This is a genomic window from Balneatrix alpica DSM 16621, assembly GCF_000619885.1.
GTDB classification, from domain to species: Bacteria; Pseudomonadota; Gammaproteobacteria; order Pseudomonadales; family Balneatricaceae; genus Balneatrix; species Balneatrix alpica.
Window position 1 is genome coordinate 675,444 of the sequence record NZ_JHUZ01000006.1, and the last position, 57,671, is coordinate 733,114.

Annotated in this window: 53 protein-coding genes and 2 tRNA genes (2 of these 55 cut by a window edge); 39 read left to right on the top strand and 16 right to left on the bottom strand. The window is 52.3% G+C overall.

The features are described 5' to 3' along the window. Both Q334_RS0103690 and Q334_RS0103695 read left to right on the top strand, forming a co-directional pair. On the top strand, positions 1-612 hold the 3' portion of the coding sequence (locus Q334_RS0103690; RefSeq protein WP_051527493.1) for a helix-turn-helix domain-containing protein. 39 nt of this gene lie to the left of the window's left edge; 612 of the gene's 651 nt are visible here — the last part of the coding sequence; the start codon falls outside the window, past its left edge; the stop codon is at positions 610-612. A 35-nt stretch (positions 613-647) separates the two neighbouring features. Next, positions 648-1,547 (top strand): SDR family oxidoreductase, encoded by a 900-nt coding sequence (locus tag Q334_RS0103695; RefSeq protein WP_027312031.1) that lies wholly within the window; start codon positions 648-650, stop codon positions 1,545-1,547. Between the two features lie 47 nt (positions 1,548-1,594). Here Q334_RS0103695 and Q334_RS0103700 read toward each other — a convergent pair whose 3' ends face one another. After that, a complete protein-coding gene (locus Q334_RS0103700; protein ID WP_027312032.1) occupies positions 1,595-1,978 on the bottom strand; it encodes a SirB2 family protein in 384 nt (127 codons plus the stop codon). A 202-nt stretch (positions 1,979-2,180) separates the two neighbouring features. On the opposite strand from Q334_RS0103700, the gene Q334_RS0103705 reads away from it, so the two are divergent. Continuing rightward, a complete protein-coding gene (locus Q334_RS0103705; protein WP_027312033.1) occupies positions 2,181-3,329 on the top strand; it encodes a 1-acyl-sn-glycerol-3-phosphate acyltransferase in 1,149 nt (382 codons plus the stop codon). Next, positions 3,322-4,044, top strand: a complete 723-nt coding sequence (locus Q334_RS0103710) for a lysophospholipid acyltransferase family protein (protein WP_027312034.1) — start codon at positions 3,322-3,324, stop codon at positions 4,042-4,044. The genes Q334_RS0103705 and Q334_RS0103710 overlap by 8 nt, the downstream gene beginning before the upstream one ends. A 72-nt stretch (positions 4,045-4,116) precedes the next feature. Here the strand turns inward: Q334_RS0103710 and fabB are convergent, their stop codons facing one another. The 3 genes from fabB to ispB form a co-directional block, all read right to left on the bottom strand. Then, entirely contained in the window at positions 4,117-5,331 is a 1,215-nt protein-coding gene (fabB, locus tag Q334_RS0103715; RefSeq protein ID WP_027312035.1) for a beta-ketoacyl-ACP synthase I, read from the bottom strand. 49 nt (positions 5,332-5,380) lie between these two features. After that, positions 5,381-5,896 carry a 3-hydroxyacyl-[acyl-carrier-protein] dehydratase FabA gene (gene fabA / locus Q334_RS0103720; RefSeq protein ID WP_027312036.1) on the bottom strand — a complete coding sequence of 172 codons (516 nt, stop codon included), beginning with the start codon at positions 5,894-5,896 and terminating at the stop codon, positions 5,381-5,383. A gap of 117 nt (positions 5,897-6,013) precedes the next feature. Further along, positions 6,014-6,982: an octaprenyl diphosphate synthase gene (gene ispB, locus Q334_RS0103725; protein WP_027312037.1), complete on the bottom strand. Its 969-nt coding sequence runs from the start codon at positions 6,980-6,982 to the stop codon at positions 6,014-6,016. A gap of 235 nt (positions 6,983-7,217) precedes the next feature. Between ispB and rplU the strand changes: the two genes are divergently transcribed. The 4 genes from rplU to proB all read left to right on the top strand — a co-directional run bounded on the left by rplU (position 7,218) and on the right by proB (position 10,229). Beyond that, positions 7,218-7,529 (top strand): 50S ribosomal protein L21, encoded by a 312-nt coding sequence (gene rplU / locus Q334_RS0103730; protein WP_027312038.1) that lies wholly within the window; start codon positions 7,218-7,220, stop codon positions 7,527-7,529. 31 nt (positions 7,530-7,560) lie between these two features. Further along, positions 7,561-7,818 carry a 50S ribosomal protein L27 gene (rpmA, locus tag Q334_RS0103735; RefSeq protein ID WP_027312039.1) on the top strand — a complete coding sequence of 86 codons (258 nt, stop codon included), beginning with the start codon at positions 7,561-7,563 and terminating at the stop codon, positions 7,816-7,818. Positions 7,819-7,902: 84 nt separating this feature from the next. Continuing rightward, a complete protein-coding gene (gene cgtA / locus Q334_RS0103740) occupies positions 7,903-9,096 on the top strand; it encodes an Obg family GTPase CgtA (protein ID WP_027312040.1) in 1,194 nt (397 codons plus the stop codon). Between the two features lie 8 nt (positions 9,097-9,104). Next, the gene (gene proB, locus Q334_RS0103745) at positions 9,105-10,229 is read left to right on the top strand and encodes a glutamate 5-kinase (protein WP_027312041.1); all 1,125 of its coding nucleotides are present in this window, start codon (positions 9,105-9,107) and stop codon (positions 10,227-10,229) included. Positions 10,230-10,364: 135 nt separating this feature from the next. Here the strand turns inward: proB and rpsT are convergent, their stop codons facing one another. Further along, complete coding sequence (gene rpsT, locus Q334_RS0103750) at positions 10,365-10,637, bottom strand: 30S ribosomal protein S20 (RefSeq protein ID WP_027312042.1); 273 nt, start codon at positions 10,635-10,637, stop codon at positions 10,365-10,367. 151 nt (positions 10,638-10,788) lie between these two features. On the opposite strand from rpsT, the gene murJ reads away from it, so the two are divergent. The 11 genes from murJ to Q334_RS0103805 all read left to right on the top strand — a co-directional run bounded on the left by murJ (position 10,789) and on the right by Q334_RS0103805 (position 23,969). Beyond that, the gene (gene murJ / locus Q334_RS0103755) at positions 10,789-12,345 is read left to right on the top strand and encodes a murein biosynthesis integral membrane protein MurJ (RefSeq protein WP_081414320.1); all 1,557 of its coding nucleotides are present in this window, start codon (positions 10,789-10,791) and stop codon (positions 12,343-12,345) included. A 78-nt stretch (positions 12,346-12,423) separates the two neighbouring features. Next, complete coding sequence (ribF, locus tag Q334_RS0103760) at positions 12,424-13,362, top strand: bifunctional riboflavin kinase/FAD synthetase (protein WP_027312044.1); 939 nt, start codon at positions 12,424-12,426, stop codon at positions 13,360-13,362. Positions 13,363-13,390: 28 nt separating this feature from the next. Next, positions 13,391-16,222 (top strand): isoleucine--tRNA ligase, encoded by a 2,832-nt coding sequence (ileS, locus tag Q334_RS0103765; protein WP_027312045.1) that lies wholly within the window; start codon positions 13,391-13,393, stop codon positions 16,220-16,222. Further along, positions 16,222-16,713 (top strand): signal peptidase II, encoded by a 492-nt coding sequence (gene lspA / locus Q334_RS0103770; protein WP_051527494.1) that lies wholly within the window; start codon positions 16,222-16,224, stop codon positions 16,711-16,713. Before ileS ends, lspA begins: the two co-directional genes overlap by 1 nt. Continuing rightward, positions 16,710-17,147, top strand: coding sequence for an FKBP-type peptidyl-prolyl cis-trans isomerase (fkpB, locus tag Q334_RS0103775; RefSeq protein ID WP_027312047.1), 438 nt, complete (start codon positions 16,710-16,712; stop codon positions 17,145-17,147). Before lspA ends, fkpB begins: the two co-directional genes overlap by 4 nt. Positions 17,148-17,287: 140 nt before the next feature. Further along, positions 17,288-17,764, top strand: coding sequence for a type IV pilus modification PilV family protein (locus Q334_RS19815; protein WP_027312048.1), 477 nt, complete (start codon positions 17,288-17,290; stop codon positions 17,762-17,764). Then, positions 17,764-18,606 carry a PilW family protein gene (locus Q334_RS0103785; RefSeq protein ID WP_027312049.1) on the top strand — a complete coding sequence of 281 codons (843 nt, stop codon included), beginning with the start codon at positions 17,764-17,766 and terminating at the stop codon, positions 18,604-18,606. The genes Q334_RS19815 and Q334_RS0103785 overlap by 1 nt, the downstream gene beginning before the upstream one ends. Position 18,607: 1 nt before the next feature. Next, the gene (locus Q334_RS0103790) at positions 18,608-19,129 is read left to right on the top strand and encodes a pilus assembly PilX family protein (RefSeq protein WP_027312050.1); all 522 of its coding nucleotides are present in this window, start codon (positions 18,608-18,610) and stop codon (positions 19,127-19,129) included. A gap of 2 nt (positions 19,130-19,131) precedes the next feature. Then, complete coding sequence (locus Q334_RS0103795) at positions 19,132-20,988, top strand: hypothetical protein (protein WP_027312051.1); 1,857 nt, start codon at positions 19,132-19,134, stop codon at positions 20,986-20,988. Between the two features lie 15 nt (positions 20,989-21,003). Next, complete coding sequence (locus tag Q334_RS0103800) at positions 21,004-23,529, top strand: pilus assembly protein (protein ID WP_027312052.1); 2,526 nt, start codon at positions 21,004-21,006, stop codon at positions 23,527-23,529. Further along, entirely contained in the window at positions 23,529-23,969 is a 441-nt protein-coding gene (locus tag Q334_RS0103805; protein ID WP_027312053.1) for a type IV pilin protein, read from the top strand. The genes Q334_RS0103800 and Q334_RS0103805 overlap by 1 nt, the downstream gene beginning before the upstream one ends. A gap of 66 nt (positions 23,970-24,035) precedes the next feature. On the opposite strand, the gene smpB is transcribed toward Q334_RS0103805, so the two are convergent. After that, on the bottom strand, positions 24,036-24,509 hold the full coding sequence (gene smpB, locus Q334_RS0103810) for an SsrA-binding protein SmpB (protein ID WP_027312054.1): 474 nt from the start codon (positions 24,507-24,509) through the stop codon (positions 24,036-24,038). 258 nt (positions 24,510-24,767) lie between these two features. Between smpB and carA the strand changes: the two genes are divergently transcribed. The 3 genes from carA (at position 24,768) to greA (ending at position 29,659) form a co-directional block, all read left to right on the top strand. After that, positions 24,768-25,901 (top strand): glutamine-hydrolyzing carbamoyl-phosphate synthase small subunit, encoded by a 1,134-nt coding sequence (carA, locus tag Q334_RS0103820; protein ID WP_027312055.1) that lies wholly within the window; start codon positions 24,768-24,770, stop codon positions 25,899-25,901. A gap of 63 nt (positions 25,902-25,964) precedes the next feature. After that, entirely contained in the window at positions 25,965-29,186 is a 3,222-nt protein-coding gene (carB, locus tag Q334_RS0103825; protein ID WP_027312056.1) for a carbamoyl-phosphate synthase large subunit, read from the top strand. After that, positions 29,183-29,659 carry a transcription elongation factor GreA gene (greA, locus tag Q334_RS0103830; RefSeq protein ID WP_027312057.1) on the top strand — a complete coding sequence of 159 codons (477 nt, stop codon included), beginning with the start codon at positions 29,183-29,185 and terminating at the stop codon, positions 29,657-29,659. The genes carB and greA overlap by 4 nt, the downstream gene beginning before the upstream one ends. A 65-nt stretch (positions 29,660-29,724) precedes the next feature. On the opposite strand, the gene yhbY is transcribed toward greA, so the two are convergent. After that, entirely contained in the window at positions 29,725-30,036 is a 312-nt protein-coding gene (gene yhbY, locus Q334_RS0103835) for a ribosome assembly RNA-binding protein YhbY (RefSeq protein WP_027312058.1), read from the bottom strand. A gap of 104 nt (positions 30,037-30,140) precedes the next feature. Here yhbY and rlmE point away from each other — a divergent pair, with 104 nt between their 5' ends. The 16 genes from rlmE (at position 30,141) to Q334_RS0103915 (ending at position 45,608) form a co-directional block, all read left to right on the top strand. Beyond that, entirely contained in the window at positions 30,141-30,761 is a 621-nt protein-coding gene (rlmE, locus tag Q334_RS0103840) for a 23S rRNA (uridine(2552)-2'-O)-methyltransferase RlmE (protein ID WP_027312059.1), read from the top strand. 46 nt (positions 30,762-30,807) lie between these two features. Then, positions 30,808-32,784, top strand: coding sequence for an ATP-dependent zinc metalloprotease FtsH (gene ftsH, locus Q334_RS17920; protein ID WP_211249492.1), 1,977 nt, complete (start codon positions 30,808-30,810; stop codon positions 32,782-32,784). 66 nt (positions 32,785-32,850) lie between these two features. Continuing rightward, on the top strand, positions 32,851-33,687 hold the full coding sequence (gene folP, locus Q334_RS0103850) for a dihydropteroate synthase (RefSeq protein ID WP_027312060.1): 837 nt from the start codon (positions 32,851-32,853) through the stop codon (positions 33,685-33,687). Between the two features lie 10 nt (positions 33,688-33,697). After that, positions 33,698-35,041, top strand: coding sequence for a phosphoglucosamine mutase (gene glmM / locus Q334_RS0103855; protein ID WP_027312061.1), 1,344 nt, complete (start codon positions 33,698-33,700; stop codon positions 35,039-35,041). A gap of 52 nt (positions 35,042-35,093) precedes the next feature. After that, positions 35,094-35,831 carry a triose-phosphate isomerase gene (gene tpiA, locus Q334_RS0103860; RefSeq protein WP_027312062.1) on the top strand — a complete coding sequence of 246 codons (738 nt, stop codon included), beginning with the start codon at positions 35,094-35,096 and terminating at the stop codon, positions 35,829-35,831. A 12-nt stretch (positions 35,832-35,843) separates the two neighbouring features. After that, positions 35,844-36,185, top strand: coding sequence for a preprotein translocase subunit SecG (secG, locus tag Q334_RS0103865; protein WP_027312063.1), 342 nt, complete (start codon positions 35,844-35,846; stop codon positions 36,183-36,185). Between the two features lie 16 nt (positions 36,186-36,201). Further along, positions 36,202-36,288, top strand: a tRNA-Leu gene (locus Q334_RS0103870). Between the two features lie 83 nt (positions 36,289-36,371). Continuing rightward, a tRNA-Met gene (locus tag Q334_RS0103875) sits at positions 36,372-36,448 on the top strand. A 128-nt stretch (positions 36,449-36,576) separates the two neighbouring features. After that, positions 36,577-37,035: a ribosome maturation factor RimP gene (gene rimP, locus Q334_RS0103880; protein WP_027312064.1), complete on the top strand. Its 459-nt coding sequence runs from the start codon at positions 36,577-36,579 to the stop codon at positions 37,033-37,035. Positions 37,036-37,076: 41 nt separating this feature from the next. Continuing rightward, positions 37,077-38,567 carry a transcription termination factor NusA gene (gene nusA, locus Q334_RS0103885; protein ID WP_027312065.1) on the top strand — a complete coding sequence of 497 codons (1,491 nt, stop codon included), beginning with the start codon at positions 37,077-37,079 and terminating at the stop codon, positions 38,565-38,567. 26 nt (positions 38,568-38,593) lie between these two features. Continuing rightward, positions 38,594-41,128: a translation initiation factor IF-2 gene (infB, locus tag Q334_RS0103890; RefSeq protein WP_027312066.1), complete on the top strand. Its 2,535-nt coding sequence runs from the start codon at positions 38,594-38,596 to the stop codon at positions 41,126-41,128. Positions 41,129-41,138: 10 nt separating this feature from the next. Beyond that, a complete protein-coding gene (rbfA, locus tag Q334_RS0103895; protein WP_027312067.1) occupies positions 41,139-41,537 on the top strand; it encodes a 30S ribosome-binding factor RbfA in 399 nt (132 codons plus the stop codon). Beyond that, positions 41,530-42,459: a tRNA pseudouridine(55) synthase TruB gene (gene truB, locus Q334_RS0103900; RefSeq protein WP_027312068.1), complete on the top strand. Its 930-nt coding sequence runs from the start codon at positions 41,530-41,532 to the stop codon at positions 42,457-42,459. Before rbfA ends, truB begins: the two co-directional genes overlap by 8 nt. A 73-nt stretch (positions 42,460-42,532) precedes the next feature. Beyond that, positions 42,533-42,802, top strand: coding sequence for a 30S ribosomal protein S15 (gene rpsO / locus Q334_RS0103905; RefSeq protein ID WP_027312069.1), 270 nt, complete (start codon positions 42,533-42,535; stop codon positions 42,800-42,802). A 169-nt stretch (positions 42,803-42,971) separates the two neighbouring features. Further along, entirely contained in the window at positions 42,972-45,071 is a 2,100-nt protein-coding gene (pnp, locus tag Q334_RS0103910) for a polyribonucleotide nucleotidyltransferase (RefSeq protein WP_027312070.1), read from the top strand. Positions 45,072-45,152: 81 nt separating this feature from the next. Beyond that, positions 45,153-45,608: a c-type cytochrome gene (locus Q334_RS0103915; protein ID WP_162157413.1), complete on the top strand. Its 456-nt coding sequence runs from the start codon at positions 45,153-45,155 to the stop codon at positions 45,606-45,608. Positions 45,609-45,672: 64 nt separating this feature from the next. Here Q334_RS0103915 and Q334_RS0103920 read toward each other — a convergent pair whose 3' ends face one another. From Q334_RS0103920 to dksA, 9 genes are all read right to left on the bottom strand, one after another. Beyond that, positions 45,673-46,851 (bottom strand): acetyl-CoA C-acetyltransferase, encoded by a 1,179-nt coding sequence (locus Q334_RS0103920; RefSeq protein ID WP_027312072.1) that lies wholly within the window; start codon positions 46,849-46,851, stop codon positions 45,673-45,675. Between the two features lie 146 nt (positions 46,852-46,997). Next, complete coding sequence (panC, locus tag Q334_RS0103925) at positions 46,998-47,846, bottom strand: pantoate--beta-alanine ligase (RefSeq protein ID WP_027312073.1); 849 nt, start codon at positions 47,844-47,846, stop codon at positions 46,998-47,000. Beyond that, positions 47,846-48,640 carry a 3-methyl-2-oxobutanoate hydroxymethyltransferase gene (panB, locus tag Q334_RS0103930; protein WP_027312074.1) on the bottom strand — a complete coding sequence of 265 codons (795 nt, stop codon included), beginning with the start codon at positions 48,638-48,640 and terminating at the stop codon, positions 47,846-47,848. The genes panC and panB overlap by 1 nt, the downstream gene beginning before the upstream one ends. A 69-nt stretch (positions 48,641-48,709) precedes the next feature. Next, positions 48,710-49,216, bottom strand: coding sequence for a 2-amino-4-hydroxy-6-hydroxymethyldihydropteridine diphosphokinase (gene folK / locus Q334_RS0103935; protein WP_035460574.1), 507 nt, complete (start codon positions 49,214-49,216; stop codon positions 48,710-48,712). Beyond that, positions 49,213-50,619: a polynucleotide adenylyltransferase PcnB gene (gene pcnB / locus Q334_RS17925; RefSeq protein ID WP_245593649.1), complete on the bottom strand. Its 1,407-nt coding sequence runs from the start codon at positions 50,617-50,619 to the stop codon at positions 49,213-49,215. The genes folK and pcnB overlap by 4 nt, the downstream gene beginning before the upstream one ends. Before the next feature lie 605 nt (positions 50,620-51,224). Further along, positions 51,225-52,619 carry a sigma-54-dependent transcriptional regulator gene (locus Q334_RS0103945; RefSeq protein WP_027312076.1) on the bottom strand — a complete coding sequence of 465 codons (1,395 nt, stop codon included), beginning with the start codon at positions 52,617-52,619 and terminating at the stop codon, positions 51,225-51,227. Between the two features lie 2 nt (positions 52,620-52,621). Further along, positions 52,622-55,558 (bottom strand): sensor histidine kinase, encoded by a 2,937-nt coding sequence (locus Q334_RS0103950; RefSeq protein WP_027312077.1) that lies wholly within the window; start codon positions 55,556-55,558, stop codon positions 52,622-52,624. A 2-nt stretch (positions 55,559-55,560) separates the two neighbouring features. Beyond that, the gene (gluQRS, locus tag Q334_RS0103955) at positions 55,561-56,457 is read right to left on the bottom strand and encodes a tRNA glutamyl-Q(34) synthetase GluQRS (protein WP_027312078.1); all 897 of its coding nucleotides are present in this window, start codon (positions 56,455-56,457) and stop codon (positions 55,561-55,563) included. Between the two features lie 27 nt (positions 56,458-56,484). Next, positions 56,485-56,916: an RNA polymerase-binding protein DksA gene (gene dksA / locus Q334_RS0103960; RefSeq protein WP_027312079.1), complete on the bottom strand. Its 432-nt coding sequence runs from the start codon at positions 56,914-56,916 to the stop codon at positions 56,485-56,487. Positions 56,917-57,136: 220 nt separating this feature from the next. Here dksA and Q334_RS0103965 point away from each other — a divergent pair, with 220 nt between their 5' ends. Beyond that, positions 57,137-57,671: the 5' end (the start) of a pyridoxal phosphate-dependent aminotransferase gene (locus tag Q334_RS0103965; RefSeq protein ID WP_027312080.1), read on the top strand. 638 nt of this gene lie beyond the right edge of the window; only the first 535 of its 1,173 coding nucleotides appear in the window; it begins with the start codon at positions 57,137-57,139; its stop codon lies beyond the right edge, outside the window.

Sequence of the window (57,671 nt, forward strand, 5' to 3'; positions counted from 1 at the left end):
GGAGTCAATGAAGATCAAGCCCTGCGAATTGCTTCAGGACGTAAGCCTTTTGTTGAACCACTTCGCCTTGGTCAGCGTCTGAAAGAAATTCGTCTTAGTAATAGCTGGACACTTGAAGATGTAAGTCAGCGTACTGGCCTTGCCCGTTCTACGCTGTCGAAAATTGAAAATGAGCAAATCTCACCGACTTTTACCGTGGTGCAGAAGCTGTCAGCTGGGTTAGGGATTGATCTTCCCCAGTTATTTGCGACACCTAAGCGTCAAGCTAAACCGATGGGGCGACGTGATCTGACCCGTTTAGGGCAAGGGCAACCTCATCCCACGCCTACCTATGAGCATGAGCTGCTGTGCACGGAATTTGCCAATAAGCGCATGATTCCTTTCAAGACCATTGTTCGAGCGCGTGATTTCGCCCAATTCCATGAATGGGTGCGTCATGATGGCGAAGAGTTTTTATTGGTTCTTGAAGGGCAAGTACGTCTTTACACTGAGTTTTATGCACCGCTGGACTTAGAGACTGGCGATAGCCTCTATTTTGATAGCAGTATGGGCCACGCTGTAGTGTCAATCAGTGAGGATGATGCGGTTATTTTGTCGGTGTGTTCGTATTAAAACCAGGCAACGCCAAGAGAGGATGAGAAGCATAGATGCTTGCCGCTGCAGCGCATAAAGTATTGGTGTTAGGAGCTCAAGGGCAACTTGGGCGTGCTCTGTACCACTATTTAGCCAAATTGGGCTTTCAGGTAGTGGGGCTTGATCGCCAACAAGTGGATATTACTGATGAGCTTCAGGTGGCGGCATTGTTTCGTGCTGAACAGCCTTGGCTGGTGTTGAATGCGGCAGGCAGTGGCAGAGCGGTTGCGAATGAAGCTTTAAGTAGTGCCGAGGTTCGTGCTAATCAGCAAGGTCCTCAGGTCTTGGCCCAGGCTGCTGCTAGCGCTGGGGTGATACTATTTCATATATCCTGCGCCTGGGTGTTCGATGGTCTTCAGCAAAAGCCTTATAAAGAGGATGACTTGATCCGCCCGGTGGGATTGCTGGGGGAAAGTAAGTGGTTGGGCGAGGAACAAGTAAGGCGTTTTGCCCCGCGTCATATCATTCTGCGCACACATTGGCTGTTTAGTTTGGCTGAAGAGGGCTGGTTAGCCCAAGTGCTGGAACAGGCTCGGCAGGTATCGAGCTTGCAGGCGGTAGCTGATCATATTGGCCAGCCTACTCCAGTGGAAGATGTTGCCCGAGTGGTCGGAGCCATGCTGCAACAATTGCGCTGTCAGGCGGAACTCTGGGGGACTTTTCACTATGCCAGTGCGGAATACACCAGTAGCTACGGTTTTTGCGAGGCGGTATTAGCTTTAGCTCGCCAATATGAGCCTCTAACCTGTGAGGTGCTGGAAGCTCGTAAGGCAGAGGAAGTGGATGCTTGGCCGGCGCGCCCGAATCAGTCGCGCTTAGACTGTCGTAAACTTAGGCATGTATACGGTATTGGGCAGCGTCCTTGGCGGACCTATCTTGCCACGATGTTGGCGGAGTATTACCGCAAGCGTTGAAACTCTGAGTTAGGCGTATTTAAGGGGGCGATAGCCCCCTTAAACTATTAAGCCCCCGCAAAAGGCCAGGGAGACTTGTGAAGGGCAACACTGGCCATGTAATAGAGGCTTAGTAAGGCGCCAATTAGGCAAAAGGTGCGAATGTGGCGGTTTTTGCCCCGCTTGATAGCGAAGGTGCCAAAGCCGATGTAGGCGAATAAGCCGAGCACCTTAGCGGTCAGCCAGGCATGGGTAAGAGGATATTGCTGCAACATTAGCATCAGGCCAATGGCACTCAGGAGTAAAAATGTGTCGATGATGTGGGGCAGAATGCGCACCCAGCGGCGTTGCAGCCAGGAAGACTCCAGTAGCATCCATCCTGCTCGGATGCAGAAAAACAGGATGCTAGCAGCGACTAGACTGAGGTGTAGGTGTTTGAAGGCAAAATACATATTGGGCTCCACGAGATAGCTTTGGCGCGATCATAGCGAAAAAATAGCGACAGAGGTACGTCGAGGGCTGGCATAGTGGTTCGAATGCTTTAGAATTCCCGACTTTGGCCCGCCATGCCTAGCTGCCAGTCTGTTACATACTATGCTGGGCGTGGACGATACTAGAATAGCTAGGGCTGTACGGAAGCGATTGAGGAGTATGATGACATCTACCCTGAATGATGCATTTCAGGACATTCGTCCTTTTCACGATAGCGAAGTCAAGGAAGTCATCGCCCGCCTTATTCAAGACCAAGAGTTTATTGCTGCGATTACCCGCTTTAAATTTCCACAGGCGGCGGCTTACTGTGGTTGGTTGTTGAAGCCGTTAGTAGCTTGGCGTCTGCGCCAACAAGCTGCGCAAATTGCCACTGTCCGAGATTTTCAGCAGGTTGTCTCTTTTTATATGGATCGAATGATCCATAAGACGACGACAGCATTGACCTTTTCTGGGTTAGATAAGTTGGAGCCTGGTCGCGCCTATCTGTTTATATCTAATCATCGCGATATCGCCATGGATCCTGCTTTTGTTAATTATGGCTTGTGGCATAACGGTTTTGATACGGTCCGTATTGCCATTGGCGATAATTTACTGCGTAAGCCCTATGTCACTGACCTGATGCGCTTAAATAAAAGTTTTATTGTTAAGCGTTCGGCGAAAGGGGTGCGTGAGATGATGGCGGCCTATACTGAGCTGTCGTCTTACATTGATCATTCGATTCAGGACGGCCATTCAATTTGGATCGCTCAGCGTGAGGGTCGTGCTAAAGATGGACGAGATGATACGGATCCTGCGATCACCAAAATGCTGTACATGTGCCGAAAAAAGTCGGGCATGAGTTTTGCTGAAGCGATGCAGAATCTGCATATTGTTCCGGTTAGTATTTCTTATGAGCTGAATCCCTGTGACCGCCGCATGGCGCGTGAGCTGCAGGCTATTGCCGAACATGGTCGCTATGAAAAGGCGCAATATGAGGATATCCAAAGTATTGTCGAGGGGATTATCGGCAATAAAGGGCGAGTGCATGTTGCTTTTGGTCATGAACTGACAGGTAGCTATGAAAACCCAGAAGCTTTGGCTGCGGCGATCGATGCGCAAATCCAAGGTAATTACTATCTGCATGGTTCGAATTTAACCGCTGCCAAGCTGTTGGGTGTTGAGGGAGTTATTGAACCTGATCAACAAGAGCAGGATCGCTTTCAGCAGCGCCTGCAGGAGTTGGAAAAAAACCAGCAGCCTTATATGTTGGAAATGTATGCAGAGCCCGTGCGACGGCAGCGTGCATTGGCTCAGGAGCTAGCTCATGACTAAGTTATGGCACAGTTTGCGAGCGCTGGTTTTTTATATTGGCTATGTGCTGACTCTGATCGGTTATTCCTTATTTTGTCTGTTGGTGATTGCCTGGGTACCCTATCGCAAGCGTCATCCCTATATCGTGGCATTTAATCGCTTCTATTTATGGTGGTTGCGCTGGACATGTGGTGTGCGCTACCGGTTGGAGGGGGTTGAACATCTGCCAATGGAAGGGGCTTTTGTGATGATTAGTAATCATCAGAGCGAATGGGAGACGTTCTTTTTGCAAACGTTGCCACGCCCTCTCGTTACAGTGTTGAAAAAGGAGTTGCTGTCAGTGCCTTTTTTTGGCTGGGCGCTACGATTGTTGCGCCCTATAGCAATTGATCGCTCACAGAAGACCAATGCGCTTAAGCAGATTTTGCGGCAAGGAAAAGAGCGTCTGGAGGCGGGTGAGGGGTTGTTGATTTTTCCCGAGGGGACGCGACTTGACCCAGGGGCTGAGGGCAGTTTTTCTAAAGGTGGAGCTTCTCTGGCTTGTATGGCTAAGGTGCCGTTGCTGCCAGTGGTGCATAATGCCGGTGAGCATTGGCCTAATAAGCGTTTTTTAAAGGTTCCTGGCGAGATTGTTGTTCGGATAGGTGCGCCTATTTCCACGGAAGGGCGTAAGGTTGATGAGGTGCATGAGCAGGCAGTGGGCTGGATTACTCAGCACATGAAAGGCTCGCGCTAAGTGGGTTGAACTCTGTGCTTATGAAAAAACCCGCAGATGCGGGTTTTTTCATTCAGGCTATCAGGTCGAGGGTTAACCCTGGTAGCGTTGAAATATCAGCGTGGCGTTAGTGCCGCCAAAGCCAAAGCTATTGGACATAACCCGATTTAGCGTGGTGTCAATCCGCTGTGAGGGAATGTTAGCCCCTGCAAGCTGTGGATCTAGCTGGTCAATGTTGGCGGAGCCAGCAATGAAGTTATTTTCCAGCATCAGTAGAGAGTAGATTGCTTCCTGTACGCCAGCGGCACCCAAGGAGTGGCCGGACAGGGATTTGGTGGAAGTTACAGGTGGCATCTTATCGCCGAATACCTGCATTACTGCTTTCATCTCAGCGACATCGCCAACAGGAGTGCTGGTGCCATGAGCGTTGATATAGTCAATCTCACCTTCAACGGTTGCCATAGCTTGCTGCATGCAGCGGATCGCACCTTCGCCAGAAGGGGCAACCATGTCATAGCCATCGGAAGTTGCACCATAGCCGACTAGCTCAGCATAAATCTTGGCGCCGCGAGCTTTTGCATGCTCGAGCTCTTCCAATACCAGCATGCCGCCGCCGCCTGCAATCACAAAACCATCACGCTCGGCATCATAAGCACGGGATGCTTTGGCGGGAGTGTCGTTGTATTTAGTGGAAAGGGCGCCCATGGCGTCAAAAAGAACGCTCAGTGACCAGTCTAATTCTTCACCACCACCGGCAATAATGATGTCTTGTTTGCCTAGCTGGATGAGTTCCATTGCATTGCCAATGCAGTGTGCGCTAGTGGCACAGGCAGAGGTGATGGAATAGTTAACGCCCTTGATTTTAAAGGGAGTGGCTAAGCATGCAGAAACGGTGCTGCCCATCGTGCGGGTAACCCGATAGGGGCCAATTTTGCGTACACCTTTGTCACGCAGGATGTCCGCTGCTTCAACGATGTTGGCGGACGAAGCGCCACCTGAACCAGCAATTAGGCCAGTTCTTTCATTGGAAACTTGTTCTTCGCTGAGGCCTGCATCAGCAATGGCCTGCGCCATTGACAGATAAGCATATCCGGCAGCATCGCCCATGAAACGGCGGAGTTTGCGGTCGATTGCAGCGTCTAAATCAATATTGGGGCTGCCGGCCACCTGGCTGCGAAAGCCCAGTTCAGCATATTGAGGCTGAAAGCTGATGCCAGAGCGGCCCTGTTGCAGTGACTCCAGGACTGAGGCTTTATCGTTGCCTAAGCAGGAAACGATACCCATTCCGGTAACAACAACGCGTCGCATTAGAGCGTCCTCTTTTTCAATTGTTTGCTTTGACCAGGCAAAGCAGGACTTAGAATTGATCGGTCGAAGTAAAGAGACCGACGCGCAAGTCCTTCGCGGTGTAGATTTCCCGTCCGTCCACGGACAGGGAACCATCTGCAATACCCATCACCAGTTTGCGTTCAATAACACGCTTAAGTTGGATATTGTAAGTCACCTTGCTGGCAGTAGGTAATACTTGCCCAAAAAAGCGCACCTCGCCAGCCCCTAATGCGCGGCCACGACCAGGGTTGCCTTTCCAGGCGAGGAAAAAGCCAACGATTTGCCACATGGCGTCCAGACCTAAACAGCCAGGCATCACGGGGTCGCCGGGAAAATGACAATCGAAGAACCACAGATCAGGGGTGATATCCAGTTCAGCAATGATTTCGCCCTTGCCGTGTTCGCCACCTGTTGCGGAAATGTGCAGGATGCGGTCCAGCATCAGCATGTTACCGACCGGTAGTTGAGCATTACCGGCGCCAAACATTTCGCCATAGCCGCACTTGAGCAGCTCTTCACGGTTAAAAGATGAAGGTTGGGTCATCGATATGTTCTTTCCATTCCTTATCGTTATCGGCACAGCACTTCGGCTGCCGGCAGCCTTTGGGCCGCAAAATAAACCGGCATTATATACGGGGTTGCCCTCCGATGGCAGGGGGCATCACTTGTTGCGTGTTACCGCCTGTCGTGCCAGTTCGATCAGAGTGTCTTTATAAGCTGACGCTGGCAAGTGCTGCAGTTGTTCGATTGCCAGTTGGGCCTCCTGTTCAGCTTTTTGGCGAGTGTAGTCCAGGGCGCCGCATTGGCGTACACAAGCCAAGATAGGCTGAAGATACTCTAGGCCCCCATGCTCAATGGCTGCGCGAATAAGAGCAGCGTCTTCTGCTGAGGCATGAGCAATCGCATAGATCAGCGGTAGTGTGGGTTTGCCTTCGGCTAAATCATCGCCCACATTTTTACCCATTTCACTGGCATCTCCAGTGTAATCCAGTAGATCGTCAGCAATCTGAAAAGCGGCACCCAGGTGGCGGCCGTAGAGCTGTAAGGCCTGACACTGTTGGCTATCCATACTACTTAATTGCGCGGCTGCTAGGGTGCTGGCCTCAAACAGCATGGCTGTCTTGCCATGAATGACGCGCATGTAGTCATCTTCGCTGGTATCGGGGTTGTTACAGTTAAGTAGTTGTAAGACTTCGCCTTCGGCAATCACATTGGTGGCATGTGAGAGGGTGCGCATAATGTCCATATTGCCGATGCTGACGAGCATTTGGAATGCACGGGAATAGAGGAAGTCGCCTACGAGTACGCTGGGGGCGTTCCCCCACTCGGCATTGGCTGTGGGACGTCCGCGACGTAGCTCGGAGGTATCTACGACGTCATCATGGAGCAGGGTGGCGGTGTGGATAAACTCAATCACCGCTGCTAAAGGAATGTGCTGATCGCCCTGATAGCCGCAGGCTTTGGCTGCCAGCAGCGTGAGTAGCGGACGGACGCGCTTGCCGCCACTGTTTACAATGTAATGGCCAATGGTGTTAACCAGGGCTACATCGGAGTGCAGATGGGACAGGATGCATTGATTGACGGCGCTGAAGTCATCCGCCACTACGGCGTGAATAGATGGTGGCTGCATGGCATATTCGAGCTGGAGAAACTGCCCCCATGCTAGGAAGGGGGGGGTACCCTGTCAAGCGGGATGGGGTTTGTAGGGGTTTATCTAAATGTCAGAGTGGATTAAGTTGCGCCTATAGTCGAATTTCTGTACACTCTCGCGCCCTAGCCCGTCCAAATCTTGCTCCCTATTATATGGTTCTTCCATTAGAAGTAGGTCTTTCTAGTAGCCGGGCGGGTCAATAACGGAGATTAACATGTACGCAGTGATTGTAAGCGGTGGCAAGCAGTACCGCGTGAAGGCCGGTGAGAGCATCAAGCTCGAGAAGCTGACTGCTGAAGTAGGCGCTTCTGTCGAGTTTGACAAGGTTCTGCTGGTTGCTAACGGCGAAGACATCAAGATCGGTGCTCCTGTAGTAGAAGGCGCTAAAGTAACTGCGGAAGTAGTTACTCATGGTCGTGGTGAAAAAGTGCGGATCATCAAGTTCCGTCGTCGTAAGCATCACATGAAGCGCCAGGGTCACCGTCAGTGGTTCACTGAGGTGAAAATTACTGGTATTAACGCCTAATTCTGGCTTGGTTTAGCGGAGGAAATTACTCATGGCACATAAGAAGGCCGCTGGTAGCTCCCGTAACGGTCGTGACTCCGAATCCAAACGCCTTGGCGTTAAGCGCTTCGGTGGTCAGGCAGTGGTAGCGGGTAACATCATCGTTCGTCAGCGTGGTACTAAGTTCCATGCTGGTAACAACGTTGGTCTGGGCAAAGACTTCACTCTGTTTGCTACTGCAGACGGTGTGGTTAAGTTTGAGGTCAAGGGTCCTAAGAAGCGTAAATACGTTTCTATCGTGGCTGCTTGATTCACGCCTTGCCGCAAGGCACAAAGAAGCTCTGCCATTGGTGGGGCTTTTTTTGTTTGTGGTTGGGTGTAACTGAGGTGGGTTATGAAATTTGTAGATGAGGCGAGTATCGTCGTCGAGGCTGGCAAGGGTGGTGATGGCTGCCTGAGTTTCCGTCGGGAAAAGTTCATTCCTAAGGGTGGTCCTGATGGTGGGGATGGTGGTCATGCTGGCTCGGTCTGGGTTGAGGCGGACGATAACCTCAATACGCTAGTCGATTATCGTTTTGTGCGTCGTTATAAGGCGGAAAATGGTCAGCCGGGGCAGGGTAAAAACTGTACTGGTAAGGCAGGTGAGGATCTCATCCTGCGAGTGCCGGTGGGGACGACCATCATTGACGAGGACACCGGGGAGACGCTCGGTGACTTGGTTGAAGCGGGTCAGCGCTTGAAGGTTGCTCAGGGTGGTTTTCGTGGCTTGGGTAATACCCGTTTTAAGTCCAGTACCAACCAGGCGCCGCGCCAAACCACCAAGGGATCGCTGGGAGAGAGTCGTAATCTTAAGCTGGAGCTTAAGGTGTTGGCTGATGTAGGGTTGCTTGGTTTGCCCAATGCTGGCAAGTCGACCTTTATTCGTGCCGTGTCTTCCGCCAAACCGAAAGTGGCGGACTATCCCTTCACCACGCTGGTGCCAAATTTAGGTGTCGTGCGTATTCAGCAGCATCGCAGCTTTGTCGTAGCCGATATTCCTGGCTTGATTGAGGGGGCGGCGGAAGGTGCTGGTCTGGGGATTCGTTTCCTGAAGCATTTGGCGCGTACGCGTTTGTTGCTGCATTTAGTGGATATGGCTCCCTGGGGAGAGCAGACGCCAGCTGAAGCCGCGCAGGTGATTGTGTCTGAGTTGAATAAGTTTAGTCCTACTCTGGGACAGCGTGAGCGCTGGCTGGTGCTGAACAAGCTCGACATGGTGGCGGAAGAGGAGCAAGAAGAGCGTTGTCAGGCGGTGATTGATGCACTGGATTGGCAGGGGCCGGTGTTCCGGATTGCGGCGATCAATGCGGAAGGTACGGAGGCGCTCTGTCATGCGATCATGCGCTGGTTAGATGAGCAGCGTGAGGCAGAGGAGGCGGACCCGGCGCTGGTTGAGCAGCGTGTGCAGCTGCGTGCGCAGGTAGAAGAGGAAGCGCGTGAGCGTATTAACTGGCTGCGCCAGCAGCGTCGCCAGGATCAGGATGATGATTTTGATGATGACGACTTCGATGACGATGATTATGACGTCGAAGTGGAATATGTGCCCTAAGGAAGAACATGAGTAAGCGAGACAAGCTGACCCAGTCGAAGCGCTGGGTGGTCAAGATCGGCAGTGCTTTGCTCACTAATGATGGTCGTGGTCTGGACGAGCAGGCAATGGCTGGCTGGGTGGAGCAATTGGCAACCCTGAAACAGCAGGGGGTGGATCTGGTATTGGTATCCTCTGGAGCGGTAGCGGCGGGGATGTCACGGCTTGGCTTGAAAGAGCGACCTCGTGAATTGGCGCAGTTGCAGGCTACGGCAGCGGTTGGGCAGATGGGGTTGGTGCAGGTCTGGGAGTCGAACTTTTCCCGTTATGGTCTGCATACTGGTCAGGTATTGCTGACTCACGATGATCTGTCTAACCGTAAGCGCTATCTCAATGCCCGTTCCACCTTGCGTGGCTTGGTGGATTGGGGGGTGATTCCGGTTATCAATGAGAATGATACCGTTGTTACGGATGAGATTTGCTTTGGTGATAACGATACCTTGGCGGCCTTGGTGGCTAATCTAGTGGTGGCGGATGCGTTGATTATTCTGACGGATCAGCAGGGGTTATATACCAAGGATCCACGCAAGCATGCGGATGCGACGTTGGTGACGGAGGCGCAGGCAGGAGAGGCATCGCTGGAAGATATGGCTGGCGGCGGTGCGGGTATTCTGGGGCGTGGCGGTATGCTGACCAAGGTGCGGGCGGCAAAGTTGGCGGCGCGTTCGGGGGCGGCTACCGTAATCGTTAGTGGGCGTGAGCCGCAGGTGCTTACCCGTCTGCGGGCGGGGGAGTCGTTGGGAACTTTATTAACCTCCTCGCAATCGCCTCAGGCGGCGCGCAAGCAGTGGCTAGCGGGGCATTTGAAGGCCAAGGGACGCCTGGTGCTGGATGCGGGAGCAGTGAAGGCTTTGCGTGGTGCGGGAGTGAGCTTGTTGCCCGTAGGAGTAAAGGCGGTTGAGGGAGAGTTTGAGCGTGGCGAAATGGTGCTCTGTGTGGATGAGCAGGGTGCATTAATCGCTCGTGGCCTGACGAATTATAGTACTGGAGATGCTCGGCGTATTTTGGGGCGGCCGACTGCGGCGGTGGTTGAGCTGCTGGGTTATGGTGCGGAACCTGAATTGGTTCATCGTGATAACCTGGTGCTGGTTTAGGGCTGTTGAGTGATTCCTAGAAAAAAGGGGCGTAAGTCCCTTTTTTTATATCTTTATCTTGGTAGGTGAAGGTTTTTAAGCGCTAGAAACAACAAAACCGGCCTGGGCCGGTTTTGTTGCGAAAAATCCGAAAGCTTAGGCTGCGGTAGCCAGAGCTTTGATAGCTGCGTTCAGGCGAGCTTTATGACGAGCAGCTTTGTTCTTGTGGAACAAGCCTTTGTCAGCAGCGCGATCCAGAACAGGCACGGCAGCTTGATAGGCAGCCTGGGCTGCTTCAACTTGACCGGCTTCAATAGCGTTAACGGTTTTTTTCAGGTAAGTACGCACCATGGAGCGCATGCTGGCGTTGTGCTTGCGATGCTTCTCGGCCTGGCGCGCACGCTTTTTAGATCCTGCAGAATTTGCCACAATCCGGCTCCTCGAGAAATCCAGTTTGGAAGAGTTAATGCCTAAAACGAAGGCACAAGATTATTCCTGTCCGTTGGCTGAAAGTCAACCACAGTATTCGCTGTTTAAAAGGGGTATGATGCTCGCCTTCGTGTGGTCTGAGTAAAGAGTGATGGCAGCGACGCAAACGGCTAAAGGTCAAGGATTGCTCAAATCAAGTCTGGTTGTCGGAATGATGACCTTGGTTTCTCGTGTGCTGGGGCTAATTCGTGACATGGTGATTGCGCAAGCCTTTGGCGCAGGCGCGGGGGCGGATGCGTTTTTTGTTGCTTTTAAAATTCCTAATTTTTTACGGCGATTATTTGCTGAGGGGGCTTTTAATCAGGCTTTTGTGCCGGTGTTGTCTGAATACCAAACGCAGCGTAGTGCAACGGAGGTTAAGGCGTTAGTTGACCGGGTGGCGGGCAGCTTGGGGATGGCTTTAACCCTGGTGACGGCCTTGGCAATGCTGGCTTCGCCACTATTGGTGTGGTTGTTTGCGCCTGGTTTTCATGTCGATGAGGTGAAGTTTGCCCTCACGGTGGAAATGTTACGGATTACCTTCCCCTATTTGTTGTTGATATCCCTTACGGCGTTTGCTGGCAGTGTCCTCAATGCCTATAAGCGTTTTGCCATACCGGCCATTACCCCGGTTTGGTTGAATGTCAGCATGATCGTGGCGGCGCTTTGGTTGGCTCCAATGCTGGATACGCCAATTTTAGCGTTGGCTTGGGGGGTGTTGGCTGCTGGTGTGATTCAGTTGGTTTTTCAGTTGCCCTTCTTGCAACGCTTGTCTTTGTTGCCGCGACCGCGTTCCGGTTGGAGTGATCCGGGTGTGCGGCGTATTTTAAAGCTGATGGTGCCAGCCCTGTTTGGGGTGTCGGTCAGTCAAATCAACCTGCTACTGGATACGGTGTTAGCCTCGTTCCTGCAAACGGGCAGTGTTTCCTGGTTGTATTTTTCTGATCGTCTATCTGAGCTGCCATTGGGGATTTTTGGGATTGCCATTGCGACTGTGGTGTTACCTGCCTTGTCACGTCAGCATGCTGCGCAATCGGCAGAGCACTTTGCCAAGACCTTGGATTGGGCGGTGTATATGGTGTTGTTGCTTGGCCTGCCTGCTGCTCTGGCGTTAGTGATGCTGGCGGAGCCGATGCTGCTGACTTTGTTTGGTTATGGGCAGATGTCACTGTTTGATGTGCAAATGAGTGCGCAGAGTTTGATGGCCTATGCCATAGGGTTGGTTGCTTTTATGTTGATCAAAGTGCTGGCCCCTGGTTTTTATGCGCGCCAGGACACTAAAACACCGGTCAAGATTGGGATTATCGCCATGGTCGCGAATATGGTCTTTAATCTGATCTTGATTTGGCCTCTGGCGCATGCGGGATTGGCATTGGCTACCTCAATGTCGGCGTTTTTAAATGCGGCGTTGCTGGGGATAGGTTTAGCGAAGGCGGGGGTGTGGCATTGGCAAGCAGGCTGGGGAGGGCGTTGTTTGCGTCTGCTGGCTGCCTTGTTGGTGTTGGCATCCTGTATCTATTGGGGGAGCCCCGATGTTGGGGTGTGGGAACAGTGGGGGGCAACTGAGCGGGCCGGCCGCATGACCTTGCTGGTGCTGGGAGGTGCTCTGGGATACGGGGTGACCTTGGTGTTATTTGGCTTGCGTCCCCGTCACTTGCGTGGGGCTTGAGGGGGAAACGGGCATGGTCGCTAGGCGGCGCCTCATATATAATGCTTCGCTTGTTTCGACGGCTGTCCAAGAAGAACCATGGAGCTAATTCGCGGTTTACATAATATCAGTGCGCGGCATCAGGGCTGTGTGGCCACTATTGGTAATTTTGATGGTGTCCATCTTGGCCATCAACAGGTGCTGCAGCAAGTTAAGGCAGCCGCCGAACAATGGCGGGTACCGAGTTTGGCAATCACCTTTGAACCCCAGCCCCGTGAGTTCTTTATGCCGGATAATGCGCCGGCGCGTCTGACTCCCTTCCGTGACAAAATGCAGGGATTGGCGCGCACTGGTCTGGATGCGGTACTGTGCTTGCCCTTTAATGAAGCGTTGCGTCAATTGCCAGCATTAGCTTTTATTGATCGCATTCTGTTGCAAGGGCTGCGGGTGAAGCATTTTGTCGTGGGCGATGATTTCCGCTTCGGCTGTGATCGTGCCGGTGACTTTAATCTGCTTAAGCGCGTAGGTCAGGCTCGGGGTTTTGAGGTGGTGAATACTCAGACCTTTGCCGTGCAAAGTGAGCGGGTCAGCAGCTCACGAATCCGGGCGCTGTTGGCTGATGCCGACCTGGCAACTGCGGAAGTGTTGTTAGGACGTCCTTATCGTTTGAGTGGGCGAGTGGTAAAGGGGCAGCAATTGGGCCGTCAGCTGGGGGTGCCAACTGCTAACTTCAGCCTTAAGGGCAAGCGGCCTGCATTGCAGGGGGTGTTTGCCGTTAAAGTCTACGGTATGGATGATAAACCCTGGCCTGGAGTCGCTAATATTGGTATGCGCCCCAGTGTGAATGGACGTCAACCTGTACTGGAAGTGCATTTATTTGATTATGTCGGCAACCTCTATGGACAGCATTTGGAGGTGGAGTTTTGCCACTTTTTGCGTCCGGAGCAACGTTTTGCCGACTTGGTTGCGTTACAGCAGCAGATACATCTGGATATCCACGCCGCCCGTGACTGGCATCGCCAGCAGGGTTGGTCGTAAACCTGTTTTTAGCCTGAGTGAATAACCCATGACCGACTATAAGAGCTCTCTGAATCTGCCGGAAACGGCCTTTCCCATGAAAGCCGGTCTCGCCCAGCGTGAGCCGGAAATCCTTGCTAAATGGCAGCAAATGGGGTTGTACCAAAAGATTCGTGAGATTAGTCAGGGTCGTGATAAGCAGTTCGTTCTGCATGATGGCCCTCCCTATGCCAACGGCAATATCCACATTGGCCATGCCGTAAACAAAATCCTCAAGGACATCATCGTGCGGGCGCGGACCCAGGCTGGTTATGATGCCCCCTATGTGCCGGGATGGGACTGCCATGGTCTGCCCATTGAACACAAGGTTGAAACGACCCACGGTAAGCATCTGGCGGGGGATAAAACCCGTGAGCTGTGCCGTGACTATGCGACCGAGCAGGTGGAAGCTCAGAAGGCGGACTTTATTCGCTTAGGGGTGTTCGGTGAGTGGGATAACCCCTACAAAACCATGAACTTCACCAACGAAGCCGGGGAGATTCGTGCCCTGGCTAAAATTGTTGAGCAGGGGTTTGTCTTCAAGGGGCTCAAGCCAGTTAACTGGTGCTTTGACTGTGGTTCGGCGTTGGCTGAGGCGGAAGTGGAGTACGCAGACAAACAGTCACCAGCTATTGATGTGGGCTTCCCGGTTGCTGATGAAGCGGAATTGGCCCAGGTGTTTGGTTTGGATAGCCTGGATAAGCCTGCGCAATTGGTCATCTGGACCACCACCCCCTGGACTATTCCGGCTAACCAAGCTTTGAATATTCATCCTGATCACTTCTATGCCCTGGTGGACGTCGGTTCACGTTACCTGGTTCTGGCAGAGGAGTTGGTGGAATCCTGTCTGCAGCGTTATCAGCTGGAAGGTGAAGCGGTGGCGCGTGCTCAGGGCGACGACCTGGAGAACATTCGTTGCCGTCATCCCTTCTATGAGCGTTTCTCGCCTATTTATCTGGCGGACTACGTTGAACTGGATGCCGGTACCGGCATTGTTCACTCTGCCCCTGCCTATGGTGAGGATGACTTTGCCACCTGCAAAGCCTATGGCATGGAAAATGACGACATTCTGACCCCGGTGCAGTCCAATGGGGTATATGTCGATGATCTGCCTTTCTTTGGTGGCATGATGATTTGGAAGGCTAATCCGCAGATCGTGGCCAAATTGGAAGAGGTTGGTTGCCTGCTGGCCCATGCGCCTATTACCCATAGCTACATGCACTGCTGGCGCCATAAATCACCCGTGATTTACCGTGCTACGGCGCAGTGGTTTATCGGCATGGATGTGCCTTCGGTGAAAGGTGATACGCTGCGCCAGCGTGCACTGGCTGCTATTGAAGAAACTGACTTTGTTCCCGGCTGGGGCAAGCCGCGCTTACAAAGCATGATTGCCAATCGTCCTGATTGGTGTATTTCCCGCCAGCGTAACTGGGGCGTGCCTATTCCGTTTTTCCTGCATCGTCAGAGCGGTGAGTTGCATCCTCGCACGGTGGAGTTGATGGAAGAGGTGGCTAAGCGAGTCGAGCAGCAAGGGATCGAAGCCTGGTTCAAGCTGGATGCGGCTGAGTTGTTAGGTGATGAGGCGGCTGATTACGAGAAAATCTCCGATACTCTGGATGTGTGGTTTGACTCCGGCACTACCCATTGGCATGTGCTGCGCGGTTCTCATCCCCTGGGGCATGAGCAAGGCCCGCGTGCGAATCTGTATTTGGAAGGGTCGGATCAGCATCGTGGCTGGTTCCATTCCTCTTTGCTGACGGGTTGTGCGATGGATGGCCATGCGCCCTATCGCCAGTTACTGACCCATGGTTTTACCGTGGATCAGTCAGGACGCAAGATGTCCAAGTCCCTGGGCAACGTAGTGGCACCTCAGGATGTGATGAATAAGTATGGGGCTGATATCCTGCGTTTGTGGGTAGCTGCCACCGACTTCAGTGGTGAGATGGCGGTCTCCGATGAGATTCTAAAGCGTACGGCAGATGCCTATCGCCGTATTCGTAACACCGCGCGTTTCCTGCTGGCCAATTTGAGTGGCTTTGATCCCGCTCAGCATTTGGTACAGCCTGAGGATATGTTGGCGCTGGATCGTTGGGTGGTGCATCGTGCAGCAGAGTTGCAGGATGAAATTACCGAGGCCTATGAGCAGTATCAATTCCTCAATATCTATCAGAAAGTGCATCACTTCTGTTCGTTGGATTTGGGCTCCTTCTACCTTGATATCATCAAGGATCGTCAGTACACCACACCGGCGGATAGCTTGGCGCGACGTTCGGCGCAGACTGCGCTGTATCATATCGCCGAAGCCTTACTGCGCTGGGTGGCGCCGATTATGTGCTTTACCGCTGAAGAGGCTTGGGGATATTTGCCCGGTGAACGCCTGGAGTCTGTCCACCTGACAACCTGGTATGAGGGCTTGTTCCGTCTTGACGATCAGGAAGAGTTGAATGCTCCCTTCTGGCAGCAGATCCAAGAAGTGAAGCAGGCGGTGAATAAAGAGCTGGAAAATCAGCGGAATGCTGGGGTTATCAAAGGTGGCTTGGCGGCAGAGGTGACTCTTTATGCGGAAGCTGAGCTCTTTGATGCGCTGCAGAGCCTGGGTGAGGAGCTGCGCTTTGTGACCCTGACTTCCGAGGCGCGGGTATTGCCCCTGGCTCAAGCTCAGGGCGTGCCGCCCAGTGAAATGGATGGCCTGTTAATTAGTGTGCAGCCATCTGCGCATGCCAAGTGTGGACGTTGCTGGCATCACCGCGAAGATGTGGGTAGCCATGCAGAGCATCCTGACCTCTGCGGTCGCTGTGTGACTAACCTCAGTGGAGCGGGCGAACAGCGCCGTTTTGCCTGATGTTAGCTTGGCAGCGCTTGCATTGGTTATGGTTGAGCCTGGTGGTAGTGGTGGCCGATCTGGCCACCAAAGCCTGGGCGTCGGCTAGTTTGATGTATGGGCAGCCGGTATATGTGCTGCCTGTATTTGATTTCACCCTACTGCACAATACCGGTGCGGCCTTTAGCTTTCTGGCTGCTGCCAGTGGCTGGCAGCGTTGGCTATTTGTGTTGGTGGCAGTGGTGGTGACACTAATGATTCTGCACTGGCTGGTACGCTTACAGGCTGGCCAGCGTTGGCAGGCTATTGCATTGAGTCTGATCTTAGGAGGGGCGTTAGGTAATCTGCATGACCGTATCCTGTTGGGTTATGTGGTGGATTTCCTGTCCTTTCATTATCAAGATTGGTATTTCCCCGCCTTCAATCTGGCTGACGTGGCGATTTCGATTGGCGCTGTGATGATGGTGCCGGAACTGCTACGGCGTCCCGAAGTAGATGAGAAAGCAACATGAATACAATGCCCATAGGGCCTGGCACTAAGGTCACGCTGCACTTTGCGTTAAAGCTGGCGGATGGTGCTGTGGTGGATTCTAACTTTGAGGGGCAGCCTGCCACCTTCACTGTTGGTGATGGCAGCCTGCTGGAAGGTTTTGAGCGGGTGCTGTTTGGCTTGGTTGCGGGAGACGAGCAAGAGTTTGTGCTGACGCCTGAGCATGCTTTTGGTCAGTGGAACCCTGCCAATGTGCAGCAGTTTCCACGTAAACAGTTTGCTGATCTACCGCTTGAGCTTGGTCTGGTGTTGAGCTTTGCTGATGCTAATAAAGGTGAGCTGCCAGGAGTGATCGCCGAAATTGGTGAAGAGCGTGTAAAGGTCGACTTCAACCATCCACTGGCAGGTAAAGATATTCACTTCTCTGTGCGCATTCTGCAGGTTGAGGCCGCTTAAACACTTATCTTGGCTGTGTTGGTCTGGAGATAAGGTGCCTAAATAGCGGCATTTCCTCTTTGGGGCTTGGGTTGTGGCGAGCTTTGCCGATATGCTTAGGATTCTGGCGCATCGTTGATCAGTTTGCTAAGTGAGGAAGAATGCGCAACTCGGCTCCTGTTTCTGTCACCCGTTCTGAGCGGTCGCGACAACAAGGTTTGACCTTGATCGAGGCACTGATCACTTTGGTATTGATCAGCGTCGGGCTATTGGGTGCAGCCGCTTTTCATATTAATACGCTGCGTGAGGTGCAATACGTCTATCAGCGTTCCCAAGCTATTGCTCTGGCGGAAGACATCGCAGGCAGAATGCAGGCCAGCCGTGCCCAGGTAGCTACTTTTCTATTTGATAGTCAGGCAGCTCAAGCTAATGCGGAGTTGAATGCTTGGCGTAACCGTGCCTTAGCCTTGCCTTCCGGTCGAGTGATTGTGGCTCAGGTAGGTGCAAATCCGCTGTACCAGATTCGCGTTTTTTGGGATGAAGACCGTGATGGTGATGCTGGCACAGGTGGCTGTGATCCTGCAGCGCGCAATGCCAATGACCTCGACTGTTACCAGTTATTGTTGGAGTTGCAGTGATGAGAGGGCATTACCAACGAGGGCTGTCACTGGTTGAGCTGATGATCGCGATGACTATCGGCTTATTGTTGATGCTAGGAGTGTTGGAGGTGCTGCTCAGTGGTAGGCAGACCTATATGCAGACCCGTGCCCTAGCAAACTTGCAAGAGTCGGCGCGTTTTTCCCAACTGTTTATCAGTGATCAATTACGTCATGCGGGCTTTAATGAAGACCCGATTCAGAGTATGTCTACCGCGTTTCCTGCTAGTAATGTACCCGTTGCGAATATTTGGGCTGCTGGACAGGTGGTGGCCGGAGAAACCAACAACGCCAATAATGCCGATGCCATTTTGAATGGTTCTGATACCGTTTTAGTGCGTCTGCGAGGTGCTAATCCCTTGGGCAGTAATGACTTGCGTGATTGTCTGAATCAACAGGTTACTGCAGGGGAGAGTATTGTGATGCGATTTTTTGTCGATACCGCTTTTACCCTACAGTGTGAGGTGCAGGGCTATGTGGGGACACCTGCCAATAACCGTACTCAACCGCTGGTGGATGGGGTGGAGCAGATGCAGGTGCTGTTTGGTGTTGATTTGGATGGTAATGGTCTGATTAGCGAAGCTGCAGGTGAATGGTTAACGGGAGCGGCCTTGACTGCGCGTGCAGTTGCCGACAGAAGTAATGTATCGGCTGTTCGTTTAGGCTTGGTTGTGGGTTCGCAAATTGAGGTGGATCGTCCTGCGGCGGCGCAGGCTTTTAATGTCTTTGGGCGTAATATCAATACTGTTAACAGTCGCCGTGCTCGACAGCTATATGAAACCACCTATTGGCTACCGAATGTGGCCCTGACCCAGGAGCGCTAAGATGCCAAAACAACAAGGGGTAACCCTGCTGGTGGCGTTGATTAGCCTGACTCTGGTGATGATTGTCGGCACCGCCGCTTTTCACAGCGCTCAGTTCGAAGCTAGGGTGGAGAATGCCAAAGTGGATAGTCAAATTGCGTTGACCACCGCAGAGTCTGCCATTGTTGAGGCTGAGCAGAGAATTCAAACCCAGGTGCTATCCTTTAACGATACGAATGGTTTGTACGATACTCCAGCCGGCGCAGCGGAAGAGTGGCGCCAAGTCAATTGGGATAACCCCAATGGTACTGAGGTGGTGATTTTTGCTCGAAATCTGGCAGGGCAGGATAGTCGTATTGCCCGGGCGCCGCGCTATATCATCGAGCAGTTGCCGGAGCCTGCTGGCTTTATCTCCAGTCAAGTGAGTGGTTTTGGTACCCGGGAAAAGATGGAAGTGTATCGGATTACCGCCGAGGGCACGGGCTATAGTCAGGATCTACGCCGTTACCTGCAGGTGCACTACACCCGCATTGTGAGCGAATAGCGATGAAAATATTGCGAATACTATTATGGGTATTGACTACCAGCCTGATGACGGTGGCAGCGCAAGCAGCAGAATTGTCACAGGGGCCTTTTGCCTCGCAGGTGTCGGCGAAGCCGAAGATGATGATTCAGCTTTCCAGGGACCATGAGCTGTTTAAGAAAGCCTACCAAGACTATACCGATCTTGACGGGGATGGAGAGCTGGATACAACCTACAAAAATAGCATCTCCTATGATGGTTATTTCAATCCAGATCTTTGCTACGCCTACAGCACTCAGGGCAATGGTAAGTTTTATCCTGTAGCAGCGGCCAATAACCATAAGTGTTCGCAGCGTTGGAGTGGCAACTTTTTAAACTGGGCCACCATGACGCGCATCGATATGGTGCGTAAATCGTTGTATGGCGGTAAGCGTAATGTCGACCCTTCTAATACGAACCAAGCAACAGTGCTAGAGCGAGCTTTCCTGCCGGATGATATTCATGCGTTTGCAAAAGTGTTTACAGGGGGGAGTGGGGCTCAGGTTAGCGACTTTACTCCGTATTCATATAATTCGTTGACGCTTTGTAGTGTTTCTACTTCAGACTTTAATAGCGCTAACGCGAATAACCCGCCGCTTATTCGGGTTGCACAAGGTGTATGGCCATTTTGGGCGATGAAGGAGCGGCCACAGTGTGATTGGAATGCTACTTGGAATCAGCGAGTGTCAGATTACCGGGTGAGTGCACCTTATGATATGACCGTACGAGTTGAGGTTTGCGATGGAGTGCTAGATACCCGGAGTGAGCTGTGCAAGCGCTACCCACGTGGGCAGATTAAACCGATTGGGCTATTGCAGAAGTATGGTGAAGATGACCGTATTCATTTCGGCTTGGTGCTGGGCAGCTACTACAAGCATGTAAAGGGTGGTGTCTTGCGGAAGCAAATGGGGCCTCTTAATGGTTATTCTCCTAGCGATCAGGAAGTAGATCCTGATACGGGTGTGTTTGGGAGTTCAGCTAAGGGCATTATTCAGATTGTCGATGCGTTAGCCATTGTTAACTTCAATAATGATGTTTATAGCGATTGCAGTGCCCCCGGCATCGCTAAGTCAAGTATGAAGCAGGATGGTTGGTGTACTAACTGGGGCAATCCGTTAGGAGAAATGTTTTTAGAAAGTCTGCGGTATTTAACGCTTGAGTCGAATCGTACTGCTTACTCAAGTTATAACGTAGGGGATAATGATAAGAACTATCTTGACCCTTCACTATTTAAAGAAGTGGCGTGGGGAAGTGACCCCTGGCCCCAGGCGGATGCCTGCTCTAATTGCAGTGTGTTGGTCTTTTCCTCCGGTGTGAACTCTTTTGATATTGATGAGCTTGGGGCCGCTTCTTCTATTCGTGGGTTAAGTGCTAGCGAGCTGAACCGCAGAATGGATGAAATCGGTACGCTGGAAGGGCTTTACGGTAAACAGTATCTGGTTGGGGTGAGTGGTAATAATAATGACGAAAGCTGTACGCCGAAAACGGTGAATGCGCTTTCTAATGTTAATGGTTTATGTCCAGATGCCCCTACCTTGGAGGGGGGCTATGCCCTTGCAGGGGCCGCTTACTATGCGCGCACCAGTGACCTAAAGAGCTATTTCGGTACGCAAACGGTATCGACCTATGGCTTGTCGCTTTCTGAGGCGTTGCCAACGCTAACCTTCTATGCAGGTAACAAAGGCCTCAACTTTATTCCAACTTGCCGGGCGCGAAGCAATGGCAATGCCGCTTGGCGGGCTTGCAGTATTACGGATGTTTTTATTGTTAATCAGACCCGGGATAGCCAAGGGCGTTTGGTTAAAGCCAAGTTATTTATTGGTTGGGAGGATTCCACCTAGGGCTTTGACTACGACATGGATACCGTTGCAGAGATTGATGTCTGCGTAGGAAGCTACTGCGGTAATAACAGTGGTGTGGCATCAAACGAGCTGAGGGTAACCCTGGGGGCGCCTTATAAGGCTGCGGGGCACCAAATGCAAATGGGCTATACCCTGATTGGTAGTAATAATGATCAGACACATTGGGCAGAGTTATTGCACTCCAATAATGGTAAAAGCTGGATTTATAATGACTGGGTCAATATCAGTACTTACTTAACTAAGTATTACAATAATCAGACCCCTTATTTCCCCTATACCGTTAATAAGTTTGTCGTAGTGGGGAGTGGTGCCAATAATCCTCTGCTACCTAATCCGCTGTTGTTGGCGGCCAAATATGGTGGTTTTAAAGACTTGGATGGTAATGGTAAGCCTACACATAGCTCGGGAGATAATCGCGAGTGGGATGCGGATGGGGATGGTATTCCTGATAACTATTTTCAGGTGAAAAACTTTAATGATTTGCCAGCTTATCTCACTCGTATTTTTAACTCAGTTGCCGCTGGCGCAGGTTCGGCTGCTGCGCCCGTGTCCAGCAGTGCTAGTGTTTCCTTAGATACCTACGTGTTTACCACCAAGTTTGATAACACCAAATCCTGGAATGGGAACTTAACGGCATTTCAGTTTGGTGCTAATAACCTTTTGACTCAGCGCTGGGATGCTGCGACTCAATTGCGTAGCAAAGATCACAATACACGTCGTATTGTGACCTGGGATGCCAGTACTCAGAGTGGCATTCCGTTTCGCGAGGCAAACCTGACGGCGACACAAAAGGCCGCTTTGATCATTAATCCTGATGGCGGCACCAATAACCTCACTAACGTCATTAATTATTTGCGCGGCGATCACAGTAAAGAGCAGGATCAAACGGGCGGAACCTTCCGCACGCGTTTAACTGAGACCAGCCTTAAGACTAAGCTGGGGGATATTGTTCATTCTTCCCCTGCCTATGTAGCGAAGCCGAGTAATTTCTACCGCGATACGATTGCAATTCCTAAGTATTCAGACTTTAAAACGGCGCAGGCTAGTCGAGCTGCGATGGTCTATGTTGGGGCCAATGATGGCATGCTGCATGCTTTTGACGCCCTGACGGGAGAAGAGCGTTTTGCTTATATACCCTCCGTACTTATTCCGCACTTACCCCAGTTAACCAGTGCTAATTACCTCCATCGTTATTATGTCGATGGCACGCCAACTGCTGTGGATGCAGTGGTCGGCGGAAACTGGATGACGGTATTAGCGGGGGGGCTGAGAGCCGGAGGAAAGGCAATTTATGCATTGGATATCACAGATCCAGGTAGTATGGGTTCTGAGAGTAATGTGGCTAATCGGATCTTGTTTGAATATGACGAGGCGGCGGATAAAAACCTCTTCGTGCAGAATGCCAATCGGGATAAGTCCTATCTGGGTTACACCTTCTCGCAACCTGCAGTGGTGAAGTTAAACGACGGTAAATGGGCGTTGCTGTTTGGCAATGGCTACCAGAGTGAGGCGGGTGAAGCGGCGCTCTATGTTATCTATTTGCGCAAGTTGAGTGCTACCTCGCCCTGGAGCACCAGTGATGTGCGTATTATTAAAACTGGAGCGGGGCCATTGGTGCAGGGTAATGGGCGTAACCAAACCATTACGCTCAATGGCCTGAGTGAGATAGCGCCTGTCGATAAAAATGACGATGGCACAGTGGACTGGGTCTATGCTGGCGACCTGCTAGGCAATTTATGGAAGTTTGATTTGACTGCATCTTCGCCAAGTAGCTGGGGGGTGGCGAAGCAGAACAATATTGCTAAGCCGTTATTTGTGGCTCGTGATGCTAATAATAATTACCAGCCGATTACCGCACGACCGGAGGTAGCAAGGGTCAATGCGAGTCAGTACCAAGTCTATGTCGGGACAGGTAAGTACTTTGAGCTTGGGGATAATGCGCTGGCGAGTATCGGCCAGAATACCTTCTATGCCATTAAGGATGATGGCGCGGCACTGGATTTACGTCGCACTAGTTTAGCTCAGCAGACCTACACCTACATCAGCAACGGGCAGACAGCTCAGGCGTATCGTACGGTGAGTCAGGTGACGCCGACCTCCAGCCAGTACGGTTGGTATTTGGACTTGGATAAGGATGTTGGCGAAATGGTAATCGATCGGGCGTTACTGCGACGTGGGCGAATTTACTTTGCGACCTTGCTCCCTAATGTGGATCAGTGCGGCAGTTTTGAATTAGGTTGGTTGATGGCGCTAGATGCTTTAACGGGTAAGGGGATGACAAAACCGATCCTTGATCTGAATGGTGATGGTGCGATCACCGATTTGGATAAAGTGAATGGCAACTCGACCTCAGGATGGCGTGGCGCTCGACAGTCTACCCCCCTTATTTTGGATAATGGTGATAAAGATGTGTTGGTGCGTCCTGGAGAGGAAGGTCAACCGCCGGTTGCTACCCCATTAGAGAAGGCAACGCTTTATCGAACAAACCGAGTGAACTGGCGTGAGGTGTATCTAAACTAATGGTCAAGCAGCAGGGTTTTACCCTTATCGAGGCAATGATTGTTGTGGCAATAGTCGGCATCTTGGCTGCTATTGCCTATCCAAGTTATCAGCGTCATGTACAGGATTCGCGCCGAGCTGATGCGGCGGCGGTATTGATGCAGCAGGCGATGCAGATGCAACGTCACTACAGTAATAACTTTAGTTACCTCGGTGCGGCAGCGGGAGGTGCTAACACTGGGGCTCCGGCTGGGCGTTTCACTCAAGCCCCCTTGGATGTACCTGCCGCGGATAGCTTTTATACCATCACCATCAATGCTGCGACCCAGCAAACTTATACCCTTTGGGCAGCGTCTCGTGGCGCTCAGGCAAACGACCGCTGTGGAACCTTGACACTGAATGAGCAAGGGGTGAAAGGAGTGATTAATGGCAATGGACAGGCGGTAGCAGATTGTTGGTAGTGTAGAGCAGTTAACGATAAAGGCGCTGTGTTAAGCGCCTTTATGCTTTATTGGTCTTGGCAAGAGCTAGCCGTGTTTCATTAAACGCTCTTTCTGTCGTTGCCAATCGCGTTCACGTTCGGTATCGCGTTTGTCGTATTCTTTTTTACCCTTCACTAAGGCGATGTCGCACTTAACCAGATGACCTTTCCAATAGAGGGAAAGTGGGACGCAAGTGTAGCCTTTCTGGGAGATGGCGGTGGCCAAGCGATCAATTTCGCGTCCGTGTAATAGCAGCTTACGATCGCGCAATGGGTTGCAGACCACATGGGTGGAAGCAGAAAGCAGAGGGCTGATATGGGTGCCCACTAGCCAAACTTCGCCATCCTTGACCAGTACATAGGTATCTACCAGGCTGGCGCGGCCCGCGCGCAGACTTTTGACTTCCCAGCCCATCAAGGCCACACCCGCTTCGAAGCGTTCTTCAATATGATAGTCATGGCGCGCGCGTTTATTTTGCGCGATGACATTATCACCGGAGGATTTTTTCTTCTTGCTCATGGACTTGGGCACATTAACGAACTGGGCGCCCATTATGCGCAAAAAGCTGGCGGGAATGAAGGCTTGCAAGCAGTTGGTCGTTTAGGGGTAGACACCTAAAGGGAGAGTGCTTATCATACAGAAGATTTAGCTGGCCGATTTTTGACGGTTGGTCAGTTTTCCCAGACAGCAAAAGGCGAGATGCGACTTAATTGGTTTCATCTCGCTTTTTTACACCTGTGACCACCACTACTGTTGCGCTCATGCCGGGAGGTAGCATTGTCTAAACCAGCCATTCTGGCCCTTGAAGATGGCTCTATATTCCGGGGGGTTGCGATTGGCGCTGATGGCCAGTCGGTTGGGGAAGTTGTTTTTAATACTTCCATGACCGGATATCAGGAAATTCTCACCGATCCCTCCTACGCCCGCCAAATTGTCACCCTCACTTATCCCCATATCGGTAATACCGGTACCACCCACGAAGACGAAGAGTCGACCCAAATTTACGCCGCAGGCTTGGTAATTCGCGACCTGCCTTTGCTAGCCAGTAACTTCCGTAATGAAGCCGCGCTGGATGACTATCTGAAAGCACGTAACATTTTGGGTATTGCTGATATTGATACCCGACGCCTGACTCGCATTTTGCGCGAAAAAGGTGCGCAAAACGGCTGCATCATGGCTGGTGATGTGGATGAGCAGGCTGCCATTGCAGCGGCTAAAGCTTTTCCCGGTCTGAAGGGCATGGATTTAGCCAAGGAAGTGACCGTGACGGAGCCCTATCAATGGACAGAAGGGGTATGGGAGTTGGGGCAAGGCCACACTACTCCTGCCCAACAGCCCTATCATGTGGTTGCGTTTGACTATGGCGTGAAGCGCAATATTCTGCGCATGCTGGCTGCACGTGGTTGCCGTCTGACGGTCGTGCCTGCACAGACTTCTGCCGCCGAAGTGTTGAAGCTCAATCCTGATGGTGTGTTTCTTTCGAACGGCCCTGGCGATCCTGAGCCTTGCGACTATGCCATCACAGCGATTAGTGAAATTCTGCAGACTCAGGTGCCGGTGTTTGGCATCTGCTTGGGGCATCAGTTGTTGGCTTTGGCAAGTGGTGCCAAGACCGCAAAAATGAAGTTTGGTCATCATGGCGGTAACCACCCTGTGCAGGATTTGGACTCTAAGGTGGTAATGATCACCAGTCAGAACCATGGTTTTGCTGTGGATGAAAGCAGTTTGCCGGCCAACCTGAGGGCAACCCATAAGTCTTTATTTGATGGCTCACTACAAGGGATTGAGCGTACTGATAAAGCGGCCTTTAGTTTTCAAGGTCACCCGGAGGCCAGCCCTGGTCCCCATGATGTTGCGCCCCTGTTTGATCGCTTTATTGACCACATTAAGGCCTATCGGGCGCAGCGCTGATTCAGGCGCTACCTTGGCCGCTGTGATGGCGGCCTGACAGAACCAGCTTTGCGGTAACGACCTATGCCTAAACGTACAGACATTAAAAGTATCCTGATCATTGGGGCCGGCCCCATTGTGATTGGCCAGGCCTGTGAGTTTGACTACTCCGGTGCTCAGGCTTGTAAAGCCCTGCGAGAAGAGGGCTATCGCGTCATTCTGGTGAACTCTAATCCGGCCACCATCATGACAGACCCCGCGATGGCGGACTCCACTTATATTGAGCCGATTACCTGGCAAACCGTCGCGCGGATTATCGAAAAAGAACGCCCTGATGCGATTCTACCTACGATGGGTGGACAGACTGCGCTGAACTGTGCCCTGGCGCTGGAGCGCGAAGGTGTGTTGGCCAAGTTTGGGGTGGAAATGATCGGCGCTAATGCTGACACCATCGACAAGGCTGAAAATCGCGATCGTTTTGACGTGGCCATGCGCAAGATTGGCCTGGAGTGTCCGCGTGCCTCTATCGCCCATAGCATGGAAGAGGCCTGGAAGGTGCAGGAAGATATTGGCTTCCCTTGCATCATTCGTCCTTCTTTTACCATGGGGGGATCAGGCGGCGGTATCGCTTACAATAAAGAAGAGTTTGAAGAGATCTGCTTGCGCGGTCTGGATATGTCGCCGACCAATGAGCTGCTGATTGACGAGTCGCTGATCGGTTGGAAAGAGTATGAAATGGAGGTGGTGCGTGATCGTAACGACAACTGCATCATCGTCTGCGCGATTGAAAACTTTGACGCCATGGGCGTGCATACCGGTGACTCCATTACTGTTGCGCCGGCACAAACGCTAACCGATAAAGAATATCAACTGATGCGTAATGCGTCTTTGGCGGTTTTGCGTGAGATCGGTGTAGAAACCGGTGGTTCTAACGTCCAGTTTGGGATTGATCCTAAAACGGGACGGATGGTGGTGATTGAGATGAACCCGCGGGTGTCGCGTTCTTCTGCGTTGGCCTCCAAAGCCACCGGGTTCCCTATTGCTAAAATTGCGGCCAAGCTGGCGGTTGGCTATACCCTGGATGAATTGCAGAACGATATTACCGGCGGGCGTACGCCTGCATCGTTCGAGCCCTCAATCGATTATGTCGTTACCAAGGTGCCGCGTTTTACCTTTGAAAAGTTCCCTCAGGCTAATGATCGTTTAACCACCCAAATGAAATCTGTGGGTGAAGTGATGGCGATTGGCCGTACTTTCCAAGAATCCCTGCAAAAAGCATTGCGTGGTCTGGAAGTGGGTAAAACCGGGTTAAATCCGGTACAGGATTTAACCGACTCTGAGGCGCGTGATCGCTTAGTGCGTGAGCTGAAGACACCGGGTGCTGATCGTATTTGGTATCTGGCGGATGCCTTCCGCTTCGGTATGACCCAGGAAGAAATTTACCAGCTGTCTGGTATCGATCCCTGGTTCTTGGTTCAGGTAGAGGATCTGGTCAAAGAAGAACAGCGTATCAGTAAGCTGGGCTTAGCTGACCTGGAGCGTGATAACCTGTGGCGTATCAAGCGTAAAGGCTTCTCTGATGCTCGCTTGGCGGAGCTGATGGGGGTTAGCGAGAAGGAGCTGCGTAAGCGTCGTTGGGCGTTGGGTGTGCATCCGGTTTATAAGCGGGTCGACACCTGTGCCGCTGAGTTCGCCACTGACACCGCTTATATGTATTCCACTTATGAGGAAGAGTGCGAAGCCAACCCCAGCAATCGTGACAAGATCATGGTTTTAGGTGGTGGCCCAAATCGTATCGGTCAGGGTATTGAGTTTGATTACTGCTGCGTTCATGCGGCCTTGGCCATGCGTGAAGATGGCTATGAAACCATCATGGTTAACTGCAACCCTGAGACGGTTTCCACCGATTATGACACCTCTGATCGCCTCTATTTTGAACCGGTGACCTTGGAAGATGTATTGGAAATCGTCAAGGTAGAACAGCCCAAAGGGGTGATCGTGCAATTCGGCGGTCAGACGCCGCTGAAGTTGGCAGTTGCGCTGGAAGAGGCTGGCGTGCCCATCATTGGGACTACGCCGGATGCGATCGACCGGGCTGAGGACCGTGAGCGCTTCCAGCATATGTTGCAAAAGCTGGAGCTGAAACAGCCTGCTAATGCCACCGTGCGTAGTCTGGATGAAGCTGTGCGGGCTGCTGAGCAAATTGGTTATCCGCTGGTAGTTCGCCCTTCCTATGTATTGGGTGGGCGGGCAATGGAAATCGTGCACAAGGAAGATGAGCTGCGTCGTTATATGAATACGGCGGTGCAGGTTTCTAACGAAGCGCCGGTGTTGTTGGATCGCTTCCTTAATAATGCCATTGAAGTGGATATCGATGCGGTCAGTGATGGTCAGCAGGTGGTGATTGGTGCCATCATGCAGCACATTGAAGAGTGTGGGGTGCACTCCGGTGACTCGGCGTGCTCATTGCCTCCTTACAGCTTGCCGAAGAATGTGCAGGATGAAATGCGTGAGATGGTCAAGAAAATGGCCATTGAGCTAGGAGTAGTGGGCCTGATGAACGTACAGTTGGCCTGGCAGGATGGCCATGTGTATGTGATTGAGGTGAATCCGCGTGCCTCCCGTACTGTGCCTTTTGTCTCCAAGTGTATTGGTCAGTCGCTGGCGAAAGTTGCTGCCCGCGCGATGGCGGGAAGTAGCCTGGAACAGCAGGGCTTTACTCGTGAAATCGTGCCGCCTTATTACTCTGTTAAAGAGGCTGTTTTCCCCTTCAATAAGTTCCCAGGCGTCGACCCTATCCTGAGTCCGGAAATGAAATCTACGGGTGAAGTGATGGGGGTGGGTGCGAGCTTTGCCGAGGCCTTTGCTAAAGCAACGCTGGGTGCTGGTGAGAAATTGCCCAAGTTGGGTAAGGCATTCCTGAGCGTGCGCGAGAGTGATAAGGGTAGTGTTGCCATGGTGGCTCGTGATCTGCTCGCCTTGGGCTTCAGTCTGGTGGCTACCAGTGGTACGCACCGCGTGCTGACGGAAGCGGGTCTGCAGGCTGAAGTGGTCAATAAAGTCACCGAAGGGCGTCCCAATATCGTCGACATGATTAAAAATGACGAAATCGCCTATGTGGTTAATACGACCGAAGGGCGTCAGGCAATTGAGGACTCTTCTTTGATTCGCCGCTCTGCACTTCAGCATAAGATTCCGTATACTACGACGCTGGCTGGCGCTACTGCGATCTGTATGGCGCTGCGTTTTGGTGAACTGAGTCAGGTCCATCGCTTACAGGACCTTCATGCGAGTGTTGAAGTATGAGTAAGATCCCTATGACCGTGCAGGGCGAGCGTATGCTGCGTGAGGAGCTCGCTCGTCTGAAGACGGTCGATCGCCCCCGTATCATTGCTGCTATTGCTGAGGCTCGGGAGCATGGTGATTTGAAAGAAAACGCGGAATATCATGCTGCCCGTGAGCAGCAGGGTTTTTGCGAAGGGCGTATCAAAGAGATCGAATCCAAGCTGGCGAGTGCTCAGGTGATTGATGTGACAACCCTGCCTAAAACGGGCAAGGTTATCTTCGGCGTAACCGTTGAGCTGATCAACCTGGAAACCGATGGAGAAGTCCGTTATCAAATCGTAGGTGATGACGAGGCGGATCTAAAGGTTGGTAAGATTTCTGTCAACTCACCGATTGCTCGTGCTTTGATCGGCAAAGAGGAAGGTGAGGTCGTGGCGGTGAAAACCCCTAATGGCGTTGTGGAGTATGAGATTGCTGGGGTGGATTACCAGTAATCACTGCCATGACGGCATAAAAAAGAGCGCTTAGTGCGCTCTTTTTTGTTTTACAAATCCACTGATCAATAGCCAAGGCGTTGTAGGTTAGACAGCTTGGGGTTGGGTTTCAGTGCTTTGCGGAAGAATAAGCCAATATTGCCAATGACATGGATCAGTTCGGCTTCGCACACCTTGGCCAGATCCTGCATTACCTCGCGTTTCACCTCGCGATCTGGAATGCTGAATTTGACTTTGATTAGTTCGTGATCTTCCAGGGCGCGGTCGGTTTCCTGGACGACGCCTTCGGAAAGCCCCCGGTCAGAGACGTAGACTACCGGCTTAAGCTGGTGGCCTAGGCCGCGCAGGCGCTTTTTTTCTTCAATCGATAAGCTCATAATTGCGTGTTCGACACTCGTGTCTATATTGCGAAAGTAGCCAATTTTACTGAATTGGCCTAGTTAAGAGTAGCATTTTTCTAGAAGTTGGTTGGAGTAGATCCTTGGCGCGTTCAAAAAGCAGTGGCCGTTGGCTCAAAGAGCACTTTGATGATGTCTATGTCAAAAAGTCTCAGCAGGAAGGCTATCGTTCCCGCGCCAGTTACAAATTGTTGGAATTGCACGAGAAGGATCGCCTGTTTCGGCAGGGGATGCGTGTAGTAGACTTGGGGGCAGCTCCTGGAGGTTGGTCACAGGTGGTGGCGGAGTTGGTAGGAAGTCAGGGGGTTGTAATAGCTTCTGACATCTTGTCGATGGATGCCTTACCTGGCGTCACCTTTATTCAGGGAGACTTCACCGAGGATGCGGTGTATCAGGCAATCTTGGAGGCGATGGGGGGTGAACAGGCCGATCTTGTAATTTCGGACATGGCCCCCAATATGAGTGGTAATTCCAGTATCGACCAGCCCAAAGCCATGTACTTGGTAGAACTGGCGCTGGATCTGGCGTGTACGGTATTGAAACCCAATGGTATCTTTGTCGCCAAGGTGTTCCAAGGAGAGGGGTTTCAGGAGTATATGCAGGCATTGCGTGACAGCTTTGCTCAGGTGCTGACACGTAAGCCGGATGCCTCAAGAGCACGCTCCCGTGAGGTCTATCTGGTGGCGAAAGGGTTTCGTGGCTGAGGCCGCCAATGTTTTATAGGTTGAAGAGGAAAGGCTCTTGAACGATATGGCAAAAAATCTGGTGCTGTGGCTCATTATCGCTGCGGTGCTGTTAACGGTGTTTAATAACTTCAGCGTTGAATCTGATGGTCAGCGTTTGAATTATTCTGATTTTGTTGCAGAAGTGCAGGCAGATCGGGTCAGTCGAGTTGTGATTGATGGCTACATCATTCAGGGGACTCGTGTAGGGGGGGATCGCTTTGAAACGGTTCGTCCGGCTGTACAGGATCCTAAGCTGATTGATGACTTGCTGCAGCATGGGGTGATTGTTGAGGGTAAGATGCCTGAGCAGCAAAGCATCTGGACTCAGCTGTTGGTTGCAAGCTTCCCCATCCTGGTCATCATTGCCATCTTCATGTTCTTTATGCGGCAAATGCAGGGGGGCGGTGGTAAAGGCGGCCCTATGTCATTTGGCAAGAGCCGTGCCCGTCTGATGAGCGAAGATCAGATTAAAACCACTTTCGCAGACGTGGCGGGAGTGGATGAAGCGAAAGAAGACGTTAAAGAGCTTGTCGATTTCCTTAAAGATCCCGGTAAGTTTCAGCGCTTGGGCGGTAAAATCCCTCGTGGTGTGCTGATGGCAGGCCCTCCTGGTACTGGTAAGACTCTGCTGGCCCGCGCCATTGCTGGTGAAGCTAAGGTGCCATTTTTCAGCATTTCCGGTTCTGATTTCGTTGAAATGTTTGTAGGTGTGGGTGCGTCTCGTGTGCGTGACATGTTTGAGCAGGCAAAAAAACAAGCACCTTGCATTATCTTTATCGATGAAATTGACGCGGTTGGACGTCATCGCGGCTCTGGCATGGGTGGTGGGCATGATGAGCGTGAGCAGACCCTGAACCAGTTGTTGGTGGAAATGGATGGTTTTGAGGGTAACGAAGGCATTATCGTAATCGCTGCAACTAACCGTCCGGATGTGTTGGATGCGGCACTGCTGCGTCCCGGTCGTTTTGATCGTCAGGTTCATGTTGGGTTGCCTGATATTCGTGGGCGTGAGTCCATTCTGAAAGTGCACATGCGCAAGGTGCCAGTAGCGGATGATGTACGTCCTGATCTGATTGCTCGAGGAACGCCAGGCTTCTCAGGGGCTGATTTGGCCAACTTGGTCAACGAGGCGGCACTCTTTGCTGCTCGCGCTAACCAGCGTTTAGTGACGATGCAGCTGCTGGACAAGGCGAAAGACAAGATCATGATGGGGGCTGAGCGCAAATCTATGGTGATGAGCCATAAAGAGCGTCTGAATACGGCTTATCATGAAGCGGGTCATGCGATTGTTGGTCGTTTGATGCCAGAACATGATCCTGTTTATAAAGTGACCATTATTCCTCGTGGACGAGCCTTGGGCGTGACTATGTTCCTGCCGGAAGAGGATCGTTATAGCCACAGTAAGCAGGCTATCCTTAGTCAGATCTGTAGCCTTTATGGTGGGCGTATTGCTGAGGAAATGACTCTTGGTAAAAACGGCGTGACCACAGGGGCCTCCAATGATATTCAGCGTGCTACTCAGTTGGCGCGTAATATGATCACCCGTTGGGGGTTGTCGGATAAATTGGGGCCGTTGCTCTATGGTGATGAGGATGCGGATCCATTTGGTCGCGGTGCGGGTGCGCCAGGAAAGGGTTATTCCGGTGAGACGGCTAAATTGATCGATGAGGAAGTGCGCAACGTCATTGATGAGTGCTACAAGCGATCATGGCAGGTTTTGGAAGAAAATCGCGATATTCTTGATGCGATGGCAGAAGCCTTGATTAAGTTTGAAACGCTCGATGCTAAACAGATTGACGAACTGATGGCGCGTAAAGAAGTGACTCCTCCGGAAGGCTGGCAGGATTCTCCAAAAGATCCGCCTGCATCTTCAACGGGGCAAGGGAAAGCTGAAGAGGCTGTTGAATCTAAGGATCAAGCAGATGAGGCTGCAGATTCAGCGGATGATAAGGAAGATCGCAGTCAGGATCAGCACCCGGATATGGGTAAGCCGCTGCACTAATAGAAAGGTTTCGGCTGTGATAAACAGGCTGGCATAATGTCAGCCTGTTTTTGTTTGGGGGTATGCATGGCGCAACTGATTAGCAAAGGGCGACAGCTAAGCTTGAGTCAGCCACAGGTGATGGGGATTTTAAATGTCACCCCGGACTCTTTCTCGGATGGCGGTCGGGTGTATAAAACCCTTGATAAAGCGTTGTTTTTGGCAGAGCAGATGATGCATGAGGGGGCTGCCATTATTGACGTGGGTGGGGAGTCAACTCGTCCAGGTGCAGCTCCTGTGTCAGAGCAGGAGGAAATTGAGCGGGTGGTGCCGGTTGTAGAGGCGATTGCAGCCCGTTTGGATGTTTGGGTGTCGGTTGATAGTAGCACGCCAGCAGTGATGACTTCCTCAGCCAGGGCGGGGGCGGCAATGTTGAATGATGTTCGTGCATTTCAGCGCCCTGGAGCATTAGAAGCGGCGGCAGCTGCGTCTATCCCCCTGTGTGTGATGCATATGCAGGGCGAGCCTCAAACCATGCAGTCTGCACCTGAATATCAAGATGTGGTGAAGCAGGTTAAGAGTTTTCTGTTGGAGCGAGCCTGTCGTTGTCAGGAATACGGTATAGCCGCCGAACAAATAGTGTTGGATCCCGGTTTTGGTTTTGGTAAGTCACTGTCTCATAACTTGCGTTTGATGCAGTCTTTGGTAGAGCTTACTGAGCTGGACTATCCCTTGCTGATAGGGGTATCGCGTAAATCTATGATAGGTCAGGTGACGGGTAAAACGGTCGATCAGCGCTTGGCGGGTGGCCTGGCGCTGGCGGTCATGGCTTATGAGCGTGGGGCTAGGATTTTTCGGGTGCACGATGTGGCGGCGACTGTGGACGCATTGCGTATGGCGGCTGCAGTGATGGAAGAGCGATAAGGACAACAAGATGTCACGTAAATATTTTGGTACTGATGGGATTCGTGGGCGTGTGGGGGAGTTTCCTATTACCCCTGAGTTTGTCATGAAGCTGGGGTGGGCGGCAGGCAAGGTTTTTGCTAAGCAGGGACGCAGCCGTATCGTGATCGGTAAAGATACTCGCTTATCTGGTTATATGTTTGAGTCCGCTTTGGAGGCTGGCTTGTCGGCAGCTGGGGTGGATGTGCTTTTGCTTGGACCCATGCCAACGCCGGCGATTGCTTATTTAGCACGCACCTTTCAGTGTGCTGCGGGTATTGTAATCAGCGCTTCACATAACCCGTTCGAAGATAATGGCATCAAGTTTTTCTCAGCCGAAGGGACTAAGTTGCCGGACGAGGTTGAGCTGCAGATAGAGGCTATGCTGGATGAGCCTTTCGCCATGGTATCGCCTGCAAGTTTGGGGAAAGCCAAGCGTGTTGATGATGCGGCTGGGCGCTATATTGAGTTTTGTAAGAGTACCCTAAGTAATCGTCTAAGCTTGCGTGGCATGAAAATTGTGGTGGATTGTGCGCATGGCGCTACCTACCACTTAGCTCCTAATGTATTTCAAGAGCTAGGGGCGCAGGTGGTGGAGATTGCCTGCAAGCCTAATGGTATCAACATTAATGATGGGGTGGGTTCGACGGAGCCGGAAGCCCTGCGTCGAATGGTGTTGCAAGAGCAGGCAGATCTGGGAATCGCCTTTGATGGTGATGGAGACAGAGTTGTGATGGTGGATCATCATGGCACTGTCGTTGATGGCGATGAAATTTTGCTGCTGATTGCGCTGGATATGCAAGAGCGGGGTGAGTTGCAGGGTGGGGTGGTTGGAACCTTGATGACCAACTTTGGCCTGGAGCAGGTATTGCACAAAAGGGGCATTCCCTTTGTGCGTGCCCAGGTGGGGGACCGCTATGTTATGGAGCAGTTATTGAGCCGTGAGTGGTGGTTAGGTGGTGAAGCTTCGGGTCATATCGTTTGTCGCCATTTGCACTCTACCGGTGATGGCATTATTGCAGCGCTTCAGGTGTTGGCCGCATTAGCACGACAGGGTGTGAGCTTAGCGGATGCCCGTAAAGTGATGCAGCGGGTGCCGCAAAAAACCATTAATGTGCGTGTCGCTGAACGCCGTGATCCGCAAAGTATTCCTGAATTAGTGGCAGAGCTGCAGCGTGTGCAGCAACAAATTGAAGGGGCTGGGCGAGTGGTGTTGCGTGCTTCGGGGACAGAGCCGAAAATTCGTGTCACGATTGAGCATGGTGACGCAGCTGAGATGGAGCGTCTTTGTCAGCACCTCGCAGCAGCTGTGGAAAAGTGTTATCAGGGCTTGTAAGTGCCTGATAACTTGGGTAGTATTGGCGCCGCTTCGATCATGAGGGGGTGCCATGCGACCTAAAATTGTTGCGGGTAACTGGAAGATGCACGGTACTCGTGAGTCTGCCGAACAGTTGGCGACAGGTCTGGCTAAGCTAGATGTGGATGCTGATGTGGTAGTATTTCCTCCTTATGTTTATTTGGATGTGGTAGCAAAGGCTGCTCCTGGGCTGAAGTTTGGTGCGCAGGATGTGGCGGTTGAGGTGCAAGGAGCCTTCACTGGTGAAGTCTCGGCGGAAATGCTAGCTGATGTAGGCTGTGCCTATGTGCTGGTTGGACATTCTGAGCGTCGCTCCCTCTATGCTGAATCCAATGAAGTGGTGGCGCAGAAGTTTTTGGCTGCGCTTCGCGCTGGTTTGACTCCGATGTTATGTGTTGGGGAGTCGCTGGTTGAGCGTGAGCAGGGACAGGCTGAAGAAGTCGTTTTTGCTCAGCTGCAGGCTGTGCTGGATGTGGCTGGCGCAGATTTGCTTGCTAAGTCAGTTATTGCTTATGAGCCAGTTTGGGCAATAGGTACTGGCTTGACTGCTAGTCCCGAACAGGCTCAGCAAATGCACCAAGCTATTCGTAACTGGTTGCGCAAGCAATTGGGTGCACAGGCCGACAGTGTTGCTATCTTGTATGGTGGCAGTGTTAAGGCAGAGAATGCTGCAGAGATTTTTGCCCAGCCTGATGTTGATGGTGGTCTGGTTGGTGGAGCTTCCTTGAAGCTAAATGAATTTATTGCCATCTGCCGTGCGCGGCAGTGAGAGTGGTAGCAGATGGAAACTTTGATTTTAGTTGTGCACTTTGCTTTGGCGATTGCCTTTATTGCTCTTGTGCTGTTGCAGCAGGGTAAGGGGGCGGACGCGGGTGCCGCTTTCGGTTCGGGTGCGTCTCAAACCGTTTTTGGTAGTCAGGGTTCCGGCTCGTTTTTGGGTAAGTTGTCTGCGGCTATTGCTGCGGGTCTTTTTCTGACTAGCTTTGTTTTGGCTATTTATGCCAAGCAAAAAGTAACTAAGGTACAAGATGCTGGCGTGCCTGCTGCGCAAGTAATTGAGCAGCAAGTGCAAGAACAAGCAGCTTTGCCTGATCTGGATCAGCCTCAAAAAACTGATCACTGATCAGTAATAGATAAAAGCCGAAGTGGTGGAATTGGTAGACACGCTATCTTGAGGGGGTAGTGACCGTCAGGTCGTGCGGGTTCAAGTCCCGCCTTCGGCACCATTTTTTACAGAGCCTGGTGGGCTCTCTGTTGCAAGAGTAATGACGCAGGAGTAAGATTTGCGCTTGCGTTTTTTGCACGTGGACGCGGGGTGGAGCAGCTTGGTAGCTCGTCGGGCTCATAACCCGAAGGTCGTCGGTTCAAATCCGGCCCCCGCAACCAACATTTTCTCTGCAAGAAACCCCTCTTTAGGGGTTTTTTGTTAGGTACGGAGAAAGCCCCTAGGGGCAGAGGAAATGGGTCTTGGACCCATTTTTTATTTGTGCTTCGTACGGCTGAGGTGAATTCAGGTGTCAACGAAAGAATTAGCACTGATCAAGATGCTTGAGCCCGTGGTGACCGGGCTGGGCTTTGTGTTGTGGGGACTCGAGTTTTTAAATCAGGGTCGCAACAGCGTTTTACGTATTTATATTGATAAGCCCGATGTGGGTATCAATGTTGATGATTGCGCCAGCGTTAGCCGTCAAGCCAGCGCCATACTGGATGTAGAAGACCCTATTGCCGGTGAGTATGTGCTGGAGGTTTCCTCGCCAGGTATGGATCGCCCGCTGTTTAATCTGGAACAGTTCCAGGGTTATATCGGTAGCCTAGTGAAATTGCGCTTGCGCATGCCCTTTGAAGGGCGGCGAAAGTTTGTGGGGCGCCTGAACGGGATCGAAAATGATGAGATCGTGTTGCAGGTGGAGAGTACCGAATACTTGTTGCCTTACGAGTTAATCGAAAAGGCCAATGTGGTACCGGAATTTTAAGGATTGTCAGCGAGTAGCTGCTTACAAAGCGAGGCAGGGGCATGAACAAAGAAATTCTGAATGTGGTCGAAGCACTGTCTAACGAAAAAGACGTGTCGAAAGAAGTGATCTTCGAAGCCATTGAGTTGGCCTTGGCCACTGCAACCAAGAAACGCTTTGAAGAAGAAGTGGAAATTCGGGTTGCGATCAACCGTAAAACGGGTGACTACGATACTTTCCGTCGTTGGTTGGTGGTATCGAATGAAGTCGTACCGGCATTGGGGACTGAGTTAACTCTGCAGGAAGCGGAAGAGATCGATACGGCATTGCAGCCTGGCGATACTTACGAAGAGCAGATTGAATCGATCGCCTTTGGTCGTATCGCTGCACAGACCGCTCGTCAGGTAATCATCCAGAAAGTGCGTGAAGCTGAACGTGCCAAGGTAGTTAATGAATACCGTGACCGCCTGGGTGAGCTGATTACCACTACCGTCAAGAAAGTAACCCGAGACAATATTATCGTTGATTTGGGCAATAATGCCGAAGCGATTCTGCCCCGGGAAGAGTTAATTCCACGGGAAGCTTTCCGTACCGGTGAGCGTGTACGTGCATTGTTAAAAGAAGTGCGTTCTGAAGGCCGTGGCCCTCAGTTGGTGCTGAGCCGCGCATGCCCTGAAATGCTGATTGAGCTGTTCCGTATCGAAGTACCGGAAATCGCGGAAGAAGTGATTGAGATTAAAGGTGCTGCTCGGGACCCTGGTGTGCGTGCCAAGATTGCGGTGAAAACCAATGATGGGCGGATTGACCCCGTTGGTGCCTGCGTAGGTATGCGTGGTGCGCGGGTGCAAGCTGTTTCGAATGAGTTAAAGGGTGAGCGTATTGATATCGTGCTGTGGGATGACAACCCTGCGCAGTACGTCATTAATGCGATGGCCCCTGCGGATGTCGCTTCCATTATCGTGGATGAAGACTCCCACACCATGGACGTTGCCGTTGCCAGTGAGCACTTAGCTCAGGCGATTGGTCGTAGTGGTCAAAACGTCCGTCTGGCCAGTGAGTTGACCGGATGGACGCTGAATGTAATGAGTGAAGAAGATGCCGCCGCCAAACAGCAGGAAGAAACCGGCGAACTGGTGGACATGTTCATTACTCACTTGGACATTGATGAAGACTTTGCCGCGCTCCTGGTGGAGCAAGGCTTTACCTCCCTGGAGGAAGTTGCCTATGTCCCCAAAGAGGAGCTCTTGGAAGTAGAAGGGCTGGATGAAGAGGTAGCGGAAGAGCTGCGGAGTCGTGCTAAGGATGCGTTGCTGAACCTGGCGATTGCATCTGAAGAGAAGCTAGAAGACGCAGAACCCGCGGAAGACCTACTGACAATGGATGGGATGGATAAGCACTTAGCCTATGTGCTGGCCAGCCGTGGTGTGATCACCATGGAAGATTTGGCCGAACAATCCATCGATGATCTGCTCGATATCGAAGAAATGACTGAAGAACGAGCTGCTGAGCTGATCATGACCGCCCGCGCGCCCTGGTTTGCCCAAGAGCAGTAAACGCAACGGATGAAGGAGGCCAATAGATGGCGGAAGTAACAGTACAACAACTAGCCGAAGTGGTTGGTGTGCCCGTTGAGCGTTTGCTGAGCCAAATGCAGGAAGCGGGTCTTGAACATGGCCGTGCTACTGATGTGGTATCAGAGAAAGAGCGTATGACGCTCTTACAACACTTGAAGCGTAGTCACGGTGGCGATGAAGAGTCTGAAGATGACTCCGCACCGCGTAAAATTACTCTGAAGCGCAAGACCACCAGTCAACTGAAGGTCAGCAACTCTTCAGGCAAGAAGAAGACCGTGAACATCGAAGTGCGCAAGAAGCGTACCTATGTGAAGCGTGAAGAGGCCGAACAGCAAGCTCAGCAAGAGCAGCAGACAGCTGAGCAAGAGCGTCAGCAGCGCCAGAAGGCGGTTGAAGATAGTAAACGTGCTGAACAGGAAGCTAAGCGTCAGGCGGAAGAAGATGCAGCTCGCCAGAAGCAGGAAGAGCTAGCTCGTCAGCAGCGCGAAAAGGAAGAACAGGCTAAGCGTATTGCTGAAGCTCAGGCTGCTGAAAGTGGCGAAGGTGATAAAAAGCGTAAAGCCGTTAAGGAAAAAGCCGGAAAAGGCAAAGAGCGCGATGAGGAAGATCGTGCCAATGCCCGTAAAGGCGTCAAGACTGCCGGGCGTGGCCGTACTGGCGGTGATGATGAAGACTTTGATGATGGTCGTCGTAAGGGCGGTACTCGTCGCGGCGGTAGCTCGCGAATGAAGAAACCCAAGCCTTCACGTAACCAGCATGCTTTCGAAAAGCCGACTGCTCCGGTTGTGCGTGAAGTTACCCTTGGCGAAACCATTACTGTCGCTGAACTGGCTGACAAAATGTCAGTCAAAGCGGCTGAAGTGATTAAAGTGATGTTTAAGATGGGCGCGATGGCGACCATCAACCAGGTACTGGATCAGGACACAGCCACGCTGGTGGTCGAAGAAATGGGCCACAAGGTCAAGATCCTGAACGAGAATGCGCTGGAGGATGCTCTGCTGGATGAGCAGGCTAGCTTCCAGGGGCAAGAGGAAACCCGTGCGCCTGTGGTAACCGTAATGGGCCACGTTGACCATGGTAAGACCTCCTTGCTTGATTATATTCGTCGTACCCGTGTTGCTGCAGGTGAGTCGGGTGGTATTACCCAGCATATTGGTGCTTACCATGTCAACACTGACCGTGGCATGGTGACCTTCCTGGATACTCCTGGACACGCTGCCTTTACTGCCATGCGTGCACGTGGGGCCAAGGTTACGGATATCGTTATTCTGGTTGTGGCGGCCGATGATGGTGTGATGCCGCAGACCGAAGAGGCAATCCAGCACGCTAAAGCGGCAGGCGTTCCTCTGGTTGTGGCGATCAACAAGATCGATAAAGAAGCGGCGGATCCCGATAAGGTGACCTCTGAGCTGGCCTCTCGTGGCGTTATTCCCACTAGCTGGGGTGGTGACACTGAGTTTGTTCATGTATCGGCCAAGTCAGGGCAAGGAATTGATGACCTGCTGGAAACCGTACTGTTGGTTGCTGAGATCATGGAACTGAAGGCAACTCCTTCTGCGCCTGGTCGCGGTACTGTTGTCGAGTCTCGTCTGGATAAAGGGCGTGGTACTGTGGCAACGGTGCTGGTGCAGCAGGGTACCCTGCGTAAGGGCGATATCGTGTTGGCCGGCATGTACTATGGTCGTGTGCGAGCCATGCTGGATGAAGCCGGACAGAGTATCAACGAAGCAGGTCCCTCTATTCCGGTCGAGATTCTTGGCTTGGATGGGGCGCCGGATGCCGGTGATGAGTTCACCGTTGTGAGCTCCGAGAAGAAAGCTCGTGAGGTTGCGCTGTTCCGTCAAGGCAAGTTCCGTGATGTGAAACTGGCGCGTCAGCAGGCAGCCAAGCTGGATAACCTGTTTGAAAATATGGGCTCTGACAAGCAGGCTAACCTGAATGTCGTCATCAAGACTGACGTTCGTGGTTCGCTGGAAGCCTTAATGGGTGCCTTGACTGATCTGTCGAACGAAGAAGTGAAGGTTAATATCGTTTCTGGCGGTGTGGGTGGTATTTCTGAGTCTGACGTTAACCTGGCGCTGGCATCTAATGCCGTTGTCTTCGGTTTCAACGTGCGTGCTGACGGTGGCGCTAAAACCATCGTTGAGCGTGAAGGCTTGGATATGCGCTATTACAGCGTCATTTACGACATCATTGATGATGTGAAGAAAGCCATCACCGGTATGCTGTCACCCGAGTTCCGTGAGCAGATCGTTGGTATTGCCGAAGTCCGTGATGTATTCCGTTCGCCCAAGTTTGGTCAGGTGGCTGGCTGTATGGTGGTGGAAGGCACGGTATACCGCAGTAAGAAAATCCGTGTTCTGCGTGACAACGTGGTTATCTTCGAAGGCGAGCTGGAGTCTCTGCGCCGCTTCAAGGATAACGTCAACGAAGTACGCCAGGGCTTGGAGTGTGGTATCGGCGTGAAGAACTACAATGACGTGCGGGTAGGTGATCAAATCGAAGTGTTCGACGTGATCACTGTAGAGCGCACGCTCTAAGAGGTGGCGGATGCCCAAAGAGTTTAGCCGTAGTCTGCGTGTCGCCGACCAGATCCAGCGGGATCTGGCTCGGCTACTGCAACAGGAAATGAAAGACCCCCGTTTGGGTATGCTTACCCTGAGCGGGGTGAAGATTTCCAAAGATATGATGTACGCCGATGTGTACTTCACCATGCTGTCATTGCAGGAACAGAGTTCGCCGCGTGAGGCGGAGAAACTACTGAACCAGGCGGCAGGTTATTTACGCACGGAATTAGCCAAGATGATGCGTCTACGGGCCGTGCCACAACTGCGCTTCCACTATGATCACACCCTGGAAAAGGGTAATCATGTCAGTGGTCTGATTACTCAGGCCATGCGGGAAGATAAGTCCCGCCAGGATCAGCAGGATCAGGGCGAGGATGAGTAAGGCCGGTAATTACTGGCGGGAGGTGCATGGTATTCTGGTGTTGGATAAACCCCAGGGCATGACCTCCAACCAGGCGCTACAAAAAGTTCGTCATTTATTTCGAGCTGCTAAAGCGGGCCATACTGGTGCGCTTGATCCTTTAGCAACAGGGGTGTTACCCCTGTGCTTTGGTGAGGCAACGAAATACTCCCAATTGCTGCTTGATGCTGATAAGGCCTATCAAACGCGCGGTCGTCTCGGGATTACCACCGAAACGGCGGATGCGGAAGGTGAGGTGTTGCAGCGTTTGCCCGTGCCGAGTATTTCAGCTGTAGAGCTGGAGCAGGTATTGGCACAGTTTCGTGGTGATATTGAGCAACTCCCCCCGCTATACTCGGCATTAAAAGTCGATGGGCAACCACTCTATAAGTTGGCCCGTGCCGGGAAGCAGGTGGATATGGAGTCCAAGCGTCGCCAGGTTCATATTGGCGAATTACAACTGTTAGAGCAGGGTGCGGATTACCTTGATTTGCAGGTTAGCTGCAGTAAAGGCACCTACATTCGCTCCCTGGTCGCGGATATTGGCCAGGCGCTAGGTTGCGGAGCCCATGTTGAGGTGCTGCGACGCACACAGGCGGGATGCTTTACCTTACCTCAGGCCTGGACACTGCAACAACTGCAGGATTTGGTAGAACAAGACCCAAGTTTGGCGGCGCTGGAGGCTTGTTTATTACCCCTGGAGACTGCCGTTCTGCACCTGGATGCAGTACAATTGTCCGCCGCCGATGCTGAGCGCCTATTGCAGGGGCAGCGTCTGCGTATTCCCGACTTGACTCCACAAGAGCGAGTACGGCTTTTGGGAGCGCAACAGCGTTTTCTGGGCTTAGGGGAAGTATTGCCGGGTGGAGTGATTCAGCCCCGCCGGTTAGTAAGAACCTCCTGATGGAGGCGCGCAGACTGTAAATATGCACGGTCTTGCGTGTGTCATTCGCATATTACGTTTGAGGAATAATCTCATGGCTCTGAGCACCGAAAAGAAAGCTGAAATCCTGAAAGAGTTTGGTCAGTCCGCTGGTGACACCGGCTCTCCCGAAGTTCAGGTTGCATTGCTGTCTGCTAACATCGACAGCCTGCAGTCTCACTTCAAAGCTCACGCTAAAGATCACCACTCTCGTCGTGGCCTGATCCGTATGGTTAACCAGCGTCGTAAGCTGCTGGACTACCTGAAAAAGAAAGATGCTGATCGCTACACTCAGCTGATCGGTCGTCTGGGCCTGCGTCGTTAAGAATGACGTGGAGACCGCGCCTAGGGCGCGGTCTCTGTTTTTACAATAATGGCATGGGAGCTGAAAGATCGAGCCTGTACTGCACTGGGTTTACCTGCATGAGCTTAGTGCAGTACTGGTTCACTGGCTATTTCAGCTTGGCGCCGTGCCTTAGCAGAGGAAATAGTCTATGACTCCAATTCGTCATACCTTTACTTATGGTCACCAGGAAGTGACGTTAGAAACCGGCCGTATCGCCCGTCAGGCGACCGGTGCGGTCATGGTCACCATGGGCGATGCCCAGGTGCTCTGTACTGTGGTGGCAGCGAAAGAAGCCAAGCCCGGTCAAGATTTCTTCCCCCTATCTGTGCATTACCAGGAAAAGACCTACGCAGTAGGTAAAATCCCTGGCGGCTTCTTTAAGCGTGAAGCTAAGCCTTCTGAAAAAGAAACCCTGACTTCTCGTCTGATTGACCGTCCTATTCGTCCACTGTTCCCTAAAGACTTCGCCAACGAAGTTCAGGTCGTATGTACGATGGTATCTACCTGTAAGACCCAGGATCCTGATATCGCGGCAATGATCGGTACCTCCGCTGCTCTGGCGATCTCTGGTATTCCTTTCAGTGGCCCTATCGGCGCTGCTCGCGTAGGTTTCTGCGAAGAGCGTGGCTACCTGTTAAACCCCAGCTATGAAGATCTGAAAACCTCTTTGCTGGACATGGTGGTAGCAGGTACTGCAGACGCGGTGCTGATGGTTGAATCTGAAGCTAAAGAACTGACCGAAGATGAAATGCTCGGCGCTGTACTCTTTGCGCATCAGGAGATGCAGGGTGCTATCGCAGCCGTGAATGCTTTTGCCGCTGAAGCGGGTAAGCCTAAGTGGGATTGGCAGCCAGCTGCAGAGAACACTGAGCTGAAGCAGCGTTTAGAAGCGCTGGTTGGCAGCAAGCTGGGCGAAGCCTATAGCATCAGCGAGAAGAGTGCTCGCCGTGATGCGATTGAGCAGTTAAAAGCCGAAGCCTTGGCGACGTTGACCGAAGGCGACAATGCAGCTGATCCGGCGGAAGTCGCTAAGCTGTTCTCCAGCCTGGAGAAGAAAATTGTGCGCGGTCGCATCATCCAGGGCCAGCCCCGTATTGATGGTCGTGATAACAAAACTGTACGTCCTATCCACGTTGAAGTGGGTGTGCTGGGTCGTACTCACGGCTCTGCCCTCTTTACTCGTGGTGAGACGCAGTCTCTGGCGACCTGTACGCTGGGTACCTTGCGTGACGCGCAGATTATTGATGCGCTGCACGGTGAATACAAAGACCGCTTCCTGTTCCATTACAACTTCCCTCCCTACTCAGTAGGTGAGTGTGGTCGTATGGGCGCACCTGGCCGTCGTGAGATTGGTCATGGTCGTTTGGCTCGCCGCGGTGTGGAAGCGATGCTGCCGAGCGATGATGAATTCCCCTACACCCTGCGTGTGGTATCGGAAATCACTGAGTCTAACGGTTCCAGCTCTATGGCCTCTGTGTGTGCCGCGAGCTTGGCGTTGATGGATGCAGGCGTGCCTGTTAAGAAAGCCGTTGCCGGTATTGCGATGGGCTTGGTGAAGGAAGAGTCAGGCTTTGCGGTATTGACCGATATCCTGGGTGATGAAGATCACTTGGGTGATATGGACTTTAAAGTTGCAGGTTCTGAGTCTGGTATCACTGCGCTGCAGATGGATATCAAAATCCAGGGTATTACCGAAGAAATCATGGAAATCGCTCTGGAGCAGGCACGTGAAGCGCGTCTGCACATCCTGCGTGAAATGGCCGCGGTGATCGGTTATGCCCGTCCTGAGATTTCTCCCAATGCGCCCAGCATGCTGAGCATGAAGATTGATCCGGACAAGATCCGTGAAGTGATCGGTAAAGGTGGTGCGACTATTCGCTCTATCTGTGACGAAACTGGCGCAGCGATTGATATCGAAGATGACGGCAGTGTACGCATCTATGCGGAGACCCGTGCGCAGGCTGAGGCAGCCAAGGCGCGGGTTGATGGTATCGTCTGCGAAGCGGAAGTCGGTAAAGTCTATAAAGGTAAGGTAGTGCGTCTGGCTGATTTTGGTGCCTTCGTGACTATCCTGCCGGGTAAAGATGGTCTGGTGCATATTTCGCAGATTAGCCAGGAGCGTGTGAATAACGTTTCTGACTATGTCAACGAAGGTGATGAAGTCCTGGTGCGGGTGCTGGATATTGACCAGCGTGGCCGTATCAAACTGACCATGAAAGATGTGAGTGCGGCTGAGCTGGAAAGCTAAGCGAGTTAAGCATTGAAACATCTAATGAGGGGCCTAGGCCCCTCATTTTGTTTTATCCTGCGCAAAAAAGGAGAGACAACCATGCTAAAAGCATCAATGTTTGCTGTATTACCATTGTTTGTGAGCGGTGCTGCGCTGGCAACGGACTTGTCCGCCATGGAGCCAGAGCGTGTTGTGGAAGTGCGTCAGGAAGCCTTTAAAGCGCTGAAATCCAGTGCAGGTGAGCTGCGTCTCTATGTGCTGGGGAAAAAGGACTGGCAACAGCAGGAGGTTGATAGTCTGACTGGACAAATGCAGCGTGCCAGTGAAGAGGCGTTTGCCGCTTTTTTACCCGGCACTCTTGTCTACCCCACAGAGGCAACCGCTGCGGTAGAGCAGGAGCCGGAACGCTTCAAGCAAGCGCAGGCGAATTTTCAGAAGCAGCTAAGTCATTTACAACAAGTAGTCAGTAGCGGCGATCAGCAAGCTGCGGAGCAGGCGCTAGGCCAATTAAACCGTAGCTGTAAAAGCTGCCATAATGGCTTTAAGCAGCCATAGGCTGAATCGAAAAAAGAGGGTGGCTTGCGCGACCCTCTTTTGCTTGGGTTAGCGTCGTCAGCTATTAACGCTCAACGGCGAGCGCTACTCCCATACCTCCGCCGATACAGAGAGTCGCTAAGCCTTTTTTGGCATCACGCTTTTGCATTTCATGCAGTAAGGTGACCAGGATGCGACAGCCGGAAGCACCGATCGGGTGACCAAGGGCAATAGCGCCGCCATTAACGTTAACCTTAGCTGTATCCCAGCCCAGCTCTTTATTAACTGACATAGCTTGAGCTGCGAAGGCCTCGTTGGCTTCAACCAGGTCGAGTTCATCAATGCTCCAGCCAGCTTTCGTTAAGCAGGTGCGGGTGGCATCAATGGGACCAGTCCCCATAATGGTTGGGCAAACACCAGAACTGGCATAGGCTTTGATGGTTGCCAGTACTGGTAAGCCTAATTCTTTGGCCTTTTCAGCACTGGCCAGAATCACCGCTGCGGCACCATCGTTTAGCGTGGAGGCGTTACCAGCGGTAACAGAGCCGTCTTTTTTGAAAGCAGGGCGCAGCTTGGCGAGCGACTCTGCTGTTGTGCCGGCGCGAGGTTGCTCATCCTTGGCAAAAACAACAGGATCGCCTTTGCGCTGTGGAATGCTTACCGGAATGATTTCATCGGCAAAGCGGTTACTTTGCTGAGCGGCTTCAGCTTTTTGTTGGGAGGCGGCGGCGAATGCATCCTGCTCTTCACGACTAAAGCCGTATTTATCCACAATGTTTTCGGCAGTGATGCCCATGTGGCAGTCATTAAAGGCGTCCCACAGACCATCCTTCACCATGGAGTCGACCATTTTCCAATCGCCCATGCGCTGGCCATCACGGGACTTTGGCAGAACATGAGGTGATTGGCTCATGCTTTCTTGGCCGCCGGCAATAATGATATCAGCGTCACCGCAGCGAATGGCTTGGGCAGCCAGGTGGAGAGCTTTGAGGCCGGAACCACAGACTTTGTTAATAGTCATGGCGGGTACGCTGTTGGGTAAACCGGCAGCCAAGGTGGCTTGGCGTGCTGGGTTTTGTCCACAGCCGGCGGTGAGTACCTGGCCCAAAATCACTTCATTTACTTGGGCTGGGTCTAGGTCAATTTTTTCTAGCAGGTGACGCATCACGATCGCCCCCAGCTCACTGGCACTCAGGCCGGCTAAGCTGCCGCCAAAGCTACCAATGGCCGTGCGTCCTGCAGCAACGATAACAACATCACGCATTGTAGTTTCCCCCGATATGTCATTTTTTTGTGCGGTTGCACAATCATAGGCCAAGGCTAGGAGTTCTGGCCAGTCCTATGACAATAAAGTTAAAGGGGTGACAGAGCGATGACAGTGGCCGGAATAACCGGCCACGGGGTAGCCAATTAGAGGCTGAAATGCAGGTTGTCGATCAGACGAGCCTGGCCTAAATAGGCGGCAGCCAGGATAACTAATTGTTTATCTTCCTGTTTTGCTGGGAGCAGATCGTCCTGACGAGCAATGTTAAAGTAGTCAGGACGGAAGCCTGCACGGGCTAACTGCACGATGGCATCGCGCTCCAGGCTGCGGTAATCATGTTCACCAGCATTAATACGCTGCTGTATGTTACACAGCGTTTGATAGAGTGCGGGAGCGATCTCCAGCTCGGCTTGAGTGAGATAGCCGTTGCGGGAGCTTAATGCCAGGCCAGTGGAGGAGCGGGCGATGGGGGCACCGATAATCTCCACCGGCAGGCAGAGATCTTTCACCATCTGGCGGATGACCGCGAGCTGTTGGAAATCTTTGAGGCCAAAGATGGCAACATCGGGCTGCACAATGCCAAAGAGTTTGGTCACTACGGTGGCCACACCACGGAAATGTCCGGGGCGACTGGCGCCACAGTGGAGCGCGGAAAGATTAGGAACATCAACGATGGTTTGGCTGCTAGTTCCCTGGGGATACATCTCATCCACTGTAGGAGCAAACAGATAATCACAGCCGCTCTCAATTAATTTGGCGGTATCTTCTTCCAGAGTACGGGGATAACGCTCTAAGTCTTCACCTGCGCCAAACTGCAGCGGATTGACGAAGATACTGGCAACCACAACATCGGCCACGGCTTTGCCTTGTTCCACCAGAGTTAGGTGGCCATCGTGCAAGTTGCCCATGGTTGGCACAAAGGCAATACGTTTTTGCGCTAAGCGTTGTTGCTGTAGCTGGGCGCGGAGCTCAGCAATGGTTTTGATGATACGCATTATTCAAATCCATGCTCAGGGCCAGGAAAGCGCCCTTGTTTAACGGCTGCGACATAGGCGCGGAACGCACCGGGAACATCTTGACCTTCAGGGAGGAAGTTATGCACAAAGCGTGGAATATAGCCGCTATTGAGTCCCAGCATATCGTGCATGACCAGTACCTGGGCATCGGTATCCGCGCCAGCACCTATGCCAATTACCGGTACCTTGGCTGCGCGGCTAATCTCGGCGGCGAGGGCGCTGGGCACGCACTCAAGCAGCAAGAGGCTTGCCCCTGCGGCTTCGAGCTCTAGTGCTTCTCGCTTCAGTTCAGCAGCGCTTTCCGGGGTACGGCCCTGCACGCGAAAACCACCGAGTTTGTTAACCGCCTGGGGGGTGAGTCCCAGGTGTGCGCATACGGGCACACCGCGCTCGGCTAGGCGGGCAATGGCATCGGCTAGCCAGGCACCGCCCTCAATTTTGACGCAGTGGGCTCCTGCTTGCATTAAACGGCCTGCATTGATCAGGCACTGCTCGGTAGTGGCATAGGACATAAAGGGCATGTCTGCCATCACCAGGGCGCGTTCATTGCCACGACTGACGCTTTGGGTATGGTAGACCATATCCTCCATCGTCACAGGTAGGGTACTGTCATGGCCCTGGAGCACCATGCCAAGGGAGTCGCCAACTAAAATAATCTCCACTCCCGCATCGCTTTGCAGCTTGGCAAAGCAGGCATCATAGGCTGTCAGGCAGGTGATTTTTTCACCGGCCGCTTTCATGCTGCTGAGGGTGTGCAAGGTAACTTTTTTCATAAGCCTTTTGATCCTGTTAGCGCCAGAGGCGATTTAACCGGGCGTCTTCAAGGTTTGTGCGATGCAACATTATACCGCCAGGCGGCTTAGTGTGCCCAGTGGGCAGTCTGCTAGCAATTCGATTAAGGGGCCAAATCCGGGAACACTGAGTCCTGGGCTGAGCTCCATCAGGGGATAAAGCACGAAATTGCGACGATGCAGATGGGGGTGGGGCACCTGAAGGCGTGGGTGATCAATCACTTCTTGTCCATAAAGTAGTAGGTCCAAGTCTAGGGTGCGAGGTCCCCAATGTTGAATTCGCACTCGGTGGTGCTGTTGTTCTAGTTGTTGTAGTTCATCCAGTAAATTGAGTGGAGCAAGATGGGTGCGCAGTAATGCTACAGCATTGACAAAGTCAGGTTGATCCGGGGGCCCAAGAGGGGCGCTTAGATACAGTCCTGAATGGCCCAGTAGTTGGCTTTGCGGTAGCGAGGCCAACTCGTGTAAGGCTTGGCGAATCTGGCCTTTAGGGTCTTCCAGGTTGCTACCTAGTCCAATCCAAGCCAGTTGCCCTTCCGGATGAAAGGTTGTGGTCATGATTGTTCCCGCTGGCGAGGACGACGGCGTCGCTTGCTTTTGTTGGGAGCAGGGCTTTGACCGAGTTCACGTACTAGCTGTTCGCGTCCTTCTTCATCAGCATCCTGGTAGGCTTGCCACCATTGACCAAGCTGCTCTAAATCTTCACCGCTTTGCTCGCGTAGCAATACAAAATCGAATCCAGCGCGGAAGCGGGGATGTTCCATGAGTTGTTGTGCTCGCCGACCCTGGCGGCGAGGTAGACGCCACTGGAGCTCCCAAATTTCTTTAATCACTGCGCTGATGCGGCGAGGAATGCTAATGTGTTTGACCTGAGCATCCAGTGTTTGCTGAGCCGCTTCATGCATAGCGGGAATAGGGTGCCAACCCTCATCCAGCTTAGCCTGATAATGTTGCTCCAAGACGGGCCACAGGAGAACGGCATACATAAAAGCAGGCGTGACCGGTTTGTCCTGTGCAATACGCTCATCGGTGTTGCGCAGAGCTTGCTCAATTAAGCGCTGATAGCGCTGTGCTTGTTCCGTCGGTGCTTGCAGTGCTTTCCAGGTGGCCGGGAAGAGTGGGGCAATCAGGTCGTATTGCGCCATGAGTTGCCAGGTAGCAAAGCCCTGGCCTCCGCTGAGAAGTTTTATCGCCTCATCAAACAGACGGGCATTGGAGATAGAGCCAAGTAAGGGGGCCAGTTGGCGAATGGGTGCAGCAGTGGACTGCTCTAATTGAAAGCCTAACTTGGCGGCAAAGCGTACTGCCCGCAGCATGCGGACAGGATCTTCCCGATAACGAGCTTCTGCATCACCAATAATCCGTAGGCGTTTGTGTTGCAGGTCGTGCATACCTCCATGGTTATCGTAGATACAGAAGTCTTTAGCGGAGTAGTAGAGCGCGTTAACGGTAAAGTCGCGGCGCTCCATGTCCTGCTCCAGGGTGCCATAGACGTTATCGCGTAACAGCATGCCTTGTTCAGACTGGGCGCTTTGCCCTTCATCAGCATCGTCATGATGTCCGCGGAAAGTGGCCACTTCAATGATTTCACGCCCAAAGTGGACATGAACCAGTTTAAAGCGTCGGCCAATCAAACGAGAGTTGCGGAACAGTTTATGCACCTGCTCGGGCAGGGCGTCTGTCGCCACATCAAAGTCTTTTGGTCGTAGGCCAAGTAATAAATCACGAACACCCCCGCCAACGATATAGGCTTGGAAGCCGGCATCCTGTAAACGATAGAGGACTTTAAGGGCGTTGGGGGTGATTTGTTTGCGGGAAATATTATGTTGATCTCGAGGAATCACGCGTTGTTGCACATCCTGGTTGGAAACAGACCTTTGCCCAAAGCGACGGGCTAATAGCCAAGCCCCTGCAATGATGGCTGCAAAACCCAGGAAGTAGAATAAAGTCAGTTTTGACACCCGATGGCTCCAGTTACTTCTGTGGCATGGCACGATAATGGAGCGCGGATAATACCACTGGCGTCCATGCGGATAAAAGTAAGCAGAGGTAAGGGATAGGCTTCAAAGATGAAGATGCGCCGATAACTTGTTTTTGTTGTGTCGGCATCAGACGTTCTTATTGTTAGGGTGTCTGAAGATAAAATAAACAGATCGCTTTAAATATTCAGTACAACCAGGGAGACTACGAGAAAGGCTGACAATCACTCACCCCTTTTTATTTTTATTTTTTGGTGTTGTTTTTCTTCACCTAACTCGCTCCATGCGGTCGATAAAAAGGCCGAATGCTTAAAGCGATCAGTTTTTTCCTACCTCAACTTATTTTTATTTTTACTGAGGCTCTCTGCGTGTTCCGTGATCGATTTTTATTTTTATTTTTGATCTGGATACACCAGAAATCTTGTTGTTTGAATTATATAAAGCACGCTGCGTGCCAACTTTGTAAGTTATTGATTTTGCTGGGTTTTGGTGGGGTTGTGGGGCTGACTAGAGAGTCTTGTTGTTACTGTGCGGAGCAGTGTGGGTAGAGAGGTAACAAAGAATGCAAAATGTTTCCCCGCCAACGCTTAGCGCTTACGGGGAATGCCAAGTTTCTGACGTTTCTCCCACAAACACTTGCGGCTGACGCCCAGCTTTTGAGCGAGTTCGGTTTCGCTCATTTTATTCTCGTTCTCCAGTACAAAGTGCAGGAAGTAATCATCAAGAGAGAGGTTGTCCTGCGCTGCTCGGGCGGTAATCGGTTGAGCTTGGGTACCGGTGCGACTTAGCCTGGCTTCGATTTGTTCTAATTCGCTTGCCTCCACTTCAATGCCAAGCAGTTCCGTGGTGATGTATTGGTCATCTGCCAGAATGGCTGCTCGTTCAATGGCGTTTTCGAGCTCACGGACGTTACCGGGCCAGGGGTAGTTCAGCATGTTCTGAACAGCTTCTTTGCTGAACTTTAGGGTACCAGTCTGCATCCGTTCTGCTACGCGAAGTAGCAGAGCTTCAGCAATCTCTATGATGTCGTTACCGCGCTCTCGCAAGGGTGGCATCCGAATTTCCATTACATAGAGGCGATAAAATAAGTCTTCACGGAAGTGGCCGGCTTTTACCATTTCACGCAGATTGCGATGGGTAGCGGTGATCAAGCGCACATCTACTTTCTTCGATTGAATTGAGCCGACTCGGCGGATTTCGCTTTCCTGCAGTACCCGTAACAGTCGTGCCTGTGCCTCTAGGGGGAGCTCACCCACTTCATCAAGAAAGAGGGTGCCGCCATCTGCAGCCTCAATCAGGCCGCTACGGGCGGCGACAGCACCGGTAAAGGCCCCTTTTTCATGACCAAAAAGCTCGGATTCGATCAGGGTTTCAGGGATGGCGGCGCAGTTCACGCAGATCATCGGTTTGTCAGAGCGGTGGCTCTGCTCGTGAATGGTGCGGGCTGCCAGCTCTTTGCCGGTGCCGGACTCACCTTGGATAAAGACCGTTACATCGGTGCGGGCAACCTTGGCAATTCGCTTGAATAAGTCTTGCATGGAAGGGCAGCTGCCGATGATATGGGTAGGCTGCGCTCCAGTACTGGCACTGGTCGCGGTAGGCTCATGGCTGCGCTTGCTGCTGGGGGTAGCCAGTACGGGTTTATCGAGAATGCGTTTGACACATTCCAGCATCTCGTTGTGATCAAAGGGCTTGGCAATATAATCCACCGCGCCTTCCCGCATGGCATCGACTGCCGAGCGAAGACTGGCGTAGCTGGTCATGATCAGTACGGGAGTGTGGGTGGCTGCTTTGATCAGGTCAGTACCAGGACGGCCTGGTAAGCGTAGGTCGCTGATAATGAGGTGAAAGGTGTCGAGGGCATAGTCCAATGCGGCATCGACGGAATCGACATCAACCACCTGGTAGCTGTTGCGTTCTAGCAGCTTTTTTAGTGATTGGCGGATGATGACTTCGTCTTCAACGATCAGGATACGGCGCATAGTCAGACTTCACTCGTGGTTTCCGGCGTGGCAGGACGCGGTAGCGTTAGGGTGAAACAGGTACCGCTGGGCTGATCCGGGTGGGTGGCAGCCGTTCTGCTGGTAACCTCTATGTTACCATAATGCTCATTGATGATGGTGTAGACCAAGGACAAGCCTAATCCGGTGCCCTGGCCTGCATCTTTAGTGGTGAAAAAGGGTTCGAACAGGTGTTCCAGATGTTCTGGTGGAATGCCGCTGCCCTGATCTTCGACTTCGATATAGACGCTGAAGTCATCCAGCCGTGTGCGTATCTCTACTTGACTGCCATCAGGCGAGGCATCGCGCGCATTATTCAGTAGGTTGATGAAAACCTGTACCAGTCGCTGGGCATCGCCCATCACCTCATGGCTGAGCTGGCAGTGATTAGTAAACTCCACCTGATGCGCACGTGCATCCAGGCGTAACAGGTTGATGGCTTCTTGCACGCATTCATAAATGCTTAGTCGCTGATAATGAGCTGGATCAGTCTGTTGTCCGGTATGGGAGAAGCTTAATAGCGATTGCAGAATACGGCTGATGCGGGCCGTTTGCTGCAGCTGTTGTTCGGCAATCTCCAGTACTTCGGGTTGCTCCGTCTCGTAGCGTAAATTTTGTGCCAAGCAGGCAATGCCGGTTACTGGATTGCCTATCTCGTGGGCTACCCCGGCCGCCAAACGGCCGATGGAGATCAGGCGTTCGCTATGGGCCAGGCGGTCGGCGAGCAGTTTAGTGTCCGTCTCATCCTCCACCAGAATAACGGAGTGCTCGGCAACGGGGGTTTCATCCATTTGTGCATGGATATCTACCCGTTGCAGGCTGAACCAGCGTTGCTGATGGCCTTGTTCCAGACAGGCATTGTGATGGCGGTTTTCTTGACTACTGAGGAATTGGCCAAGCAAACCCTGCCAGGGAGCAGGCAGGTCTTGAATGCGGCTGCCGAGGACTTGCTCGGCTTCTAGTCCGGTGTATTGCACCATGGTCTGGTTCCAGAGGGCAATTTCGTCACCTTCACCCAATGCGCAGACTCCTATTGGCAGGTGCTGCAGAATATTACGGTGAAAGCGGCGCAGGCTATCCAGCTCGGCAGCTAGACCAGTTAAGCGGGACTGATATTGACTCAATTGACTTTCAATAATGTGAATATCGTTAGCTTTGTAGAGGCTGTCTTCACCTTGATAGGGCAGTGACATATTGAGAATGTCTTCCGCCTCGCTAGGCCCTAACAAGCCGGAGAGGTTGGCTTCGAGGCGATCACGCAGGCGACGCAGGCTGGCTGGGCGGTGGTCGTCTGCTTCCAGACCTAAATCTTCCAGTGCTTGCTGTACTTCCAGCTCTGCCGTGCGAATTCCTAAGTGTGGTGTCAGGCAGAGGACAAAATCCTGACAGCTGGTCACCATGACCTGTTTGCCGCTTGGGCCTGGTAAGGCGTTGAGGGCGCAAGCTTGGGCGACATATTGCTCTTTGGCACTGCTTTTGGCGTAAATAGAGACAACTGCAAAAATCAGCACGTTCAGGGTCAGCGAATAGAGTGCGGATTCATGCCAGTGTGAGGCATGGAGGCTAAGCTCAGGGGCGTCTCCCGCTCCTGTTACCAGGGGTAACAACATGCTGATCAGCCAGTATCCCATGCCAACCAGCATGCCCCAGGTAAAGCCTTGGCGGTGTCCCCTGGGCCAGAACAGAGTGGCGAGTAGGCCGGGTAAAAATTGCAGGAAGGCAACAAAGGCAATCATCCCTTGTAGATGCAGGGAATAGGATTGGCCTACCCAGCTGTAGAACAGATAGCTAATCCAGATGAGTGCAATAATTAGCGCCCGTTTTGACCAGAGTAGCCAACGGTAAAAGTCGGTTTTGGGGTTCGGTTGAAAGGTGGGAAGTAACAGGTGATTGAGCACCATAGCCGAAAGCGCCAGCACGCTGACAATGACAATGCCGCTGGCGGCGGATAGCCCACCTAAATAAGCCAGGGTAGTGAGAATGGGGGCTTGCTCGGAGAGGCCGATCAATAAAATCAGATATTCGGCATTACCGTCTAATCCCAGTCGTGCACCAGCCCATACAATCAATGGAATAGGCAGGCACATTAAGAGTAAAAACAGTGGCATTCCCCAGCTGGCTTGGCGTAGGGCGCGGGTATTGAGGTTCTCGGTAAAAGCAATGTGGAACATATGTGGCATGACGATAACGCTGGCAAAAAAAGCCAGAATCAAGGTGCGCCAAGCATCGTCGTGTAGGGGGGCGGGGCGGTTTAAGCTGCCGATCTCCAGCCATTCCAGCATTTCTTTGGGGTTGGCGAAAACGCTCCAGAGGATAAAGATGGCGATAGCCAGCATGGCAATTAGCTTGACCAATGATTTGATCGCCATGGAGAACACCAGACCCTCATGCTTATCCCGAATCGAAGGGTGGCGGGCACCAAATAGAATGGCAAAAAGAGCAATCAGCACACAAAAGCCGAGCGCCAGGCTGCTTTCACTGAGGGTGGGGTTGAGGATATGGGTGGAGTCCGCCACTGCCTGGATTTGAATCGATAGCATTGGAATGGCCGACACTAGCATCAACAGGGTGGTGAGCACTCCTGCCTGGCGGCTGCGAAACCGAAAGGCAAATAAGTCAGCCAGTGAGCTGAGCTGATAGGTATGACACAGTCGAATGATAGGAATGAAGATGACCGGCGCCAGTATAAATGCCAGGCTGGAGCCAAGGTAAGCGGCTAAAAAGCTGATGCCGTAGTTATAGGCTAGGCCCACTGCGCCATAAAACGTCCAGGCACTGCCGTACACCCCTAAGGCTAAAACATAGATTAGCGGGTGGCGTAACCAGTGGCGGGGTACGCGACCCTGATCGGTTAACCAAGCCAGCACGCACAATGCCAGCATATAAATGATGGCAATGGGGATAATGGCATTCAGGCTCATGGTTAGACTCCATAGGGCGTGGCAAAACTGAGCCTAGCGGGCAGGCGTTCAGTGCGCCAGTGCGTCTGGGCATAGGCAAGTTGTTCAGCCACCGGAGCGGACTCTAGTGCGGGAGGCAACGGGTGGCTCAGCATGGCCAGTGCTTGGGCAGTCAGTGTACTGACTTGCTGAGGATTCAGGGCTGGAGCAAAGGTTTGCTTGCTTAGCTTTTGACCCTGGGCATTGGTGATCACCGGGATATGAGCATAGCTGGGCTGTGGCGCCATCAACAGCTGTTGTAGGTAACACTGGCGTGGCGTGGAGTCGAGTAAGTCGCTGCCGCGGACGATATGGCTAATGCCCTGATCAAAGTCATCCACCACAACGGCCAGCTGGTAAGCAAAAAAGCCTTCTTTGCGCTTGATCACAAAGTCGCCCACCTCTTGGCGTAGAGATTGGCCGTAGTGTCCCTGAATGCGATCTTCAATACTGTAGTAAGCGTCGCTGACCCATAATCGATAGGCCCAGGGTTGGCTGGTGGTAGAGGGAGGATGTCGCCGGCAAAAACCATCGTAACAAGGATGGGCTTGACGATGTTGCAGTTGGCTGCGGGAGCATTGGCAGGGGTACACCAAGCCTTGCTGCTGCAACTGTTCTAGCACCTGTTGATAGCGTGCTAAACGTTGGCTTTGGTAAAGGGGGCGTTCATCCCAGTGCAGGCCAAAGGCTTCCAGCGTGCGTAGAATGGCATCACTGGCACCTGCAATTTCGCGAGGGGGATCAAGATCTTCTATGCGAACTAGCCAGTGTCCTTGATGCGCTTTGGCATCCAAATAACTGGCAAGCGCCGCCAACAGGGACCCAAAGTGTAAGGGTCCCGTTGGGGAAGGGGCGAAGCGACCGCGATAGCTTGTGGGCATAAGCGTCGTGGCAACTCCGCTGGCTTATCAGCCGCCCTGAGTGCGTTCTTTCATTTCCGCCAGGGTCTTGCAATCGATGCACAGCGTTGCAGTCGGGCGGGCTTCCAGGCGGCGAATACCGATTTCGATCCCACAGGATTCGCAATAGCCATAATCGTCTTTTTCGATACGGTCTAAGGCTTCTGCAATTTTCTTAATCAGTTTTCGCTCGCGGTCGCGTGCACGTAGTTCCAGACTGAACTCTTCTTCTTGGCTGGCACGATCGTTGGGATCGGCAAAGTTGGTCGCTTCTTCTTGTAGATGGTGAACCGTGCGGTCCACCTCTTCCATCAATGCCTGCTTCCAACCATTGAGAATACGGGTGAAATGCTCTTTCTGAGCATCATTCATGTACTCTTCATCCGCCTTGGCTTGATAAGGCTCGAAGTGGTTCAAAAAGGATGAATTGGTATTCGGCATAGGTCAGCCTCACTCATCTTCTCGGCTGTTACAGGGGCCCACAAATGGGCGTCCTCTCACAAAGGCGAAAGAAGCTACCAGATAATCTGGGCAGACACCATAGCTAAAACAGCTAAGGATCGCTTTTTTTGATCTGTAGCCCTCTTGCCTGCCTGTTCCCTTATCCCCTGGTTATAATGGCAACTTTGGCGTTCAACAAATGCAACACCAGGGGAGCAATATGCAAACACGTGGCTGGGCAGCTCGAGTCGGACAGATGGAGTCTTTTAAGGTGATGGATCTGTTGCGTCGGGCCAAAGAGTTGGAGGCCCAGGGGCGCGATGTGATTCACATGGAAATTGGTGAACCAGACTTTAGCACCGCCACGGCGATCGTGGAGGCAGGGCAGCGTGCCTTGGCGCAGGGGCGCACCCAATATACCGCAGCTTTGGGGATAGCGCCGTTGCGGGAGGCAATCAGTGTTTTTTACCAGCAGCGTTATGGTCTGAATATTGCCCCTGAGCGCATTATTGTTACCCCCGGTGGTTCTGGCGCCTTGCTGCTCCTGTCAGCGTTATTGGTTAACCCCGGCGAGCACTTATTAATGGCGGACCCGGCCTATCCCTGTAATCGACAATTTATGCGTTTGGTAGAAGGGCAGGCGCGATTATTGCCTACCCAGGCGGAGCAAGGGTTTCACCTAACCCCTGAGCAGTTGCAGCAACATTGGCAAGCCAATACGGCGGGTATTTTGCTGGCCTCGCCAGCTAATCCAA

Bases quoted from the DNA above. Each gene is read 5' to 3' on its own strand.
- Q334_RS0103790 (WP_027312050.1), top strand. From the start codon at position 18,608: ATGCCAAAACAACAAGGGGTAACCCTGCTGGTGGCGTTGATTAGCCTG.
- rbfA (WP_027312067.1), top strand. From the start codon at position 41,139: ATGCCCAAAGAGTTTAGCCGTAGTCTGCGTGTCGCCGACCAGATCCAG.
- fkpB (WP_027312047.1), top strand. From the start codon at position 16,710: ATGAATACAATGCCCATAGGGCCTGGCACTAAGGTCACGCTGCACTTT.
- proB (WP_027312041.1), top strand. From the start codon at position 9,105: ATGAGTAAGCGAGACAAGCTGACCCAGTCGAAGCGCTGGGTGGTCAAG.
- cgtA (WP_027312040.1), top strand. From the start codon at position 7,903: ATGAAATTTGTAGATGAGGCGAGTATCGTCGTCGAGGCTGGCAAGGGT.
- Q334_RS0103710 (WP_027312034.1), top strand. From the start codon at position 3,322: ATGACTAAGTTATGGCACAGTTTGCGAGCGCTGGTTTTTTATATTGGC.
- greA (WP_027312057.1), top strand. From the start codon at position 29,183: ATGAGTAAGATCCCTATGACCGTGCAGGGCGAGCGTATGCTGCGTGAG.
- Q334_RS0103705 (WP_027312033.1), top strand. From the start codon at position 2,181: ATGACATCTACCCTGAATGATGCATTTCAGGACATTCGTCCTTTTCAC.
- pnp (WP_027312070.1), top strand. From the start codon at position 42,972: ATGACTCCAATTCGTCATACCTTTACTTATGGTCACCAGGAAGTGACG.
- gluQRS (WP_027312078.1), bottom strand. From the start codon at position 56,457: ATGCCCACAAGCTATCGCGGTCGCTTCGCCCCTTCCCCAACGGGACCC.
- rpmA (WP_027312039.1), top strand. From the start codon at position 7,561: ATGGCACATAAGAAGGCCGCTGGTAGCTCCCGTAACGGTCGTGACTCC.
- Q334_RS0103700 (WP_027312032.1), bottom strand. From the start codon at position 1,978: ATGTATTTTGCCTTCAAACACCTACACCTCAGTCTAGTCGCTGCTAGC.
- panB (WP_027312074.1), bottom strand. From the start codon at position 48,640: ATGAAAAAAGTTACCTTGCACACCCTCAGCAGCATGAAAGCGGCCGGT.
- ribF (WP_027312044.1), top strand. From the start codon at position 12,424: ATGGAGCTAATTCGCGGTTTACATAATATCAGTGCGCGGCATCAGGGC.
- Q334_RS0103915 (WP_162157413.1), top strand. From the start codon at position 45,153: ATGCTAAAAGCATCAATGTTTGCTGTATTACCATTGTTTGTGAGCGGT.
- carB (WP_027312056.1), top strand. From the start codon at position 25,965: ATGCCTAAACGTACAGACATTAAAAGTATCCTGATCATTGGGGCCGGC.
- rplU (WP_027312038.1), top strand. From the start codon at position 7,218: ATGTACGCAGTGATTGTAAGCGGTGGCAAGCAGTACCGCGTGAAGGCC.
- Q334_RS0103945 (WP_027312076.1), bottom strand. From the start codon at position 52,619: ATGCGCCGTATCCTGATCGTTGAAGACGAAGTCATCATCCGCCAATCA.
- tpiA (WP_027312062.1), top strand. From the start codon at position 35,094: ATGCGACCTAAAATTGTTGCGGGTAACTGGAAGATGCACGGTACTCGT.
- glmM (WP_027312061.1), top strand. From the start codon at position 33,698: ATGTCACGTAAATATTTTGGTACTGATGGGATTCGTGGGCGTGTGGGG.
- panC (WP_027312073.1), bottom strand. From the start codon at position 47,846: ATGCGTATCATCAAAACCATTGCTGAGCTCCGCGCCCAGCTACAGCAA.
- secG (WP_027312063.1), top strand. From the start codon at position 35,844: ATGGAAACTTTGATTTTAGTTGTGCACTTTGCTTTGGCGATTGCCTTT.
- fabB (WP_027312035.1), bottom strand. From the start codon at position 5,331: ATGCGACGCGTTGTTGTTACCGGAATGGGTATCGTTTCCTGCTTAGGC.
- truB (WP_027312068.1), top strand. From the start codon at position 41,530: ATGAGTAAGGCCGGTAATTACTGGCGGGAGGTGCATGGTATTCTGGTG.
- fabA (WP_027312036.1), bottom strand. From the start codon at position 5,896: ATGACCCAACCTTCATCTTTTAACCGTGAAGAGCTGCTCAAGTGCGGC.
- folP (WP_027312060.1), top strand. From the start codon at position 32,851: ATGGCGCAACTGATTAGCAAAGGGCGACAGCTAAGCTTGAGTCAGCCA.
- Q334_RS0103695 (WP_027312031.1), top strand. From the start codon at position 648: ATGCTTGCCGCTGCAGCGCATAAAGTATTGGTGTTAGGAGCTCAAGGG.
- Q334_RS0103800 (WP_027312052.1), top strand. From the start codon at position 21,004: ATGGATACCGTTGCAGAGATTGATGTCTGCGTAGGAAGCTACTGCGGT.
- lspA (WP_051527494.1), top strand. From the start codon at position 16,222: ATGTTAGCTTGGCAGCGCTTGCATTGGTTATGGTTGAGCCTGGTGGTA.
- murJ (WP_081414320.1), top strand. From the start codon at position 10,789: ATGGCAGCGACGCAAACGGCTAAAGGTCAAGGATTGCTCAAATCAAGT.
- ileS (WP_027312045.1), top strand. From the start codon at position 13,391: ATGACCGACTATAAGAGCTCTCTGAATCTGCCGGAAACGGCCTTTCCC.
- ispB (WP_027312037.1), bottom strand. From the start codon at position 6,982: ATGCAGCCACCATCTATTCACGCCGTAGTGGCGGATGACTTCAGCGCC.
- nusA (WP_027312065.1), top strand. From the start codon at position 37,077: ATGAACAAAGAAATTCTGAATGTGGTCGAAGCACTGTCTAACGAAAAA.
- Q334_RS0103795 (WP_027312051.1), top strand. From the start codon at position 19,132: ATGAAAATATTGCGAATACTATTATGGGTATTGACTACCAGCCTGATG.
- infB (WP_027312066.1), top strand. From the start codon at position 38,594: ATGGCGGAAGTAACAGTACAACAACTAGCCGAAGTGGTTGGTGTGCCC.
- Q334_RS19815 (WP_027312048.1), top strand. From the start codon at position 17,288: ATGCGCAACTCGGCTCCTGTTTCTGTCACCCGTTCTGAGCGGTCGCGA.
- Q334_RS0103805 (WP_027312053.1), top strand. From the start codon at position 23,529: ATGGTCAAGCAGCAGGGTTTTACCCTTATCGAGGCAATGATTGTTGTG.
- yhbY (WP_027312058.1), bottom strand. From the start codon at position 30,036: ATGAGCTTATCGATTGAAGAAAAAAAGCGCCTGCGCGGCCTAGGCCAC.
- smpB (WP_027312054.1), bottom strand. From the start codon at position 24,509: ATGAGCAAGAAGAAAAAATCCTCCGGTGATAATGTCATCGCGCAAAAT.
- ftsH (WP_211249492.1), top strand. From the start codon at position 30,808: ATGGCAAAAAATCTGGTGCTGTGGCTCATTATCGCTGCGGTGCTGTTA.
- dksA (WP_027312079.1), bottom strand. From the start codon at position 56,916: ATGCCGAATACCAATTCATCCTTTTTGAACCACTTCGAGCCTTATCAA.
- Q334_RS0103950 (WP_027312077.1), bottom strand. From the start codon at position 55,558: ATGAGCCTGAATGCCATTATCCCCATTGCCATCATTTATATGCTGGCA.
- folK (WP_035460574.1), bottom strand. From the start codon at position 49,216: ATGACCACAACCTTTCATCCGGAAGGGCAACTGGCTTGGATTGGACTA.
- Q334_RS0103785 (WP_027312049.1), top strand. From the start codon at position 17,764: ATGAGAGGGCATTACCAACGAGGGCTGTCACTGGTTGAGCTGATGATC.
- rpsO (WP_027312069.1), top strand. From the start codon at position 42,533: ATGGCTCTGAGCACCGAAAAGAAAGCTGAAATCCTGAAAGAGTTTGGT.
- Q334_RS0103920 (WP_027312072.1), bottom strand. From the start codon at position 46,851: ATGCGTGATGTTGTTATCGTTGCTGCAGGACGCACGGCCATTGGTAGC.